This window comes from Neisseria sp. 27098_8_112 (genome assembly GCF_041433235.1).
In the GTDB taxonomy this organism is placed as follows: Bacteria; Pseudomonadota; Gammaproteobacteria; order Burkholderiales; family Neisseriaceae; genus Neisseria.
Genome location: NZ_JAPWBB010000014.1, coordinates 1 through 56,837, shown reverse-complemented (window position 1 = coordinate 56,837; position 56,837 = coordinate 1). Strand labels below are relative to the sequence as shown.

The window sequence follows — 56,837 nt, the reverse complement described above, 5'->3', positions numbered from 1 at the left end:
AACAAGTCGTTCAAGTTGGCAATCGAAACCACCGGCAGACCGTATTGTTTTTCGACTTCCTGCACCGCCGACAATTCGCCCGTGCCTTTTTCCATGCGGTCGAGCGCAATAGCCACTGCGGCAGGCGTTGCGCCTTCGGCCTCAATCAGTTTGACCGACTCGCGCACGGATGTACCGGCGGAAATCACATCATCGATAATCAGCACGCGGCCTTTCAAAGGCGCGCCCACCAACACGCCGCCCTCGCCGTGGTCTTTGGCTTCTTTGCGGTTGTAGGCAAACGGTACGTTTACGCCTTTTTCCGCCAACATCATCGCTGTTGCCGCCGCCAAAATAATGCCTTTATAGGCTGGGCCGAACAGCATATCGAACTTCACGCCGCTGGCAATAATGGCTTCGGCATAAAACTTCGCCAGTTGCAAAGTCGATGCGCCGTCATTGAACAAACCGGCATTGAAAAAATAAGGCGACTGACGGCCGGCCTTGGTCGTAAATTCGCCGAATTTCAACACGTTTTGTGCCAAAGCGAATTTGAGGAAGTCTTGACGGAAATCGGACATTTGGGTTCTCCCGAAAGATGTTGATTTATCAAAGAAACGATTATAAAGGATTCATGCGGAAAAATCAGGCCGTCTGAAAGCAGGTTCAGCCTCGCTTTAAACCGACTTGCCTTATTCCCTTTCAAACTGACAAGGCGGCATTGCCTTCTTATCCCTGCACTCAAAGCGGATTATTCCCGATGATACGGATGGTTGTGCAAAATCGAAACGGCGCGATAAAGCTGCTCGGTCAGCAAAACGCGCACCATGCCGTGCGGCAAAGTCAGGCTGGAAAGGCGCATCATCATGTTTGCCTGCTGTTTCAATCGGTCGGTCATGCCGTCTGCGCCGCCGATAATAAAGCAGACGTGTTCGCCGTTTTGCTGCCAGCTTTTCAAATGTTGCGCCAATTCGACCGAAGTCGGCGCTTTGCCGCGTTCGTCCAATACCACCAAAAATGCGCCCTGCGGTATGGCTTCCAACAGGCGTTTTTCTTCAGCCGCCATGCCCTGAGCCGCATTCACACCCGCGCCGCGTTTTTCGGGCTTGATTTCTTTCAACGCATAATTGACATCGCGCCCGAAGCGTTTGGCGTACTCGCCGACGGCTTCATCCACCCAACGCGGCATTTTCGTGCCGACAGCCAAGACGGTGATATTCATGGGGTATCCTTTTGTTATCGAATTGTCGGTTGGATATTATGGTCAATCAAGCCCTTAACCTTTTCAAACCATGAGCCAATGCCCACGCAACCGACTGAAAATAAAAGGCCGTCTGAAAGCCGAATATATCCCGTTCGGCTGTTTCAGACGGCCTTTCAATGATTAGCAGTGAACCAGTGTACCTTCGTTTTCGCCGGTTACTACGCGTTTGAGCGAGCCTTCTTTAGCGATACCGAATACTACGATATTGAGCTTGCGTTCGCGGCAGAGTGCGAAGGCGGTGGCATCCATCACTTTGAGGTTTTTCAACAAGGCTTCGTCAAAAGTAATGGTTTCATAGCGTGTTGCTGATGGGTCTTTTTTCGGGTCTGCGGTGTACACGCCGTCCACGTTGGTGGCTTTGAGCATCACGTCGCAGTTCATTTCCGCACCGCGCAATGCGGCGGCAGTGTCGGTCGTGAAGAACGGATTGCCGGTACCGGCGGCAAAAATCACGACTTTGCCTTCTTCCAAATATTGAATGGCTTTAGGACGGGCGTAAGTTTCAGCGATTTGCTGCATAGACAGTGCGGATTGTACGCGCGCTTTGATGCCCAAAGTTTCAAATGCGTCTTTGAGTGCCAACGCGTTCATGACGGTCGCCATCATACCCATGTAGTCGGCAGTGGCGCGGTCCATGCTGCCTGCTTGTGCAGATACGCCGCGGAAAATGTTACCGCCGCCGACAACGATACCGACTTGCACGCCCATTCTCACGATTTCGGCAATTTCGCCGACAGTTTGAACGATGGTATCGTGATTGATGCCGAATGGATCAGAGCCCATCAGGGATTCGCCGGAGAGTTTCAGTAATACACGTTTGTATTTGATTTGCTGTGTCATGGGATACCTTGCTTTCTTTAATGTCGTCGGTCGGAGTTTGGGCCGTCTGAATTTCAAACGGTCGGAATTACAATGATATGGTGTGTCGTTCTATTATTGTTTTGGTTTTCAGACGGCCTTTATATTCGGTCGTCTTAAAATAGGTACCGTAAACGGTTTTCTCAAAAAAAAGCACCCTGATTCGTTTGGAATCTAGGTGCTTTCTTTTTCATAAGTGCCTTACACTTTAGCAGCGGCAGCAACTTCGGCTGCGTAGTCAACAACGGCTTTCTCGATACCGTCGCCTACTTTGTAGCGTACGAAGCTGATCACTTCAGTGCCGTTTTCTTTAGCGAATTGGGCAACAGTTTGGTCAGGGTTCATCACGAATGCTTGGCCGTTCAGAGTGATTTCAGCCAAGAATTTGCGGATACGGCCTTCAACCATTTTAGCGGCGATGTCGGCAGGTTTGCCGGAAGCGATAGCTTGTTCGGTGTAGATGTGGCGTTCTTTTTCAACGGTTTCAGCATCTACTTCGGCTTCGCTTACGCATTGTGGTTTAGCGGCAACGATGTGCATACCGATTTTGCGTGCTACGTCTTCAGAGCCTTTATACTCAACCAATACGCCTTCGGTAGCCAAAGCACCGTGGATGTAGGCAACCAGTTGGTTGGCAGTGTCAATCACTTGGAAGCGGCGAACAGACATATTCTCGCCCAATTTAGCGATGATGTCTTTACGTTCTGCTTCAACCAGTTCGCTCAGTTCTTCAACAGAAGCCGGTTTTTTCTCGGCAGCAGTTTTAGCAACGAAGTTGGCAAATTCTACGAAGCCGGCGTCTTTAGCAACGAAGTCGGTTTCGCAGTTTACTTCAACCAATGCGCCGACATTGCCGTTGATCGCGTAAGCCAATACGCCTTCGGCAGCAGTACGGCCAGCCAGTTTACCGGCTTTCGCACCAGATTTAATACGCAGGATTTCTTCGGCTTTGTCGAAGTTGCCTTCAGCTTCAACCAAGGCTTTTTTGCATTCCATCATGCCCAGGCCGGTAGCGGCGCGCAGGTCGGCAACCATTTTTGCAGTAATTTCTGCCATTTTGAATCTCCTAGATTTTTGGGAACACGGCCATTGCCGTGTTTGGAAATAGTGGCCGTCTGAAACTGATTTCAGAACGGGATTTGAGAAAAGGGGCATAACGCCCCTCTTCTGTGTACCGAATTACTCGGCAGCAGCTTCTTGGGCAGCGGCTACAGTTTCTTGCAGCGCTTGGTTTTTGCCTTCCAAAACTGCGTCAGCGATGCCACGGCAGTACAGGCGGATAGCTTTAGCGGAGTCATCGTTACCAGGGATAACGTATTTCACGCCGTCAGGGCTGTTGTTGGTATCGACTACGGCGATAACAGGGATGCCCAATTTTTCAGCCTCAACCAGAGTACCTTTTTGGTAGCCGGTATCGATAACGAAAATCGCGTCAGGCAGGCCTTTCATGTTTTTGATACCGCCCAAAGAACGTTCCAGTTTTTCAACGTCGCGTTGCATTTCCAGAATTTCTTTTTTGTTGAAACCGCCTTCAGCAGCGTTTTCCAGAGCAGCAGTTTTTTCTTCCAGGCGTTTGATGGATTGCTTAACGGTTTTGTAGTTAGTCAGCATACCACCCAACCAGCGGTAATCAACGAAAGGCATACCGGCACGGGTAGCTTCTTCGCGGATGATGTCGCGGGCTTGGCGTTTGGTACCTACGAACAATACTGTACCTTTGTTGGCAACCAGACGACGTACGGCTTCTTGCGCCTCTTGGAACATCGGCAGGGTTTTTTCCAAGTTTACGATATGGATTTTGTTGCGCGCACCGAAAATGTATTGAGCCATTTTCGGGTTCCAGAAACGGGTTTGGTGACCGAAGTGAACACCGGCTTCAATCATCTGACGCATAGTAATTTGAGACATGTTATTTCCTTGAAAGGGTTAAAGAGCACACATTCAATCGCATAGAACTTGATAGGCGGCGCCTATTGTCAAGCACCCTTCGGCGAAAGTGGGCATAAGTTTTAAAAAATAAAAGAGTGTTTCCGAAATGGAAAACTGACGGATTATAGCGAATAAGAGGCCGTCTGAAAAGGGATTTTATACCTTTCCGTCCTGTTTTTCATCCGCCTGTGCCGCCTTTTGTCGAGCCGCTTCAAACTCCGCCTGCTCCTGCCGTTTCATCAGGCGGTTGCGGCGGCGGATGGTCACGACGAAGACCGTGAACACAGTGGGCAACACTGCCCAAAAAAACAAATAAATCAACGCGCGCGCAATACTCGGCTGCGCGGCGGAAAACATCACGGCAACAAAAAGATAGCCGATGGCGACAATATGCCACATCGTGTGCGTCCTGTTTGAATGTTAACAAAATCGTTATAATCGCAACATTCTACCGCAATCCCGAAAGGCCGTCTGAAAATGAGGAATCCCGAAAAATCGGCATTACGCAAACAGTTCCGCCGCGCACGCGCCCAAATGAGTGCAGACGAGCGAAACGCCGCCACCGAAACCATCAACCGCCTGCTCAAGCCCTACATCAAAAAAGGACGGAAAATCGGCGTGTATTGGCCGATGGGCAAGGAATTGCGATTGGACGGCTTTGTCCGTGCCGCACAAAAACGCGGCGCAAAACTCTACCTGCCCTATATCGAACCGAACACACGGCGGATGTGGTTCACCCCCTACCCTGCCGACGACACCAAACAAGAACGCAAACGCGGCCGCGCCAAATTGCATATCCCCCAATTCACCGGCAAGAAAATCCGCGTCCACCAACTCAGCCTATTGCTGGTCCCCATCGTCGGCATCGACAAACGCGGCTACCGCCTCGGACAGGCCGGCGGCTATTACGATGCCACCCTCTCCGCCACGAAATACCGCCTGCAAACCCAAACCCTGGGCGTAGGCTTCGGCTGCCAACTGACCGACACACTGCCGACCGAACCCCACGACATCCCCCTAAACGGCTTTGCCTCCGAGCTTGGCGTATTGAAATTCAGACGGCATCGATAGGAAAATTATCGGTTTATTGAAATGATTAAAGGCCGTCTGAAAACTTGTTTTTTGGTTTTCAGACGACCTTTTTTATTGGGGTGTTTGCTCAAGACTGAGGACTCGGAAAGTGTTTTTGAGAATAGAAAAAACACCTTCTTTGCTTTTAGGGTAAATTTCTGAACCTTCAAGAAAATTTACATTAACTTGATTCATCCAATTATGCCAGTTGGAAATTTCGTAAATTTTAAAATGTGAATCCTCTGTAGTGCTGTAGTCCATTAACATTACGGTAATTACATCTGTATTTGTAGCAAGACGACCAGGACTATTTTGCGGAATCTCACGCAAAGATTTAATATTGAATAATCGAGCAAAATCTTTGCTATCAGTACGATTTTTATTAATATCGTCCATTAAACTCGGATAGAAGCAGAAGATAAATACACCTGTAATGCGAAGCAAAAAATATTGCCAGATTGCATTATTCAGTCCACCACTTAAAGAATGGTATATCTCTAAAAATCGGACTAATCGTTCTGTTTCTCTAAGCGATAAACCGTTCCGTTCTATCATATCGCTGATGAAATTCAAGATTATCTGTTGTTCAGTTAAACCTTTTAGCTCATCAGCTATACGGCTGTTTTGTATCAATTGTTTAAAATATTCAATCGAGACCAAAGCTCGCTCCTCCTCAATCCGAGCCACAACCTTATCCGGCAAAGCGAAGCTATACTTCAAAAACTTATCCAAGTATTTTTGCGCATCCACTTCCGCACCATACCGATGATTAATCGCCGCACGCAGTTGTTTGGTATTCGTTACCAACACAACTTTAACGTTTTCGACATCAAAGACGTGTTTGATAACTTCCAACATATCAACCGCGTAGTCGGGACGACAACGGTCAAGTTCATCGATAAACAGGATAATCGGTTTGTCCGCTGCCAATTCTTTCAGGCAGGCTTTGAGCGTTTCCAGATTTTTTTCCGCTTCGATTTGCTCTTTCAACAAGGCTTCGACGGTTGCATCAATAGTGTGGCTGGCGATTGTGGCAGCGGCATCGGTTACGGTTTCGGCCAAACTGTCTGCTTCTTGGTCGTTATTCATTATCTGTTGAAGCTCTTCTGCCAAATCGTCTGTATTTTGCTTTAGAACATGACCAACCGCTGCCTTGGCAACGGTTTTCATCAAGAATCCTGCGGCTTTCGTGATTTTCCTAATGCGATCTTTATGTTCTTCAATAAGCTTTTCGTCAGAATCTTTGGGCGGTGTACAGGTTTTGATGATTTCGGCAAGCAATGCCAGCAGAGGCTCTCCGCTGTGGTCTGAACGGAAGGCGTCAATATAGACAGGCTGGTAATCGGGATGTTGCTGTTGCATGAGCCGAATCAGTTTTTGGCAAAATTCGGTTTTACCCGTTCCCCAGCCGCCGTCGATGACCATAGGGGAAAGGTCGATGGGCGAAGTAAGCAGCCTGATGATGTTTTCGGCTATCGGCTTACGCTTGAATTCGTCTTGTGTATCGAAAGTGGGTTTTTCTAAAGTTTGAGTTTCCATGCCATCCCTTTGTTTAATCATAAATTCAAATAAGAATACCCGTATCATCATTCCCGCGCAGGCTGGAATCCTGACTGCAATTATTCACCCGTAGGTCGGATACTTGTATCCGACACAGTCCAAGATGTCGGATACAAGAATCCGACCTACGACGCTGCGCGGGAATGACGGCAGGGGGTGCGTTCTATTTTAATCTACATAAATATGTGTCGGTATTAAAAAAGGTCGTCTGAAACCTAATGTTCGGTTTCAGACGACCTTTTCCTATCTGCGGGTAAGCCTACTTCGCCCCTTTAAATCCACGTTTCAAATGTACCATCAGCAACGCCACAGCCGCAGGCGTGACACCAGAAATACGGCTGGCTTGGCCGACGGTTTCAGGCTTGTGCTGATTCAGTTTTTGCTGTACTTCGGCGGACAAACCTTTAACTTTACTGTAATCGATATCCTCAGGCAGCTTTAAGGTTTCGATGTCACGGCGGCTGTCGATTTCTTCGTTTTGGCGGTCGATATAGCCTTGGTATTTGACTTGGATTTCGACTTGTTCGACCACGCTGTCGGCAAGTGCGGTTTCAGGTTGTGCGTCGGGCAGGGTCATCAGCGCGGCGTAGTCGAGGTTCGGACGGCGCAGGAGGTCGTGCAGGTTGGCTTCGCGGCTGAGTTTTTGGCCGAATACACGCAGCTGCTCTTCTTCGGCGAGTTTTTGCGGTGTGTACCACGTGGTTTTCAAACGTTGGATTTCGCGTTCGATGGCTTCGCGTTTTTCGTTGAACATGCGCCATTGTTCTTCACCCACCAAGCCGATTTTGTAGCCGTCTTCGGTCAGGCGCATGTCGGCGTTGTCTTCCCTGAGTTGCAGGCGGTATTCGGCGCGGCTGGTGAACATTCGGTAAGGCTCGTTCACGCCTTTGGTAATGAGGTCGTCCACCAATACGCCGAGATAGGCTTGTTCGCGGCGCAACAGGAGCGGATCTTGTTCACGGATGTATTGCACGGCGTTTGCACCTGCGAGCAGGCCTTGTGCGGCGGCTTCTTCGTAACCGGTCGTGCCGTTGATTTGTCCGGCAAAGAAGAGGCCTTGGATGGTTTTGGTTTCGAGGCTGGCTTTGAGGTTGCGCGGATCGAAGTAGTCGTATTCGATGGCGTAGCCGGGGCGCAGGATATGGGCGTTTTCGAGGCCTTTCATGCTGCGCACAAGGGCGATTTGGATGTCAAACGGCAGGCTGGTGGAGATACCGTTTGGATAGTATTCATGCGTGGTCAGACCTTCGGGTTCGAGGAAAATCTGGTGGCTGTCTTTGTCGGCGAAGCGGTTGATTTTGTCTTCGATAGACGGACAATAACGCGGGCCGACGCCTTCGATTTTGCCGGTAAACATCGGGCTGCGGTCGAAACCTGAGCGGATGATGTCGTGGGTTTGCGTGTTGGTATGCGTAATCCAGCAGGACACTTGGCGCGGGTGCATATCGGCGCTGCCGCGTACGGACATTACGGGAACGGGTGTGTCGCCGGGCTGTTCGGTCAGCTGAGAAAAATCAATCGTGCGTCCGTCAATACGCGGCGGCGTGCCAGTTTTCAGACGGCCTTGAGGCAGGTTCAATTCACGCAAACGGCCGCCCAAGGATTTTGCGGCTGGGTCGCCGGCGCGGCCGCCTTCGTAGTTTTCCAAACCGATGTGGATTTTGCCGGACAAAAACGTGCCGGCGGTCAACACGACGGCGCGTGCTTTAAACTCCACGCCCATCGCGGTAACCACGCCGCTGATGCGTTCGCCGTCGAGCGTGACGTCTTCGACGGCTTGTTGGAAAAGGTCGAGGTTTTCTTGGTTTTCCAACATTTCGCGGATGGCGGCTTTATATAGGATACGGTCGGCCTGCGCGCGCGTGGCTCGCACTGCCGCGCCTTTGCTGGCGTTCAAGCGGCGGAACTGGATACCGGATTTATCGGTGGCCAACGCCATTGCGCCGCCCAATGCGTCGAGTTCGCGTACGAGGTGGCCTTTGCCGATGCCGCCAATGGAGGGGTTGCACGACATTTGGCCGAGGGTTTCGATGTTGTGTGAGAGCAGCAGGGTTTGCGCACCCATGCGTGCGGCGGCAAGCGCGGCTTCGGTACCGGCATGGCCGCCACCGACGACAATCACGTCGTAGGTTTTGGGGTAAATCATGTAAGTCATGTTTATGTGTTCTGTAAAGGTTTCAGACGGCCTTTTGTTGATCAGGCCGTCTGAAAAGTGGAATCAAATCTTAAAAAACCAAGCTTAGAAGGTATAGCCTGTTTCCAATTCGTCATCGCCGACCAATTCGACCAGCAACGCATAGAGCGGAGCCAAATCGTTGTAACGGCGCGATACGCGGCGCAAGTAGTTCAAGAAGCGCGGGATTTCCGGGCGGTATTTGTCTTTGCCGTCGCGGTAGTACAGACGGGCAAAAATACCGGCCACTTTCAAATGGCGTTGTACGCCCATCCATTCAAACCAGCGGTAGAACTCGTCAAACTCGGCAGGTACAGGTAACTCAGCAGCGCGTGCTTTTTCCCAGTAACGGATGACCAAGTCCAATACAAATTCTTCTTCCCATTCGATAAACGCATCGCGCAACAACGACACCAAATCATAGGAAATCGGGCCATAAAGCGCGTCTTGGAAGTCCAACACACCCGGACGGCCTTTTGCCAGCATCAGATTGCGGACGATAAAGTCGCGGTGGACATACACTTTGGGCTGCGCCAACAGGGGCGGCAACAGCGTATCGACGGTTTGCTGCCACAACTGGCGTTGTTTGAAAGTCAGCTCGCGGCCCAATTCTTTGGCCACAAACCATTCGGGGAACAAGTTAATCTCGCGCAGCATGACTTCGCGGTCGTATTCCGGCAGTTTGCCGGGCTGGCTGGCTTTTTGCAGTTCGATCAGTTCGTCGATGGCTTCGAGCAGCAGGGCTTTGTGGGCGGTTTCGCTGTTTTCCTGATTCATGGCGGTCAGGAATGTGGTATTGCCCAAATCGTTCAACACCATAAAGCCCAATGCTTCATCCACATGAAGCACTTGCGGCACATTGACCATGTTAAACAGTTTTTGCACTTTCAAATAAGGTGCAACACTCATCTTCTCAGGAGGCGCGTCCATACAGATGACAGTCTGGCCGTCTGAAAACGTCGCACGGAAATAACGGCGGAAGTCGGCATCGGCTGCCGCAAAGCTCAATTCGAACGGCTGGTTCGGGTAAACAGATTCCAGCCAGTTTTGTAATTCGGTTTGTCGTTGCATAGCGGTATCGCAGAATTTCAGGTTACAATAACCGCTATTCTAACTGGCAAACCGATTTAAGGGGCGATTTTGGCTCGTTTATTTTCACTCAAACCCTTGGTACTCGCCTTAATTATAGGCTTTGGCGCAACAGCTGTGCGCGCGGAAGATGCTTCTGTTCCGCAGGCGGAAGACTATACCCCTGCCCACACTGCCGCATCCAAACCGGCACAAACCAGCCAAAGCGAAGCCGATCCGCTTTCCTTGGGCAGCACTTGCCTGTTTTGCGACCACGAAGATGCCAAGCCGGCCGAAACCGCCGAAATCAAACTCAGCGGCGAGCCTGCCCTGCCTGCCGATTACACCCGCGTAAACGCCGATAGAATAGAAGGTCAAACCCAAGTCGGCGTCCGTGCCGAAGGCGATGTCATTGTCGAGCGCAATGCCGATGTTCTCAATGCCGATTGGGCGCAATACGACCAAGCCACCGATACCGTTACCGCCGGCGACCGCTTTACCCTGTATCAAAACGGTTCGACCGTATCCGGCGATCAATTGGTTTACAACCTCAAAGACCAAACCGGTTCCGGCACCGCTGTGCGCCTCAATACCGAACAAGGCGGCCGCCGCCTTCAAAGTGTCAGCGAAAAAGCCGAACTCAAAGGCAAAGGCCTCTACAAACTCATCAATACCAAATTCAACACCTGTTCGCCCGGCGATGCCAGCTGGTATATCCAAGCCCAAAGCATTGAGGCCGATGAGTCGACAGGTATCGGCGTAGCCAAACACGCTTCGCTGGTATTCGGCGGCGTACCCGTCCTCTACACACCTTGGGCAGACTTCCCCATCAACGGCAACCGCAAAAGCGGCCTGCTCGTTCCGACCATTGCTACCGGTTCAGACGGCCTTGAGCTGAGCCTGCCCTACTACTTCAACCTTGCGCCGAATTTGGATGCCACCATCCGCCCGGGCATCATCAGCAAACGCGGCGTGCAACTGGGCGGCCAAGTCCGTTATCTGCAATCGAATTACAGCGGCGAAGTCGATGGCGACTGGATGCCCAACGACCAAAAAAGCGTCCACAACAACCGCTACCAGTTCAAATGGAAACACCAGCAGCAGCTGAACAGCAAAATCAGCGGCGGCATCAACTACAACCAAGTTTCCGACGACGATTACTACCGCGACTTCTACGGCCGCGAAGACATCGCGCGCAACGTCAACCTCGACCGTCAGGCATGGCTCAATTACAGCGACAAATTGTTGGGCGGCAGCTTCGACGGCTCGTTGCGCGTACAAAAATATCAAACGCTTGCCAACCAAGACGGTTATAAAGACGAGCCTTATGCCATCATGCCCCGTCTGACCGGCCGTTGGCAAAGCCATCTCGGCAAGGCTCAACTCAACGTGTTCGGCCAATTCACCCGTTTTGACCACGATACCAAGCAAGACGGCAGCCGCGTGGTGCTCTACCCTAGCGTTAAATGGGACTTCCACAACCAATGGGGCTACATCCGGCCTAAAGTCGGTGTACACGCCACTTATTACAGCCTCAACAGCTTCAACGGCCAAAGCAGCCGCAATGTCAGCCGCGTCCTGCCAATCATCAACGTCGACAGCGGCCTGACCTTCGAGCGCAGGGCCCGGCTCTTCGGCGGAGAATACCTGCAAACGCTTGAGCCGCGCCTGTTTTACAACTACATTCCGACCAAGTCCCAAAACGACCTGCCCAATTTCGACAGCTCTGAAAATAGCTTTACCTATTCGCAGCTGTTCCGCGAAAACCTGTATTCGGGCAACGACCGCATCAATTCGGCCAACAGCCTGACGCTGGCCACACAAAGCCGTATCCTCAACCCCAACACCGGTGCGGAACTCTTCCGTGCAGGTATCGGCCAGAAGTTTTATTTCAAAAAAGACAACGTCCTGCCTGACGGCAACGTCAGCAATTATCCGCGCAGCCAATCTGACTGGGTAGCCTTTGCACACGGCAGCATTACCCCGAGCATCCGCATCGACTTGGACATCCACTACAACCAAAACCAAAGCCGTGCCGAAAGCTACGCCGCAGGGATTGCCTACAACCCCGAACCCGGCAAAGTCTTAAGCGCGCGCTACAAATACGGACGCAACGAGCGCATCTATCTGCAAGCCAACGGCGACTATTTCTACGACAAACTCAGCCAAGTCGACCTTGTCGCCCAATGGCCGTTGAGCAAAAACCTGTACGCCGTCGCCCGTTACAACTACGAAATAGAAGCCAAAAAACCGCTGGAAATGCTCATCGGTGCAGAATACAAAAGCAACTGCGGCTGCTGGAGCGCGAGCTTGGTCGGCCAACGCTATGTTACCGGCGAAAACAGCCACAAAAACGCCGTATTCTTCAACCTCCAACTCAAAGACTTGAGCAATATCGGCAACAACCCATTCGAAAAACTCCGCTTAGCCATTCCCGGTTACAGCAAAACCAACGAGGTAGTCAAACAATGAACTTCAAACCCCTGATTCTCGTCGCCGCACTCACTCTCGCAGTAGGCGCACACGCCGCCCCTAAAGCCAAAGCAGGCAAAGCGCGCGCAGCCAAAGCCCCTGCCGTCAGCGCCACCACCATGCCTGCCGTACAAAGCGGCGTACATCTTTCAGACGGCATTGCCGCAGTTGTCGACAACGAAGTCATTACCCACCGCCAAGTAGAACAAGCCGTGGCGCAGGCACGTCAAACCATGCCGAAAGGCACACAAATGGACGCCAACGAGCTGCGCCAACAGGTTTTGGCACAAATGATCAACCAATCCCTGATCCTCCAAGCCGGCAAACGCCGCAACATCCAAGCGACCGATAGCGAAATCGAAGCCGTCATCGCGCACAACCCCAACATCAAAAATCCGTCTGCCGCCGTCCGTCAAGACATCGCCGACAGCATTATTGTTGAAAAAGTGCGCCAACAAGCCATCATGCAAAACAGCCGCGTGAGCGACTCCGAAGTGGCACGCTACATCGAGCAGGCCAAACAACAAGGCATCACCCTGCCCGAAGCCGACCCTGTGCGCCAATATCATGCCCAACACATCCTCATTAAAGCCGACAACGACAATGCCGCCGTCGGCGCAGAAAGCACCATCCGCAAAATCTACTCACAAGCCCGCAGCGGCGCAGATTTCGGCGGTTTGGCACGCCAATACTCGCAAGACAGCAGCGCCGGCAACGGCGGCGATTTGGGCTGGTTTGCCGACGGCATGATGGTTGCCCCGTTTGAAGAAGCCGTCCACAAACTCAAACCCGGCCAAATCAGCACCCCTGTCCGCACCCAATTCGGCTGGCACATCATCAAGCTGAACGACGTCCGCGAAGCAGGTACGCCTGAAGAGCGCCAACAAAACGCCGTCCGCCAATACCTGTCCCAACAAAAAGCGCAACAGGCGACCACCAACCTCCTGCGCGAACTGCACAGCAGCTCCTACGTTGACGTACGCTAATCGCGCGTATTGTTAAAAAGGCAGAAATCCGTACAATAAGGCCGTCTGAAAACCATTGTTCAGACGGCCTTTTCCCTTAAGCAACCATTGATTAAAGCACCCCATCATGCCCATCCGCCCCAACTGGCAAGCCGCCACCCTGCTGCAAGCCGAAGAAACCGCCCTTACTTCCGCCCACACCGGCCGCACCTACCGCATTCAAGCCGCGGCACTCGGCGAGCGTCCGATAGGCGGCTATCCCGTGCTGTATATTCTTGACGGTGATGCCTTTTTCCCCGCCATCCTCAATATGGCGCAATCCCTGCTCATCAACCCCATCACCAAAAGCCATGCCGCCTGTCTGATTGTCGGCATCGGCTACACCGGCGGCACCATCCGCGACTTAAGCCAACGCGCCCTCGACTACACGCCGCCGTTGCCCGACAACGCGCCCGAATCCGAACGCAAACAATACGGCCAAGCCGACCGCTTCAGCCGCTTTATAGATGACGAACTCTCCGCCCTGCTCAACAGCAAATACCGCATCGATACCCAAAACCAAGCCGTCTTTGGCCATTCGTTCGGCGCCTTGTACGGCCTCTATTCCCTGTTCATCCGTCCCGAACGCTTCCGCCATTATTTGCTGGTTTCGCCGTCTATCTGGTGGCAAGAGCGCCGCGTACTCGATTGGCTGCCCGACGCTTTGCCGCAAGGAATCGGCATCCGCCTTGGCGCAGGCGAACATGAAGGCAGAAACAACCGTCCCGACCAAACCAGCCGCGGCATGGTCGCACAAGCCAAAATCCTTGCCGGCACTTTGCACCACCTCGGCGCAGATGTCCGCTTCACCCTCTACCCCAACGCCAATCACGGCAACGCCCCGTTTTACTCCCTGACCGACTGCATCGAATATTTGCGCAGCGCATGGCAGCGTTGAAGCAGGTTTGCCAAACATCGCGGCCGTCTGAAACGCAAACTTAGAAGCGTATTGAACCTATTGGATCAATCTAAAATCCAATTATAAAAAGGCCGAGACCTTTGCAAAGGTCTCGGGGCATGAAAAAGGGAGAGGCTACCTGAAAAATAGATTTTCAGGTAGCCTCAAACCGGTTTGGCATGCATCCGAAACGGAAAATTTGAGCGGTTACATACCTTGGGTTGGTGGCAGTGTTATTTCAACTTGGCTGCCAATTCGTCGAATTTTTGTTTGATGTCGGCCTTGAAGGCTTCCACTTTCTCTTTGCGTTCGGCTTTGCGCTGTTTTTTCCAAGCTTCGTGTGCCTGACGTGCCACTTCTTCCTGCGCTTCTATTGCTGCCAATACGTCCTGTTGGGCAACGGCTGCATCTTGCCGGAGAATAACGGTTTTGAAACGGTGGAAGAAAGCATCCAATACAGCCTCGTCGGATTCTTGCGCCAAAATAATGATTGCAGTACTGCCGTTATCCAGTTTTTTGGCTGTATTTTCCAGCAACGCCCCCTCTCCCAATGTTTGGGCAGTGCCTACATCACTGCCGATGAGTGCGCCAGTAGCTCCACCCAACAGAACACCGATAGGACCGCCGAGGATGCCGACCAGCGAACCAATGAGGCCGCCCGTCCATGTGCCTTCGACCGTATTGGCGGTAAAGTCGGTGCTTTCTGCTGGGATAATCAGACCATTTTCCTTTTTAACCAAAACGGCTTGTGCCACCAAAGCATCTGTTATCTGCGAGTAAGCTTTCAATTCAGAAAAGGCTTGATAAGCTTCGCTGGAGATGTCGAATAAGGCAACGATGATGTTTTGTTTCATAAGTCCACTCCCGTAGATTGAAAGATTTAAGAACATACTAGTTGTATGCAGTGTCATTGTAAATTACAAGGGGGGGGGGGGAGCAATGCGGCAAACAGAACTTTACCTATATAAAGCCTGTAGAACCGGCAAACGGATAACGAACAATACCCAGCCTTACCTGTAGGAAATCGTCGCGTTGTTTACACCACAGGTTGAGAGAAATAAGCCTACAAGACCTCAAGCGTCGTCTGAAATCCGTTTCCACTCCAACGCTAAATCGTACAAGGTTTTTTTGCTTTCGCCGGTAATCTTGGCGGCAAGCTCGGCTGCTTGTTTGGTCGGCAACTCGGCCGCAAGGATTTTTATGGTATTTTGCGCCGCCTCGGGCAAATCGCTGTGTTTCTCTTTCACGGCAGGGTGCAACACCAGCACCATCTCGCCACGCGTTTGGTTACTGTCGTTTTTGAGGGCGGCTTGGATTTCGGCAACCGTGCCGCTGAGGAAGGTTTCAAACGTTTTGGTGATTTCGCGCGCCAATGTCAAACGGCGTTCGGGGAACTGCGCGGCCATATCTGCAAGGCTTGCTTCGATACGGTGCGGCGTTTCAAACATCACAATCGGAAAATCGGCTTCCGCCCATTTGGCCAGCAGCTTTTGGCGTTCGCCGGCCTTAGGCGGCAAGAAACCGTTGAAGTAAAAATCGGATTCCGTCACACCGGCCACGCTCAATGCCCCCATGACCGCGCTTGCGCCGACCACAGGCACCACTTTAAATCCGGCTTCGCGCACGCGGGCGGCAAGTTTCGCACCGGGATCGCAAACCGCAGGCGTACCCGCATCCGAAACTTGGGCGACGCTCAGGCCGTCTGAAAGATGGGCGATGATTTTATCGGCCATTTGTTGCTCGTTGTGTTCGCGAACGCTCACGAGTTTGCTCTGAATACCGTACGCACTCAAAAGCTGGGCGGTAACACGGGTGTCCTCGGCGCAGATAATGTCGGCCTTTTGCAGCACGGCCAGCGCGCGCAGCGTTATGTCGGCTAAATTGCCGATGGGTGTGGCGACAACGTATAATGTCTGTTTTTCGATGCTGTCGACGGCTTTTTGCAGGTGTTTTGTGTACATAGATTCAAGGCCGTCTGAAACGGCGTCTCTTTAAAAACAATGATTATATAACGGGTAAACTTTTCATGCGCTTAAACCACAAACAGGGGGCGGCGGCCGAAGATGCGGCACTGGCGTTCCTACAGGCCAAAGGCTGCTCGCTGCTGGCACGGAACTGGCATTGCGCCTACGGCGAAATCGATTTAATCGTCAAAAACGGCGGTACGATTGTGTTTGTTGAAGTAAAATACCGCAAAAACCGAGGTTTCGGTGGTGCCGCATACAGCATCTCGCCATCCAAATTATTGAAATTGCAACGAAGTGTAGAGTATTATCTGCAAAAGCACGGGTTAAACCATGCGCCCTGCCGCCTGGACGCGGTACTGATCGAGGGCGACGGCCCGCCCGAATGGATTCAAAATATTACAGGTTAACCTCATGACAACATTACAAGAACGCGTTTCCGCACATTTTGCCGAGAGCATCCGCGCCAAGCAGGAAGCTGAAAAAGTACTGATCGAGCCGACCGCACAGGCCGCCGAGCTGATGCTGCAATGCCTGATGAACGACGGCAAAATCCTGGCCTGCGGCAACGGCGGTTCGGCTGCCGACGCGCAACACTTCGCCGCCGAAATGACCGGCCGTTTTGAAAAAGAGCGCATGGAATTGGCCGCTGTCGCGCTAACGACGGACACTTCCGCCCTGACCGCCATCGGCAACGACTACGGTTTCGACCACGTATTCAGCAAACAAGTGCGCGCGCTCGGACGTGCCGGCGACGTATTGGTCGGCATCTCCACCTCCGGCAATTCCACCAACGTCATCGAAGCCATCAAAGCGGCACACGAACGCGATATGCACGTCATCGCCATGACCGGACGCGACGGCGGCAAAATCGCCGCCATGCTCAAAGATACCGACGTTTTGCTCAACGTCCCTTATCCGCGCACTGCCCGCGTTCAGGAAAACCATATCCTGCTGATACACGCCATGTGCGACTGTATCGACTCCGCCCTGCTTGAAGGCATGTAACCCTTTCTTTTCAGACGGCCCATCCCTTAAAGGCCGTCTGAACGCCCAACCGTCCATACCCAAGGAAAAGGATATGAAGAATATCAAACGCTACGCCCTCCCCGTTCTGACAGCGACCCTCTTGAGCCTGAGTCTGAGCGGCTGCGTCGGCGCACTGATCGGCGGTGCTGCCGTCGGCACCAAATCCGCTGTCGACCGCCGCACCACAGGTGCGCAAACCGACGACAACGTTATGGCCCTGCGCGTCGAAACCACCGCACGCTCCTACCTGCGCCAAAACAACCAAGTCGAAGGCTACAAACCCAAACTGAACGTTGTCGGTTACAACCGCCACCTGCTCCTGCTCGGCCAAGTGGCCACCGAAGGCGAAAAACAATTTGTTGAACGAATTGCCCGTTCCGAACAAGCCGCAGAAGGCGTGTACAACTACATCACCGTTGCCTCACAAGCGCGTTCGTTCGGTGATGTGACCAACGATACTTGGGGTACATCCAAAGTCCGCGCCACCCTGTTGGGCCTTAGCCCGGCCACCCAAGCACGCGTCAAAATCGTGACTTACGGCAACGTGACCTATGTGATGGGCATTCTCACGCCTGACGAACAAGCCCGCGTGACCCAAAAAGTCAGCACGACCGTCGGCGTACAAAAAGTCGTGACCCTCTATCAAAACTACGTTGCCAACTGATTCACAGGCAACCTGGGGCCGTCTGAACATTCAGACGGCCATTCCTCCAACAATTACCTGCCACATCATGTCCAAGAATAATAAAACCCCTTTCCAACTTAAGCCCAAACACTTAATCCGCGCTTTATTCCTTGTCAGCTTTATCGCCGTCGCAGCCCTTGTTGCCGGCGTATTCAGCACCCTAAACTCCGGTAAAACCGACGTACCCGAAAAAAGCCCTGCCGAACAAACCGACACACGCATTGAAGTTTGGCGCCCCAACGGCGCAGTCGAACCTGAAACCGTTCAGCCTGCCAAAGACGGCGACGTAAAAACCGCCTCCGGCAATCCTGTCGTCCCACAAAACGAGAAAGGCGAAAAAGCGGAAGAAGGTGTAAAAACCGACCGCCCCACTACACACCGCAGCAAACGCACAGAAAACAAACGCGCTGAAGCCGACAAATCAGAAAACACACAATCCGACAACAGCAGTTCTGCCGCTCCAAACAAACCGAAAGCAGACAGCCAGCTGGTAGCAAACAAAGCCGCAGACAGCAAACCGGAAAAAGCCAAAGCCCCCGAGTCCAAACCGACTCCGAAAGCTGGGCCTGAGGCCAAACCACAAACCAAACTGCGCAACAAAGACAATCTCGACAACCTGTTTTAAACAGACGGCACACCCGTCCCGTTCAGACGGCCTCCATGCCGTCTGAAACAAGAAGGAAACCTCATGGACAAAGTCATCATCAAAACCCCCGAAGAAATCGAAAAAATGCGCGAACTCGGCCGCTTGGTCGCCGAAGCCCTCGATTACATCGGCCAATTCGTCAAACCCGGCGTAACCACCAACGAAATCGACAAACTCGTTTACGACTACCACGTCAACGTTCAAGGCGGTTATCCGGCCCCCCTCAACTACGGCAACCCGCCCTACCCGAAATCCTGCTGCACCTCCGTCAACCACGTCATCTGCCACGGCATTCCCGATGACAAGCCGCTGAAAGAAGGCGACATCGTCAACATCGACCTGACCATTAAAAAAGACGGCTTCCACGGCGACTCCAGCCGTATGTTTACCGTCGGCAAAGTCTCCCCGATTGCCCAACGCCTGATCGACGTGACCCACGCCTCCATGATGGCGGGTATCGAAGCGGTCAAACCCGGCGCCACCCTCGGCGATGTCGGCTATGCCTGCCAACAGGTTGCCGAAAATGCCGGCTACTCCGTAGTACAGGAATTCTGCGGACACGGCATCGGCCGCGGTTTCCACGAAGCACCGCAAGTGGTCCACTACGGCCGCAAAGGTCAGGGCCTCGTCCTCAAACCGGGCATGATTTTCACCATCGAGCCGATGATCAACCAAGGCAAACGCCATCTGCGCATCCTGAACGACGGTTGGACAGTGGTCACCAAAGACCGCTCCCTCTCCGCACAATGGGAACACGAAGTTTTGGTTACCGAAACCGGCTACGAAATCCTCACCATCAGCCCTGCCAGCGGTAAGCCTTAACCTTGAAAAACTCTTCAGGCCGTCTGAAAACATAGATTCAGACGGCCTGAAATTTATTCGCATTCTCAACCTAGAAAACCGAATAAAACTCGAAATTAAGTTTTTACCCAAATTGAATTGTTTAATTATGTAAAAATTTGCTTACGCCATATTTAAGATAAACGCATAATTTGATGATTTATATAATGAAAATTTACCGAAATAATGAATTAAGAAATATTTACACAAATTATGGCAAACAGCGGAAAACTTCTTTCGAATATACTGTCTAATTATCTAGATCAGTCATTTGCAATACGCCCACATATCACCCCAAAAGCCTACAGGAAAGGGATGCCGGCATTCTTGCAGACCCATTTTTATGCCTAGAGGCATGCAACAAATACCACAATAAGGAAGATTCATGAAATCGTTCGAAAAAATTGAAAATATCCGCGATATCCGTAAAAAACTCGGCCTGAACCAAATGGACTTCTGGAGCCGCATTGGTGTGACTCAATCCGGTGGTTCCCGTTACGAATCCGGCCGCAATATGCCTAAACCTGTACGCGAATTGCTGCGTTTGGTACACATCGAGCGCGTAGATTTGGCTAAAGTAAACCGTGACGACTTGGCCGTTGCGTCCTTGCTGAAAAACCGCGACCCTGAGTTGTACGCTTCTCTGAAAAAAGAAGCCAAAGCCGACAACAAAGGCAAATAATCAAGCCATTCAAAAGGCCGTCTGAAATTCGTTTTCAGACGGCCTTTTTACTTTCTACACACTAAGGGCATGTCGCATACATGCCCTTTTTCATTTACGGCTGATACTGTTTGAAATAGTCCAACACCGTTTGCGGCAGCCATTGCAGATTCAGACGGCCTTGATCGCGGCTGACGAAGCCGACATGCCCGCCGTATGCCGGTTGCAGCAGCGTAACGGCCGAGGACACGTCCCGCCCGGTCGGCAGGGCTTCCAGCGGCAGGAAAGGGTCGTTGACGGCATTGAGCAGCAGCAACGGCGTATCCACGCCTTTCAGGAACGGTTTGCAGGAATTGCGGCGATAGTAATCGTGGCGGTCGGCAAAACCGTGTAGCGGCGCGGTAAAGCGGTCGTCAAAATCGCCAAGCGTTTTGCAGTTTTGCTGGCTTAAGGCCGTCTGAAACCGGGGAATCGCTCGGGCTTTCGGCAACAGCGAGTTTAAAAAATAGCGCGTGTAAATCAGTCGCGTCATGCCCTGATCAAAACGCGTACCGGCCGCCACGGCATCAACCGGTGCGGAAACGACGGCAGAAGCGCGCGGAACGGCATTGCTGCCCTGCTCGCCCAAATATTTGGCCAGGGCATTACCCCCCAAAGAAACGCCGACAGCGTAGATGGTTGAATAGCGTCGGGCCAGCGTGTTGAGCATAAAGGCGATTTCGGGCGTATCGCCGAGGTGGTAGAACACGGGCGCGGTATTTTCTATACCGCCGCAACTGCGGAAATGGGCAACCACGCCGTTCCAACCGCGCTGCTGCACGGCTTTCATCAGCTCGACTGCGTAATGACTCTCGCTGCTGCCTTCCAGTCCGTGGAACAAAACCACCAACGGCGCATCAGGGTCGGCGCTGTCGACAAAATCGTAGGCAACTTGGGTTTTGCCGGTACTGTCGGGCAGAAGCTCGCGGCGGTAGTCGGGCGCCTTGCCTTGCAGCAGCTTGGCAAACAGGGTGTCGGCATGGCCGTTTCTGAGCCAATAAGGCGTGTTGGGTGAACGTGTATTCATGATTTATTTCTTCTATTTTTCAGACGGCCTGAAGATGAGCATATACACCAGCAAGGCAGTCAGCGTGCCGTTTGTCCAGCCTGCCCAAACATCGGTGGGATAATGCACGCCCAAATAAATGCGTGAAAACCCGGTCAACAGGGCAAAGGAAATACCGCCTACCCACGCAGCACGGCGGTAGCGCGTGCGGCGGCAAAGCAATATCAGCATGACGGCAATGGCGGCGGAAAACGTACTGTGGCCGCTGGGAAAGGAAAAATTGCTCTCCTCAATCAGGCGCGGCCAAAGCAGCGGGCGTTCGCGGGCAAACCATACCTTCACAATCAGCATGTTCAAAGTCGGCACCAATGCCGCCAACACGCAAAACAGTGCTTCGCGCTTCTTATCGGCAAAATACAGGGCGGCGGCGACTGCGCCGATCAGCGGCACGGCAATCGCGGTTTTGCCCAGATAGTGCAACACGGTGGCAATCGGGTCAAACCATGTTCCCGCGTGGGCATGGACGGCGTACATCAGCGGCGGTTCAAAAGCGAAGCCGCCATATTGCGCCAGCCAAATACCGATGATGAGGGTTGGCGGCAAAAACAGCAAAGAGGCAAAAGTCAGTGCGCGTCTGGATTGTGCTGGGGATAAGTGCATTATTCCACCGTTTCTTTCAAAGTTGCGCCAATCGCCTGCAAACCCTGCAACGCATCTTCCCACGCCGCATCCAGCAAGCGGCAGGCCTCGCCTTCCGCTTTGATGCCGAACTCGATATGCGGCGGAGTATAACGGCCGTCTGAATCGGTACGGCCCACGGTGGGCAGGCTGTACGAACGGATACCGGCGTAGGTACGCTCAAGATGTTCCATAATCGGCGTAATGCGCGACTCGGGTTGGTCGAACACATACACGCTGCGGCTGCCGCGTTCGGTTTGGTTAAAGCGGTCGGCGTAATAAGTTTCCAATACCCATTCCGCCATCGGGTGCGCCATCACAGGGAAACCGGGAAAGAAATAATGTTCGCGGATGGAAAATCCAGCGATGTTGTTAAACGGATTGGGCACCAATTCCGCGCCTTCGGGAAAATCCGCCATCTTCAGGCGTTGGGCGTGTTCCGGCGAATCAAGTGGCTCGCCGCGTTTCTGGGTCACGCCTTCGATAAATTTAGCAGCCTCAGGATGGCGGACGACAGGCAAATCCAAAGCAGCCGCTGCGGCTTGGCGCGTATGGTCGTCAGGCGTAGAACCGATACCGCCGGTCACGAAAGTCGGCAGGCCGTCTGAAAAACTGCGGCGCAGCTGTTTGACCAGCAAATCGGGTTCGTCAGGCAGGTATTGCACCTGATTGAGCTTCAGCCCGTGCGATTCCAATAAAGATTTAAAAAAGGCGAAATGCTTGTCTTGACGGCTGCCATGCAGGATTTCGTCGCCGATGATGATGAGGTTAAAAGCGTTCATGATGAGGTTTCTTTAATACGGCCCTCCGAACATTCAGACGGCCTAATTGCTGACAATGTATTCCATTTATAAGATAATGGTTTCAACTTTTCAAGTCTGGAGGAATCCCAATGAGCCAAAACCATACCATTTTACAAAATCTCCCCATCGGTCAAAAAGTCGGCATCGCCTTCTCCGGCGGTCTCGATACCTCTGCCGCGCTGTTGTGGATGAAACTCAAAGGCGCACTGCCTTATGCCTACACCGCCAACCTCGGCCAACCTGACGAAGACGATTACAACGCCATTCCTAAAAAAGCGATGGAATACGGCGCAGAAAATGCCCGCCTGATCGACTGCCGCGCGCAGTTGGCACACGAAGGCATCGCCGCCATCCAATGCGGCGCGTTCCACGTTTCCACCGGCGGCATCGCCTACTTCAACACCACGCCTTTGGGCCGCGCTGTGACCGGCACCATGCTCGTTTCCGCCATGAAAGAAGACGATGTTAACATCTGGGGCGACGGCAGCACCTACAAAGGCAACGACATCGAGCGTTTCTACCGCTACGGCCTCTTGACCAATCCCGCGCTGAAAATCTACAAACCTTGGCTCGACCAACAATTTATCGACGAACTCGGCGGCCGTCACGAAATGAGCGAATTTCTGATTGCCAACGGCTTCAACTACAAAATGTCGGTGGAGAAAGCCTATTCCACCGATTCCAATATGCTCGGCGCGACGCATGAAGCCAAAGATTTGGAATTCCTCAACAGCGGCATCAAAATCGTTAAGCCCATCATGGGCGTTGCCTTCTGGGATGAAAACGTCGAAGTCAAACCCGAAGAAGTCAGCGTGCGCTTTGAAGAAGGCGTACCGGTTGCATTGAACGGCAAAGAATACGCCGACCCCGTCGAACTCTTCCTCGAAGCCAACCGCATCGGCGGCCGCCACGGCTTGGGCATGAGCGACCAAATCGAAAACCGCATCATCGAAGCCAAATCACGCGGCATCTACGAAGCCCCGGGCATGGCATTGTTCCACATCGCCTACGAACGTTTGGTTACCGGCATCCACAACGAAGACACCATCGAACAATACCGCATCAACGGCCTGCGCCTCGGCCGTTTGCTCTACCAAGGCCGCTGGTTCGACAGCCAAGCCCTCATGTTGCGCGAAACCGCACAACGCTGGGTCGCCAAAGCCATTACCGGCGAAGTCACCCTCGAGCTGCGCCGCGGCAACGACTACTCGATTCTGAACACCGAATCGCCCAACCTGACCTACCAACCGGAACGTCTAAGCATGGAAAAAGTCGAAGACGCAGCGTTCACACCGCTCGACCGCATCGGCCAACTGACCATGCGCAACCTCGACATCACCGACACCCGCGCCAAACTGGGTATTTACTCGCAAAGCGGTTTGTTGGCATTGGGCGAAGGCTCTGTATTACCGCAGTTGAATAATAAGGAGTAGAATGAGGGGGCTTTAAAGCCCCCTTATTTTTAAAGGAATAAAATGAAAGAATATAAAGCCATCATTTATCAAGAGAACCTGCTTTCCAGTTTGGTTTTCGGCAGCGCCAAAATCAATCCAGTCAAATTCAGCGATTTCCTCAACAGCCACGCTTCGCAAGGCTGGAAGGTCGTTACCATGGAAAAAGACCAACGCCGCATGCTGCTGTTTTTCGTGCGTGAAGCCTACGTCGTCATTTTGGAAAAAGAACGTGTTTAAACTCGGCGTCTATGCCTGTCTCGGATTGTTCGTCAGCTGGGTGTTGCTCTTGATTTTGCAACTTTGGTTTTCCTTCGTCGATGCTGATTTGTTTCTCAAAATCACCCTGACCATGGCTGGTCTTTTCATTATTATTCTGGCCAGTTTGCTGGTCATCAGCCAGTATTTTTCCGAAAAGAAAATGAAGGACGACGGATTTATCAACTGATACTACTTCAGGAAGCGCCATGTATGCTTTATCCGAAACCTTGACGCAACATCCTTGTTTAATAGACGAGGCCGTCTGAAATGTAAGTTTCAGACGGCCTTATTACCCTTCCCAAATTTATCAAATACCATGAAATTCTTTTCTCACTTTTATCTTGAAAATCATATGTATTTCCACGACTACTTGAAATATATCCTGATTTTCGCCGCCCTCGTCATCCTCCTGCTCGCCGTATCGCAATACCTGCGCCACCGCATGGACACCAAATACCGCGACCTGAGCATTATTGCGCTGTTGTTGCTCATCCTCATCTGCGGCACGCAATATCTTTCATACAGCGAGCGTCAAAACTTTGCCGCCGATACTTCGCGCATGGTGGGTTTTCTCAATGCCTTGATTGAAAACCAAAAAGTTGAAAAACAAGACATCATCGTCAACAGCACGCGCCTGTTCAACGGCATGATTATCGGCATCAAAAACCAATACTACGAAGTCCATTTCAATCAAGACTTCTCCGCCTACACGCTGACGCCCATCAATTTGGTCAACAACAATATCGAACTCATCGATAAAGAATAACAGGATACACACACATGGAAGCATACTCCCTGCTCGCCCTCAAACTACTGATGGGTATTTTAGGTTTGATTTTGCAAATCAACCTCTTAGGTAAAGGCAACCTCGCGCCGACCTCCGCCATGGACCAAGTGCAAAACTATGTACTCGGCGGCATCATCGGTGGCGTGATTTACAGCGACAGCGTCGGCCTGTTGCAATTTTTCCTCGTGCTGATTTTGTGGACGCTGTTGGTCTTGAGCCTGAAATTCATCAAAAACCACAACCGCTGGGTCAAATCCGTAATTGACGGCAAATCCGTCTGGGTTATCGTCAACGGCAAAATCCAAACCGATGAATGTATGAAAAACGGCATCAGCGCACACGACCTCATGTTCAAACTCCGCGCCGCCGGCATCTACGAAATCTCTGCCGTCAAACGTGCCGTGATGGAACAAAACGGCCAGCTCGCCGTCATTAAGTACAGCGACGAAAGCCTGCGCTATCCGCTGATTACAGACGGCCAAGTCGACCCCGACATCCTCGAAATCATTAAGCGTGATGAAGAATGGCTGCAACAGGAACTCGACCGCCTCCACCTTGAAGCCTCGCAAGTCTATATCGGCGAATACATAGACGGAAAATTGGTGGCACACCGTTATCCTTCTTGATTTGAAAATAGCAGGCCGTCTGAAACCTTGATTTCAGACGGCCTTTTTGTATCCGGTTCAAACACTGATTTTTTAATCGCGATATTCAAACGTTGTGCCCAAAAATTGAGCCAGCGCAGAGATGTGGGAATGTCGGGGATCTTTGACGGCGGTCAGCAACAGGATATTGCCGTGTTGCCGCTCCAAATCCAGCAGCCGCTTGATGGCGGCCTGCTCGGCATCGCCTTGCAGCTCTTCATGATAACGGCTGACAAAACTGTCAAAATTATCAGCCGGATTTTCGTGATACCAGCGGCGCAGGTTTGCACTGGGCGTAATGTCTTTCAGCCAGAGCGCCGTAGCGAAAACTTCTTTATGGACACCGCGCGGATAGAGGCGGTCGATAAAGACGGCGGTTTGTTTAGAATCGGGTTGATAGGCGTAAATGCGCTGTACGGTAAACATTTTTTCTCGTCTCCAATGGATTCAGGCCGTCTGAAAATTCAGACGGCCTGATGTTTTTTAGGGTTTAAAACAGTTTTTTGACTTCGGCTTCGATGTCGTCGGCACGCATAAAGGTTTCGCCGATCAGGAAAGTATGCACGCCGCGGCCGCGCATGAAATCGACGTCTTCTTTGTTGCGGATGCCGCTTTCGGTTACAACGGTTTTGCCGCTCAACTCAGGCAAGAGGTCGAGGGTTTGTTGCAGGGTCACTTCAAACGTACGCAGGTTGCGGTTGTTGACACCCCACAGCGGCGTGGTCATGTTGCGGCATTTTTCCAGCTCGGACGCATCGTGTAATTCCAACAATACAGTCATGCCCAATTCGTGGGCGACGGCTTCAAAACGCTCAAGCTGCTCGGCTTCCAATGCGGCGGCAATCAGAAGAACCGCATCCGCACCCCACGCGCGCGCCTGATAGATTTGGTATTCGTCGATGATGAAATCTTTACGCAAGACCGGCAGCGCCACAGCCGCACGCGCCTGTTTCAAATACTCGGGCGAGCCTTGGAAATAAGGTTCGTCCGTCAACACGGACAAACAGGCCGCGCCGGCTTTTTCATAGGCAACGGCAATTTCGGCAGGATGAAAATCAGGACGGATCAGGCCTTTGCTCGGGCTGGCTTTTTTGACTTCGGCAATAATGGCAGGCAAATTCTGCGCGTGTTTTTCACGGATCGAGCCGATAAAGCTGCGAACCGGCGCAGCAGCCTGCGCTTGGGCCTTGATGTCTTCCAAGGAAACGGCGGCTTTTTGGGCGGCCACTTCTTCTGCTTTGGTGGCAAGGATTTTGTTGAGAATATCGGTCATGGCGTTTTTCTATTGGGGCTGATTTTCGGGTTTGAGTCGTGCAACATGCTGCTGCAGATTAGATTTCAGACGGCCTGAATGCCGCTATTTTAATGGTTTGAAAAAAGGCGGGCAAGAATGCCCGCCTTTGTGTCTGCTTCAATTTAGTGATGAATGCCCAAAACGGACGCGTTGTGGCTGATGATTTCGTCCGCCAAAGACGGATTGTCGTTCAGCTTGATACCGTAGCCGGGCACCAATTCTTTCAGACGGCCTGACCATGATTCAGCATGATCTGGGAAGCATTGGTTGATCAGCTTAATCATCAAAGGCACGGCGGTTGATGCACCTGGGGACGCGCCCAACAATGCGGCCAGCGAGCCGTCGGCATGGGCGACGATTTCGGTACCGAATTGGAGTACGCCACCTTTTTTCGGGTCTTTTTTGATGATTTGCACACGCTGACCGGCGGTAATTAGTTCCCAATCGTCAGGATTGGCTTCCGGATAATACTCTAAGAGCGAAGTGAAGCGTTCTTCTTTGGTTTTACGCAATTCGCCCAAGAGGTATTTGGTCAGCGGCATATTAGCCCAACCGGCGCGGAGCATGGGGTAGAGGTTGTCCATGTGGATGGACATCGGCAAATCCATGAGCGAGCCTTGTTTGAGGAAGTTGGGGCGGAAGCCTGCATACGGGCCGAACATCAAATGGCGTTGGCCGTCCACGTTGCGGGTATCCAAATGCGGAACGGACATAGGGGGCGCGCCGACGGAGGCTTGGCCGTACACTTTGGCGTTGTGTTGCGCGGCCGTTTCGGGATTGCTGTTGCGGAAGAAGAGGCCGGAAACCGGAAAGCCGCCGTAGCCTTTGCCTTCTGGAATACCGGATTTTTGCAGCAGGGTCAGTGCGCCGCCGCCTGCACCGAGGAAGACGAAACGGGTGCGGAGTGTCAACGGGTCGTCATCGTCTTTGGTGCTGCTGGTTTTCAGCACCCATGCGCCGTCCGATTCGCGGTTGAGGTCGTCGACATGGCGGTTAAATTTGATTTTTACGCCTTTGTCGCTCAAGTATTTGACCATCTGGCGGGTCAGGCTGCCGAAATCGACGTCTGTGCCTTCGGCGGAGTAGTTGGCGGCGATGGATTGGTTTTCATCACGGCCGTTGACAACCAGCGGCGCCCATTCGGCAATTTTGGCGCGGTCGGTAGAAAACTCCATTTTTTCAAAGAGTTTTTGGTTTTTGAACACGTCGAAACGTTTTTGCAGATAACTGCAATGGTCGGCGTTCATCACCAGCGACATATGGGGAACGGAATTGATGAAAGTGCGGTCGGTCAGTTTGCCTTCTTCGACCAAAGTCGCCCAAAATTGGCGGCTGATATGGAATTGTTCGGCAATATTGAGGGCGCGGGTCGGATCGATCGTGCCGTCGGCAGTCAGGGGCGCATAGTTCAATTCACACAGCGCAGAGTGTCCCGTACCGGCGTTGTTCCATGCATTTGATGATTCCAACGCTACATCTTCCAAGCGTTCGATCAGGGTGATTTCCCAAGATGGTTCGAGTTCTTTGAGCAATACGCCCAAAGTGGCGCTCATAATGCCGCCGCCTACTAATACGACATCGGTTGCTTCAGCCATGGTTTTACTCCTACTAAAGTCAGGCATGGTTTGCCTTGTGGTTATCTATCATTATAAACAACTGATTTCAGAGGAATTGCTTTGTTTTTGTAGTGTGTGAAACTTTTGTTGCCTGCTGAGTTTCCGAGCGTAAATAGCGGGAGGCAGTTTCGGTTTGGGTTCCAGATTTCAGGTCTTTATAATATGTTATTGAGAATTTAGTAGATTTTACGGAGAAATGCAAAGATTTTCTGTTCGGTTCATATAAAAATAAGAGATTAGGCCGTCTGAAAACGTTTTCTTAACCTTTATCTGCCAACGTTTGCCAAGAAAAAAGAATTTTTCATTTCTTTTTTAATTGACCGTTTTTGTCAGCAATTTCAGCGCTAACAAACGTGAATCAACCGCCAATCTGCTATCATTTCGACTTATCCCACAACAAGGCAAACCGCCATGTATCTGACACAAGAAAAGCCCTACCGCCCCCTATTGGTCACACTGATGTTCCTCACCCTGCCGCTGGCAATGATATTGCACAATATCGTGCAAATCGCCTTTTCAGACGGCCAAGGGCTGTTGGTCACGGTCAAAGACGGCGCATGGGCATGGCAAAGCGGTTGGCAGGATTCCGTCGCATGGTTTGTCTGCGGCATGTTTGCCTTCCTCAACCTGCCGATTGCCGGCGGACTGACTAAGCTGGCGTATAAAAAAATGATGCGCCGGCATTCGCGTTACGCCATCTTCCTTGCCGGGGTCGCAGCGTGTGCCTCGGCGGCGGCAGGCTTGATTTTTGAAGCCATCTTAGGTAATGCCGCATTAGCCGGTATGCGCGGACAAGGCGTGTTCTACTACACCCTCTCCGTATGGATCATCGCCATGCTGACCCTGCCCAAACAGCTCACGCGCGCGCCGGAACAGCCCATCGTCTTTCACAAGATGAAACGTTGATTCAACAGGTACAAACATTTTCAGACGGCATGCTTTCCGTTACCATTACATCCAACGCGTTTTAACCAATAAGGAATAACAAATGAATCAGGCGCAACAGCTCCGCGACGGCATACAGGCACTGGGTTTGGACATCGACGAAGCCAAACAGGCCAAACTCCTAGACTATGCCGCCCTGCTGCAAAAGTGGAACAAAACCTACAACCTGACCGCCCTGCGCGATCCCGCCCAAACCGTCAGCCATCACCTGCTCGACAGCCTGACCCTCCTGCCCTATATCGAACACGCGCAAACCATGCTCGACGTCGGCTCTGGCGGCGGACAGCCCGGCATACCCACCGCTATCTGCTGCCCCGACCTCGACATCACCCTACTCGATGCCAACACCAAAAAAACCGCCTTTCTGCAACAAGCCGTCATCGAACTCGGCCTAAAAAACGTCCGCGTCATCAGCGGCCGCGTAGAAGCCGCCGCCAACTGCCGCGCCGACGTCATCACTAGCCGCGCCTTTGCCGAACTCGCCGACTTCGTCAACTGGACCGAGCACCTCCTCAAAGACGGCGGCTACTGGGCGGCCATGAAAGGCATATACCCGCAAGAAGAAATCGACAAACTGCCCGAAAGCGTCGCCGTCGAAAAAGTCGAAGCATTGCACGTCCCCCAACTCAATGCCGAACGCCATATCGTCATCATCCGCAAAAAGGCCGTCTGAAAACAACCCAAGCATACCGAATAACGGTACAATCCAGCCATCCACACTTAACACGACAGCAAAGCACATGAGCGCACAAATCCTCGCCGTCGCCAACCAAAAAGGCGGAGTCGGCAAAACCACCACCACCGTCAACTTAGCCGCCTCCCTGGCCTCCAAAGGCCGCCGCGTCCTCGTCGTCGACCTCGACCCCCAAGGCAACGCCACCACAGGCAGCGGCATCAACAAAGCCACCATCGAAAACGGCGTTTACCAAGTCGTCCTCGGCGAAACCGACATCCCCAACGCCGTCGTCCGCAGCAAAGAAGGCGGCTACGACGTATTAGGCGCCAACCGCACACTGGCCGGCGCAGAAGTCGAACTCGTCCAAGAAATCGCACGTGAAATCCGCCTCAAAAACGCCCTGCAGCTCGTTGCCGACGACTACGACTACGTCCTCATCGACTGCCCCCCATCCCTGACCCTGCTCACCCTCAACGGCCTAGTCGCCGCCAACGGCGTCATCGTCCCCATGCTTTGCGAATACTACGCCCTCGAAGGCATTTCCGACTTAGTGGCCACCGTCCGAAAAATCCGCCAAGCCATCAACCCCGACCTCGACGTAACCGGCATCGTCCGCACCATGTACGACAGCCGCAGCCGCCTCGTCGTCGAAGTCAGCGAACAGCTCAAACAACACTTCGGCAACCTGCTCTTCAATACCGTCATCCCCCGCAATATCCGCCTCGCCGAAGCCCCCAGCCACGGCCTCCCCGCCCTCGCCTACGACGCCCACGCCAAAGGCACCCAAGCTTATCTGGACTTGGCCGATGAACTGATTGCACGGTTGGAAAAATAAACAGAAATATGAATATAAAAGGCCGTCTGAAAGTTGGGAAATACTTTCAGACGGCCTTTGGTTTGATTGGAAAGAATATTTTTTCAAAAGACCGCGTGCGTACCGCACACACCCTACGCATAAATTTCAAACTCTTTATGATTCATAGGTAGGGTGTGTGCCTGAAGGCACGCACGCGGTTTGATGTAGGCTACAGCTTGCTGCTGGTAGTTTGTTTATAAGAAAATAGTATTTTAGGTATGATTTTTAATAGTTCATTAACTACATTATCAAGTTTTGAATTGTTTGACTCATGGTGCAAGCGAAAATTATGAAATAAAGTATTTCTTATTTTATATATATAATTATGGAACATACCTATATTTTCATCGCAAGATGATATTAAACCAATTGCATGCAAATAGTTCTTGCAAGCATTTTGTAAGTCTTCAATATTTTCATTTTTAAATGTCCCATTTTTTACTGCATATGTATCAACTAATTTTCCTAGTCTATTTTCTTCTGAGGTATAATTCCTTAGTATCTCTTTAATTTTATCAACGTCTGTTTGATTTTCTAATGATTCTAATAATTCATTTTTTGTATTTTGAAATATTTCTTGTATCAATATTTCAATTATTTGATAAAGTAAAAAGAATTTAAAGGCACTATTGGATTGTAAGTGATAAATTTTTAATATATTAAAAATTTGATTTTTTACACTTTCCAGATCAGGAGATATATTTAATAGATTTAACTTTTTGGGAAGATTATCGTTTTCTTCGTTTTCTTCGTTTTCTTCGTTTTCTTCGTTTTCTTCCCTCAGGAGAAATCCGTATCTAATTATTGATGAAAAAATCTCTGAAATATCAAAGTCTTTTTTTTCTATGACCAAAAATGCTATGTTTCCTCCTAATAAGTCGCTTAAGTATATTTTTTCTTGACTTATATCTATAGTATTGGGAAAAATAAAATTATTGTTTGTGTTGAATAAAATTTGTAGAGCAGCATTAGAAAACTTCCAAAAATAAGTATTTTCAGCAAAATCATGTTCTTGTGACTCTATTGCCATTGTTGGAATAATAAAGCCAATTCTCTTTTCTTTTTCTTCTGGAGTCTTTTTTAAATAAATATTAGTAATTTGGTTTTCTTTCAAATTATCTCTTTTTAAAACAAATAGAGTATATTTATTATGAAAATCATTACAATAGTGATCAAAAAAGATTTCCGGTATATCTTGTAATAATATTTCCTTATTTTCATAATTATGTACATCAAGCTTAATATAGGCTTTCTTGTCTTCCTGATGTAATTTTAGAGAAACTGGTATCTCTATGTCGTTAGTTTGTATCTTCATGACGTACCTTAGAAATTCTCTTGTTCATATTTTTTATATGCTGCATCACAAGTATCAGTCAAATTGAGATAGGAATCTGTTCCCTTATTAAATAATATTCTAAAATAAATCATGAAAAATTCACGCTGAGATGTGCCAATTTTTTTACTCTTCTTCTTTATTTCAGCTAAATATTTGTTTATTTTTTCAAGGAATTCATTAGCATCAGTTATCACTAAGTTATCAATTAAACTAACACTAGCGTCAATATTTTCAATTACCTCAAAGTCAATTAGTTTTCCTAATGCAGCCCCAAATCCAGACATCACCTGAGGTTTTCTGAAAATTCTAGATGCTGTTTTATCAAAGACATCATTTTTCTCAATATATTCATCCGGTAACGTAACATCATCAGGGCTAAGGTTCAATATTTTCTCTAACAGCTTATGATAAGCTTGTATGTATGACTCGAATAAGTCAATATTCTGATTTTCCTTAGATAGTTTCTCTAAGCTTTTGATATTGTCAAGGATATCGGATCTCACCATTGGTGAAGGTTCTCTATCTAAGTAAGCATTAAACCCGTCAATAATTTCATGAAAATTATACTCTCCAAACTTTCTGGCAGTTTTACTGTCTGTTTCTCTAATTAAAGATACATGTGGAATTTTTTGTTGCTCCAAATAATCCATATAAAGCATTTCGATTTGCTGACGTAACGTCATGGGTGTTTGCCCAGTATTTAATGTCAACATTCTATACAAAATACTTAATCGATTAATGCCTACGTATAGTTCTAATCTAATTTTGTGATTTTTGACTTTGTCTAATGCTATTGAATCCTCAGATAATTCATTTAATAGATCTTTAATTGTTAGCGTTCTTTGTAGTCCATCTAATATTAATAAGTCTTTTTTATTTTCACGAACATAAGAGGAGATATTTTCCATATTTAAATCAGTCTTGGCAGTATTAGATAATGCAATAACTAAAGGAGGAATAATGCAGCCAAGCTTTAAATCTTCCTTCAATAAAGCATATACCGTTTTAGATGAACGAACCCGCTTACGTTGAAAATCATTTTTATCAATTACATCGTTAACAAGATTTAGGTATTCACCTATTGATATTTCAAGTAAGAAATTCCAAGCATCAATACGGCCATCTTTAATTTGAGAGATTGCTTTCATATTTAATCCATTCCTTTATATAATTTAATAATTAAATTTTTATAAAAAATTATAGATTATTAATTTAAATTTAAAATAATACTAATACTAACCTGCTATATGGGTAATAAAATTCATCTCGCTGAATACCAACATTTATATCCTCTCCCACTCCTTCATCAACCTCTTCACCGACACCGGATACGGCGTCTTCAACTCCTGCGCGAACAGTGACACTCTTAATTCTTCAATCATCCATTTAAATGCGGCAAGGTCGTCTGAAACAGGTTGGTTTTGTTTCAAAAATGATTGTACCTTATCCTGCCACATTTGTTCCAATTCCTGTATGTCAGCTTCGCGGGCAGCATCTCGTGATGGGTTGCTGCTGTATTTTTCGAGGCGCAGGGCCATGGCTTTGAGGTAGATGGGGAGGCGCGGCCATTGTGCCCACGGGGTGTGGGTGGCAAAGCCGGCGGCGAGCAGGGTTTGCAGGCGTTGTCGCAGGAGGTGGGTGAGCGGGTGTTTGCCGAGTTTGCTGTTGAGTTCGGCGTAGGCGGCTGCAGTTTCCTGCAGGTAGCGGCTGAGGGCTTCTTTGACGGCGGGCAGGCGGCTGCGGGCGCGTTTGATTTGCTCTTTGAAGGCTTTTTCGCTGCGCGGCAGCTCGTCTTCGCCGATAAAGGCGCGGTCGCAGACGGCTTGGGTGAGGTCGTCGCGCAAGGTGTCGGCGTTGATGTGTTTGAGCAGCATGGCGGCTTGGGTAAAGCCTTGAATGCCTTTGTTCAAATCTTTTACCTGCTCTTTTAATTGCAGCTTCATCAATTCGATCACGCCTTGACGGTGTGCCTGTTCGGCGGCTTCTGTGGTGTCAAACAGGCGCAGGGCGATGCGGCCGTCTTTTTCTTTTTGCAGGCCGAGATAGCCGGTGAGCTGTTGCTTGCCGCGTGCGAATTTGATGGATTCGGGCAGGGTGCCGATGTCCCATGCGGTAACGTTGTCGCGCTCAAATTCTTGGGTGTTGTCGCGGAAGGTAACGGCGGCGGCTTGGCCGAGTTGTTGTTGCAATTCGTGCAGTTTGCGGCCGCCGGCAAGCTCTTGTCCGCCGTCGTCGATAATGCGCAGATTCAGATAGCAGTGTTCGGGCAATTCTTGCGCCGCCCATGCGTCTTGGTCGATTTGCTCGAGAATCCGCATATCGCCGGCGCTTTTGGCGATAAAGTGTGCCAACTGGGGAATGATGGCGGCTTGGCGGTCGGGATTGCTTTCGAGGAATTTGGTGATGAAATCGGGTACGGGCACGCAAATGCGGCGGATTTGCTTCGGCAGTGCTTTAATCAGCAACTGGATTTTTTCGCGCAACATCCCGGGCACCAGCCATTCGAGCGACGGCGCGTGCAGGCGGTTTAGGATGGTCAGCGGCACGGTCATGGTCACGCCGTCGAGCGGATGGTGCGGCTCGAAGCGGTAGCTGAGTTTGAATTTGCCGTCTGCGGTTTGCCAGAATTTGGGGAACTGCTCTTCGGTAATGTGCGCGGCGGCGTGTTGCATCAAATCGTCGCGGCTGAGGAACAGCAGGCGCGGATTGTCGCGCTCGGCGGTTTTGAGCCAGGCTTCAAAGGTGCGGATATCGGCAAGGGGCAATGGTTTCAGACGGCCTTTTTGAGATGCAGGCTGCTTTTTAGGTTTGGGGTCGTCTGAAACATTTTGTCGGGTATGTGAACTCGGTTCACGCTCGCGGTTGTCCGCATCTTTGGAATCCGCGTGCGCGGCTTGCGCCACACGCCCTGCATTGCGCTGGTTTGCTTGTCCGTTTTGTCCGGCTGTCTTGTCCGACTGGGTTTGTCCGCCCTCTTCGCTTCCCCAAACGCCGCCTTTCGCGTCTTTCCACACCAGCTCGGGCAGCCGTTCGTTATAAAACGCAAACAGGGCTTCGTCGTCGACCAATACGTCTTGCTTACGCGATTTGTGTTCGAGTTCGGTAATTTCTTTAATCAGCTTTTTATTGTGGGCAAAAAAGGCCATCTGAAGATTGCTTTCCTGCGCCACCAATGCGCCGCGGATAAAGATTTCGCGCGCTTCTTCGGGCGCAACTTTGCCGTAAGACACGGGGCGGCGCGGCAATACGGTCAGGCCGTAAAGCGTAACACGTTCGCTGGCGACGACTTCGCCGCGTTTTTGCTCCCAATGCGGCTCGAAATAATGATAGCGGACGAGGTGCGGCGCTTCCTGCTCGATCCATTCGGGCTGGATAACGGCGACGTCGCGCGCGTAAAGGCGCGTGGTTTCAACCAATTCTGCCGCCATCACCCATTTAGGTTTGGCTTTGAACAGGGCTGAGGCGGGGAAAAGGTGGAAGCGGCTGCCGCGCGCGCCGGTGTAGTCGTTGCCGTCGGGCGATTTCATGCCGACGTTGGCGATGAGGCCGGTGAGCAGGGCGCGGTGGATTTGTTCGTAGCCGGCTTCTTTGGCGGCGCGGATTTGGGCGCGGTGTTGTTTCTTGTCCAGTTGTTTTTGTTTGAGTTTGGCCGCCAAATCTTGGTCGCCTTGGCTTTCAGACGGCCTTAATTGCTCTTGGGAAGGAGGTTGTCGAAACGCGGCTTCTTTGGTGGTCAAACCCATTTCAATCGCGGTTTGGGCAAGCTGGTGGTGTAGCTCGCGCCACTCGCGCATACGCAGGTGCGACAGGAAATATTGACGACACCATTGCACCAGCTGCTTGTTGGATAAACCTTTGTCACGCTCACGCTGGAAGCTGTCCCAAATATTCAGATAGGCAAGAAAGTCGGATTGCTTGTCGGTAAAACGCTCGTGCGCCTTGGCGGCAGCATCGCGCGCTTCCAACGGCCGTTCGCGCGGGTCTTGGATCGACAGCGCGGACGCAATCACCAATATTTCCGCCATGCAGTCGTGTTTCTTCGCCGCCAGCAAAATGCGCGCAATTTTCGGGTCGATAGGCAGGCGCGCCATTTGTTCGCCGAGTTTGGTCAGGCGGTAGCGGGGTTTGGGGCTGCCTGAAAGGTTTTCAGACGGCGTGTTGGGGGGGGGGGTGTTTTGCATGGTGTAGGGAAATTAAATAGTTCAGTATGCACAAGGATAGAATCTGTTCATACGCTAATTATTTTGGAAAATGTTTATTATCTGTTTTGCACAAATCTCTTAGTACATTAAATTTGAAAAAATCAAATATTGACCAAGTGAAAATTACCATCTTGTCATCTTTTTGTACGGATTTTTCATAAATTGCAAAGAATTTTTGCAAACATTTTTTCTGTTGCTCATTAAAATTCTGATAATTTGTTTCAATATCGCAATAATCAATACTTGATACATAATTAAGCAAGCATCTCAAAAAGCCAACTACAATATCTGCCAATTGAATCAGTTTGTTATTATCAGATTTAACAAATTCATAGTTTAAATATTTGTTTGGATATTCTTTCAACCGCTCCATGACCTGTTTTTCTTCATCAAAATAATGATATGACTTTGGTAGTTGTTCAATAGGAAATAGATAAAAATGGTCAAATTTATCAATTAGTTCATGATATAATTCACCATCTAAAAAACAAAATGCATCGTTCTTTACATCGACTTTCTCAAACTCATTAAATATATCCCAAGTAATCTTTAATAATAAGGGGTTTATGGGGCTATTTTGATATTTTTCACTTTTAGCAAATTTACATAAATATCTTTTTAGTAAGTATATAAAATCATCTTTATTATTGATTACATCAGGGTAACCAATTTTAAATAATTCCTGAAAAAATTCTGATTTATAAGTACGAGCAATTTCTGTTAATAATGCTTTAACTTCATCAAAAATATGGACGTCCAACCAAAAATACTTTTCACAAACTCTAGCCGCCGTTATACTTTCTATAATATCTATTAAAGACCAGTGAACAACATCTATTACTTGGAAATGAATAAAAATATCATCTATACTTAATAAATCAAGTAGATTGTTCAATTTTTTAGATGTAAGCATAGCAGGAAAATCTCCTGTTGCTATATGTCTAAATTTTACTTCTTTCTGTGTATTCTGTATGCCCCAGTTTTTATATAAATTATTTACAGAATTATTAAAATCTTTGTTGTTGGATAATAATTTTTGAGTAGCAATTCCACCCAAAATAAATGGTGTTGCTTCACTGTTTATGTAATTTGGTTTATTACTAGTTAAATAAAATTTCCTGATATTATTGGTTTCATCATAATAAAAATCTAATTCTAAATTTGATGGTTTGTTAGATAGCATAATTATTCCTTTTATGTACTTATACAATTTGCTCTTTATATAGTTATATCCTAGATAATGCAAAATATTTCATTTGGATAAATCCGCTTATTTTTCATGCGTTATTGACATCAGGGTTTTCAGGCTACCTGAAAAGTTTTGACCCCATCTCCTCCACCGCCCCCAATTCCAACAACACCTGAAATCCATCATTGATATACCGCGAATCGGGCATTTCTAAAAACGGGAATGCCGCCACGTCGCCAAGTTTCAACGCTGCCATGCGCAGAATGACGGCGGCGAGGTTGCTGCGGACGATTTCCGGGTCGGTGAATTCGGGGCGGCTGTTGAAATCTTCTTCTGAAAACAGTCGGATACATACGCCTGCGGAGACGCGGCCGCAGCGGCCGGAGCGTTGGCGGGCGGCGGCTTGGGAGATTTTCTCTACATGAAGCTGTTCCACTTTTGCCCGTGCGGAATAGCGTTTGACGCGCGCGAGGCCGGTGTCGATGACGTATTTGATGCCCGGTACGGTGAGTGAAGTTTCGGCAACGTTGGTTGCCAGCACGATGCGGCGTTTTGCGCCTGAAAGGTGGAAGATTTTGTGCTGTTCGGCGTGCGACAGGCGTGCGAACAGGGGCAGGATTTCGTCGTTGCGGCGCAGCGTGGATTTGCGCAGGGCTTCTGCCGCTTCGCGGATTTCGCGCTCGCCCGGCAGGAATACCAAAATATCGCCTTCGCCATATCGCGCCAATTCGTCCGCTGCATCGACAATCGCATCGGTCAGCTCGACTTCTGCGTCGTCTTCGTCTTTGCTGGTCAGCGGTCGGTAGAGGATTTCGACGGGATAGGTACGCCCGCTTACTTCTAAAACGGGGGCGCCATTGAAGTGTTGGGAGAAGCGTTCTGCGTCTATCGTTGCCGAGGTGATGATGACTTTCAAATCGGGGCGGCGCGGCAGGAGCTGTTTCAAATAGCCCAAGAGGAAGTCGATGTTCAGGCTGCGTTCGTGCGCTTCGTCGATGATAATCGTATCGTAGGTGGCGAGATAACGGTCGGTCTGGGTTTCCGCCAGCAGGATGCCGTCGGTCATCAGCTTGACGCAGGCATCGCGCGAAGTATGGTCGGTAAAGCGCACTTTATAGCCGACCGCGCTGCCGATTTCGGATTTCAGCTCTTCGGCAATCCGCTCCGCCACGGAGCGCGCGGCCAAACGGCGTGGCTGGGTATGCCCGATCAATCCTGCCGCCCCGCGCCCGAGTTCCAAACAAATCTTGGGCAGCTGCGTGGTTTTGCCCGAACCGGTTTCGCCGCAAATAATCGTTACCTGATTCTCGGCAATGGCTTTTTTGATTTCGTCGAGTTTTTCGTGAACGGGCAGGGTGTTGTCGAATTCGGGCCTGGGCAGTTTGGACAGGCGTTGCAGATAGAGATCGTACGATTTTTTGTATTTTTCCTCAACCTTGGCCAAGCCGCCGTATTTTTTGGGGTTTTTAAAGGCAGATCGCAGAAAATGGCGGTCTTTGGAGAGGGTTTGGGCGAAATCGGGATGCGGCATGATGGTGCAATGAATTAAATAATGTGAAAAGAATGGAATTATAGCAAAAGGCCGTCTGAAACTTGCTTGCTTTCAAGTTTCAGACGGCCTTTGTATGGATAAACCGTTTTAGTCGGCGGCGTGCCAAGGTTTTTGCATACCGGCGTGGAAACTCGGTTTTTCTCCGCCCCACAAGGTGTCGATGTCGTAGAAGTCGCGCACGGCAGGGAGCATGACGTGGACAACGAGGTCGCCTGCGTCGACGAGCGTCCATTCGCCGCTGTCGCCTTCGGTGCTGAGGATTTCAAAACCGGCTTCTTTCAAATCGACGGCAACGTTGTTCGCCAGTGCTTTGACTTGGCGTGTGCTGTCGCCGCTGGCAATAATCATGCGGGCGAACAGGGAGGTTTTGTCTTGGGTTTCCAAAACAGAGATGTCTTTGGCTTTAATGTCTTCGAGGGCGTTTACGGCCACTTCGACCATTTTTTGCAGGTCTTGCAATTCTTGTTCGTTCATTATTTTCCTAGTTGAAATGTTTTCAGACGGCATTATAGCTTATCTGCCTGAATAAACGCTATTTTTCATAGAGTTTGTGTTGACGGATGTATTGGGCGACCGGTTGCGGCAGGCCGTCTGAATGGTGCGTTTTGGCGAGATCGGCACGGATTTGGGTGGAGCTGGTGTTGTGCAGCGGCGCGTTGAGGATGCGGACGCTGCCGTTTTGCAGGGCTTCGCCGAGCCATGCGTGCAATTCGCGCGGGGTTTTGTTGAGGTTGTCGCCCTGTCGCATGGCGATGGCGATATGGGTCTGGCGCACGAGGGTTTGCCATTTTTTCCATGTGTGCAACTGCATCAGGCTGTCGCTGCCCATCAGCCACCACAGTTGCGCGCGGGGAAACTGCTGGCGGAAGATTTGGACGGTGTCAAACGTATAAGTCGCGCCGTCGCGAACGATGTCACAGTCGCTGGCGGCGAATTTCGGCTCGTCGGCGATGGCGAGTTCGACCATATTGAGGCGCTCTTGTGCCGGCGTGCGCGTACTGTCTTTGTGGTACGGGTCGCCTGCAGGCAAGAAGACGACGAGATCCAAACCAATTTCGTCGGCGAAAGCGCGGGCGATGTGGAGGTGGCCGTTGTGGATGGGGTCAAACGTGCCGCCGAATAATCCGATGTTTTTCATTTCGTGGTGGTGTCTGCGTTAGATGTTTTGGCCGTCTGAAGCAGGCAGGCTGCCGTCAACAATCAGGTTGAGCTTGCCTGTGGTCGGGTGGATGACCAGGCCGTGGATGGCGATGTTGTCGGGCATCAGCGGATGTTTGCGAATCAGTTCGACGGTATGGCGCACGCTGTCTTCGACGTTGTCAAAACCGGTCAGCCAGCCGTCCAAATCAATACCGGCATTGCGCAGGGTTTCGATGCGGTCGTCGGGGATATTGCTGTCGTGTACGCGTTGGAGGAACTCTTCGGCGTGTAGTCCGCGCATACCGCAGTCATGGTGGGCAATGACCATGATTTCTTTGACTTTGAGTTCAAATACGGCCACCAACAAACTGCGCATCACCGAACCCCAAGGGTGGGTCACCAGCGCGCCGGCGTTTTTGATGAGCTTGGCATCGCCGTTTTTCAAGCCCAAGGCATTGGGCAGCAGCTCGATAATGCGTGCGTCCATGCAGGAAAGGATGGCCAGCTCGCGGCCGGGGTATTTGTTGGTGAAATATTTTTCGTATTCGCCCGTTTCGACGAAATGTTGGTTATAGGCGAGGATTTCGCTCAATTCGCTCATGATGTGCTCGTTTCGGATGGTTTACTCTATTATAGCGGTTTTCGGGTAGTGCGGTTGTTTTGCAAATTCGCCGTAAACGGCTAAAATCGACGTATCTTTAGTTCTTTTGGAGGATGCGCCATGTCTCAGTCTTTCCGTTTTGAACAGGTATTCACACCCGATGTCCACGACGAATTGTGGGATTGGGCGCAAACAAGCTATGGCGCATCCGACGATTGGTGTATTCTGTATCTCAACGGTCTGCCTTTAGGCCGTCTGAACCCGTTATGGCGCGAACGCCTCGGGCAAGATTGGACAGGCAGGCAGTCGACCCTTTCAGACGGCCTGAACTTGAAAACCGACAGCTGGGCAGAAATGGGCGACAGTTTGCAAACACTGGCGCGACAATGGCGCGAGTGCGGTTGGCTCAAGGGTTGGCGCGGTGAAAAGTTCGACATTTGCGACCAGTCGGGCCGGCCTTTATGCGCACTCGAACGCGCCGCCTTCCGTCCGTTCGGCCTGATGAGTCAGGCAGTGCATTTGAACGGATTGGTCGAAACAGAAGACGGTTTGCGCTTTTGGATAGGCCGCCGCAGTCCGCACAAAGCCGTCGATCCGAACAAACTCGACAATCTGACCGGAGGCGGTATCAGCAGCGGCGAGAGGCCGTCTGAAGCCGTCTGCCGCGAGGGCGAAGAAGAAGCTGGTATTCCCGCTTCTCTGACACCCCATATCCGACCGACTGCCCAAATATATAGTTTGCGCCCCGTTAATCGCGGTGTCCACAACGAAATCCTGTATATCTTCGACATCGTACTGCCCGAAGGCTTCCAACCCACCAACCAAGACGGCGAAGTCGCCGGTTTTGAACTGATGGACATCCCCACCCTGCTCGATGCCATGTTGGGCAGACACATGATGGACGATGCCCAGCTGGTCACGATCGAAGCCTGCCGGCGATACGGCCTGATCGACCCCAAACATCCGCTGTCCGCATGGCTCGACAGCATCCGTTGCCGACCCCATTTTTAAAGGCCGTCTGAAACCATGTTGCAACTCAAAAACATCAACAAACGCTTCGGCAGCAAAACCGTTGCCCAAGACATCAACCTAAACGTCGAAGCAGGCGAAATCCTCGCCGTACTCGGCCGCTCCGGCTGCGGCAAATCCACCCTGCTCAAAACCATCGTCGGCCTGGTGCGTCCCGACAGCGGCGAAGTCTGGCTCAACGGCGACAACATCACTGACATGCCGTCTGAAAAGCGCAATATCTCGCTGATGTTTCAAGACTACGCCCTTTTGCCGCATTTAACCGCCCTCGACAACGTCGGCTTCGGCCTCAAAATGCGCCGCCTGCCCAAAGCCGAAATCGAAGAACAATCCATGCAAGCCTTGCGCGACATCGGTTTGGAACACGAAGCGCAACGCAAACCCGAAAGCCTCTCCGGCGGCGAACAGCAACGCCTCGCCCTCGCACGCGCCCTCATCACGCGCCCGTCACTGTTGCTCTTGGACGAAGCCTTCTCCAGCCTCGACACCCACCTGCGCCACCACCTGCGCACCCTGACCGCCGAACGCATCCGCAGTCAAAACATCCCCGCCATCCTCGTGACCCACTCCGCCGAGGAAGCCTGCACCATGGCCGACACCATCGCCATCATGCACGAAGGCCGCATCCTCCAACACGGCACGCCGGAAACCCTTATCCGCCGCCCCTTCAACGCCCAAGCCGCCCTGCTGCTCGGTTTGGCCAACACCGACGACACACGCTACATCCCCCAACACGCCATCCGATTCAACCCGAACGGCACAGCCGTCCGCATCAGCGAAGCCGTCCCCCTCGCCGAAGGCACACGCCTCACCCTCGCCCATCCGCAATACGGCGATTTGATTTGGTATCCCCACGCCGACCACGATACGGACAAACCGCAAACCGGACAGGAAATCCGCATCAGCGTGGATGAAAGTCAGATCGTTTGGTTTGATTGAATTTGATGGATTGAGAAAAAGAAAAAGGCCGTCTGAAATTTAAGTTTCAGACGGCCTTTGTTATTATCAAGAACAATTAAGAGACCTCGTGTATAGTCACACAAGGGATGCCTGCAAATTCAGCAATTTTCTTGCACAAGCTGCTAGATGACACTTTGCAAACATCCGGGAAAACAACAGCAAAATCGGAATAAGCCATATCGGCATCAGTGGTATTCGACGGTAAAAAGCAATAATACAAATCTTCAGTTCCACAAACAGAACAAGTGAGATGGCCACCTTCGTCATCAAAATCAAACGAAGGCAATAGCTCTTCTATATTCATCTCTTCACCTCGAGCATAATGTTGACTGCAATGCGGACAAACAAGCTCGCCTTCTCCAAAGTTTTCCAAAGCAGTGAACAGCGTCGGTTCATCTTCAATCTGGAAGTAGACACCATGGGAATATTGGGCATTTTTTTCACCTAAAAATTCAATAATTCCTTTATTGGTAAACGTATAACCTAGTTCTCCATAATAAAAAACTTCTTGCAACTCAGGATAAATCCAACCTTGCTCCAGCATATAATTTCGGATCTGTTCTGCAAGCTTCTTTTTTTTCTCCCCTACGGGAGATACAGGAACTATATAGTAGCGATGTTCAGACATTTTTTTCCTTTCTTACAAAGAGGCCGTCTGAAAAGTTGCAACGACATTGAAGCTGCATTTTCAGACGGCCTTTGCGAGTATTTCACTGCAGGCGGATGTTCAAGAAATATAAATCACGAGACCGGCAATCAGCACCAGCTGGACACCCAGCTTCATCAGTGCAGTACGACTGACAAAATAGATAAACCAAGTGCCAGTCAGAATCAATAGTAGAATAATCAGCCATGACCGCCATTTGTTGAGGTGGACGGCTTCGGTAAAGCAGGTATAAATATGAAGTACGACGATGGCGACGATGAACAATATAGGTACGATGAAGTCCATTATTTGATTTCCTTTTGATGAAGCCGTCTGAAATTTAAGTTTCAGACGGCCTTGTCTATTCAATCAAAATCAGTCTTTCAACTTCGCCAACTGAGTTTGCACTTTCGCCATTTTGTCTTCCAATTCCGCCAAATCGGCTTTGTCTTTTTCCACCAAATGCGCCGGGGCTTTTTCGGTGTAGCCGGGTTTGGAGAGTTTGGCATTGAGTTTGTCCAAGACTTTTTGCAGTTTCTCGGCTTCTTTGCTCAAACGGGCGGTTTCGGCGGCTTTGTCGATTTCGACTTTCAACATCAGGCGCGCGCCGTTGCAGACGGCGACAGGTGCGTCTTCCGCTTCAGGCAGGCTGTCCACCAGCTTGGCTTCGGTCAGTCGGGTCAGCGACGGCAGGTATTTGAGCAGGCCTTCGAGTTCTGCGCTGCCTTCGACGAAGAGCGGTGCTTTGACGTTTGGCGCGATACCCATTTCGCCGCGCAGTTTGCGCACTTCTTCCACTAAGTCTTTCAATGCGGCCATTTTGTCGAAGGCCGTCTGAACGATTTGTTCTTTATCGACTTGCGGATAGGCGGCCAACATGATGCTGTCGGCGGTTTTGGCATTCGCCAGAGGCGCAACAACCTGCCACAGCTCTTCGGTAATGAACGGCATGATTGGGTGCAGCAGGCGCAGGATGGTTTCGAGTACGCGCACGAGAGTGCGACGTGTGGTGCGCTGGGTTGTCGGGCAGCCGGTTTGGATTTGCACTTTTGCCAGCTCGATGTACCAGTCGCAATATTCGTTCCATACAAATTCGTACAGCGTTTGCGCGGCAAGGTCGAAGCGGTAGGTTTCAAAGGCTTCGGCAACGGCGGCTTCGGCCTGTTGCAGTTTGCCGATAATCCATTGGTCGGCGAAGGTAAACGCCAACGGCTGCATTTCGTCTTGACCGCAGTCTTTGTCTTCGGTGTTCATCAACACGAAGTTGGTTGCGTTCCACAATTTATTACAGAAGTTGCGGTAGCCTTCGGCGCGTTTGAAGTCGAAGTTGACGCTGCGGCCGAGGCTGGCGTAGCTCGCCATGGTGAAGCGCAATGCGTCCGCGCCCATGCTCGGAATGCCTTCGGGGAAGAGTTTTTTGGTTGCTTCTTCCACTTTCGGCGCGGTTTCAGGTTTGCGCAGGCCGGTCGTGCGTTTTACCAGCAGTTTTTCCAAGTCGATACCGTCGATCAAATCCACAGGGTCGATGACGTTGCCTTCGGATTTGGACATTTTTTTGCCTTCGTGGTCGCGCACGATGCCGTGGATGTACACGTCTTTAAACGGTACTTTGCCGGTGAAGTGGGTGGTCATCATAATCATGCGCGCCACCCAGAAGAAGATGATTTCGTAGCCGGTGACCAAGACATTAGACGGCAGGAAGGCTTTGAGTTCGTCGGTTTCAGACGGCCAGCCGAGTGTGGAGAACGGCACGAGCGCGGAGGAGAACCATGTGTCCAATACGTCTTCTTCGCGGGTCAAACCGGTTTTGCCGGCTTGTTTTTCGGCTTCTTCCTGATTGCGGGCGACATACACATTGCCTTCGTTGTCGTACCACGCAGGGATTTGATGCCCCCACCACAGTTGGCGCGAGATACACCAGTCTTGGATGTTGTTCATCCATTGGTTGTAGGTGTTGACCCAGTTTTCAGGGATAAAGCGTACTGCGCCGCTGTCGACAGCTTTTTTGGCTTTGTCGGCGAGGCTCAAGCCTTTGAACTCGCTGTCAGGCTCGCCGCCGTTTGGCGTGGCGGACATGGCGACAAACCATTGGCTGGTCAGCATCGGTTCAATCACTGAGCCGGTGCGGTCGCCTTTCGGCGTCATCAGCGTGTGCGGTTTGATTTCGACCAAGAAACCTTGTTCCTGCAAATCGGCAACCATTTGTTTGCGCGCGGCAAAGCGGTCTAAACCTGCGTATTTTTCAGGCAGGGCAAAGCCTTGTTGCGCTTCGCCTTTGAAGTTGAACACTTCGGCGTTTGCCAGCACTTTGGCTTCCAAGTCGAACACATTAATCAGGCGCGTGTCGTGGCGTTTGCCGACTTCGTAGTCGTTGAAGTCGTGCGCAGGCGTGATTTTCACGCAGCCGGTACCGAAGTCTTTTTCAACGTATTCGTCGGCAATCACGGGGATAGTGCGGCCGGTCAGCGGCAGGATTAATTCTTTGCCGATTAAGTGGGTGTACCGTTCGTCTTCGGGATTGACGGCAACGGCCACGTCGCCCAGCAGCGTTTCGGGGCGGGTGGTCGCCACGATAACGGCTTCGGCAGGATTGTCCGCCAGCGGATAGCGGATGTGCCACATAGAGCCTTGTTCTTCCACGCTTTCCACTTCCAAATCAGATACTGCCGTACCCAATACCGGATCCCAGTTTACCAAGCGTTTGCCGCGGTAAATCAAGCCTTGCTCAAACAGGCGCACAAACACTTCGGTCACGGTTTCGGCACGCACGTCGTCCATCGTGAAATACTCGCGCGTCCAGTCGGCAGAGCAGCCCACGCGGCGCATTTGTTGGGTAATCGTACCGCCGGAAACTTCTTTCCATTCCCACACTTTTTCCAAGAATTTTTCGCGGCCCAAGTCATGACGGGACACGTTTTGTGCGGCAAGCTGACGCTCGACCACGATTTGCGTGGCGATACCCGCGTGGTCGGTGCCGGGAATCCAGGCGGTATTGCAGCCTTTCATGCGGTAGTAGCGGGTCAGGCCGTCCATGATGGTTTGGTTGAAGGCATGGCCCATGTGCAGCGTGCCGGTTACATTGGGCGGCGGCAGTTGGATGGAGAAAGACGGTTTCGTCAAATCCATATCAGGTTGGAAATAGCCCTGCTCTTCCCAGTTTTGATAATGTTTGGATTCGATTTCGGCTGGATTGTATTTGTCTAACATGATGGAACTTTGTGAAATTAAGGTTATTTTTGATGTGCGGATTATAACGCAAAAAGGCCGTCTGAATCATTTCAGACGGCCTTTGGCATACGGGTTTTAAAAACGGAACAATACCAGGCTGACGGCAATTACCGCCATTCCTGTTGTCAGGCCGTAAACGGTTTCATGGCCGTCTGAATAGCGCTTGGCGGCCGGCAGTAGCTCGTCCAATGCCAAAAACACCATCACGCCGGCTATCACGCCGAATACCGAACCAAACACGGCAGGCGACAAAAACGGCTGCAAAATCAAATAGCCCAAAGCCGCCCCCAAAGGCTCGGCCAAGCCGGATAGCAGGCACGCCCATACCGTTTTCTTACGGCTTCGAGTGGCAAAATAAACCGGCGCGGCAATGGAAATGCCCTCCGGAATATTATGGATGGCAATCGCCAAGGCCCAAGGCATCCCGACCGCCGGATTTTCCAAGGTGGCAAAAAACGTCGCCAAGCCTTCGGGGAAATTGTGCGCCGTAATCGCAAACGCCGCCATCATGCCGACTCGCGCAATATGGCGGCGTTTGCTTTCTTGAAACGACGGGTCTTGAGCGTCTAAAGTTTCATGCGGGTTCGGCACCAGGCGGTCAATCAGCGCAATGCCGCCCATACCGGCCAAAAATGCCATGGTCGCCGCCGCAAACGCGTGGTCTTTATCATAAATTTCAGTGAACGCCTCGCTGGACTTACTGAAAATCTCCGTCAGGGAAACATACACCATCGCACCGCCGGCAAATGCCAAACCAAACGACAACACACGCGGATTGGGCGTTTTGGAAAACATCACCAAGCCGCTGCCTAATACGGTAAACAAACCGGCAGCCAACGTGATGGAAAAGGCAACGGCCAAATTGGACATCGAAAAATCGGGCATAAGAAGACCTGCGCTAAAAGCTGGGACAGGTTCAGACTAACACTTTTTAATGCATATGATAATAGTTATTATTTATTTTATTGATTAGGTACACGGATTTTGAAACAAAAGGCCGTCTGAAAAATAATTTTCAGACGGCCCTTAAGTTTGAAATATCGCTAAACCTTATCGCTTTCCAGCTTAAGCCTGATAGCGCGACAGGCTCAAGTCGTCGCTGCGGATTTCGGTGTCTTTGCCGCTCACGATATCGGCGGTCAATTTTGCCGAGCCCAGCGACATGGTCCAGCCCAAAGTGCCGTGGCCGGTATTCAGGAATAAGTTTTCAAAGCGGGTGCGGCCGATTAACGGCGTGCTGTCGGGCGTTATCGGTCTGAGGCCGCTCCAGAACAATGCCTGGCTCAAATCGCCGCCTTCTGGGAACAAATCGTTGACGACCAAAGCCAAGGTTTCGCGGCGTTTTTCGGGCAGTTTGATTTCGTAGCCCGACAATTCCGCCATGCCGCCGACGCGGATTCTGTTGTCAAAGCGCGTGATGGCAACTTTGTAACTTTCATCTAAAACGGTGGAAACCGGCGCGCCGTCTGAATTTGTGACCGGCAGGGTCAAGGAATAGCCTTTGACGGGATAAATGGGCAGGTTGAGATCCAACTGCGCCAAAACCGTCCTGCTGAAGCAGCCGAGCGCGCAGACAACGGCATCTGCTTCAAACCGCCCTGTTTCGGTTTCAATGGCTTTGATGCGCAAACCATTGTGGTCGATGCGGCTGATAGTTTGGTTGAAATGGAACTGTATGCCCTTTTCCTGACACAATTTGTATAGGTTTTCAGTGAAGAGGTGGCAGTCGCCGGTCGCGTCTGCAGGCAGGTGCAGGCCGCCGGCAATTTTGGTGGTAACGCGTGCCAGCGCAGGCTCAAATTCTGCGCATTCTTCGGGCTTCAGACGGCGGTACGGTACGCCGTAGCGTTCCAAAACGGCAATGTCTTGTTCTGCCGCTTCGACTTCTTTAGCCTGACGGAAAATCTGCAACGTCCCTTTTTTGCGCCCTTCAAAATTCATGCCGGTTTGCGCTTCAAAACGGCAGAACATTTCACGGCTGTATTCGGAAATCCTGACCATGCGCTCTTTATTGATTTGATAGCGCGCTGCCGTGCAGTTTTGCAGCATCTGCCACAGCCATTCGATTTGATACAGGCTGCCGTCAGGACGAAACAGTAAAGGCGGATGGCTTTTAAACAGCCATTTAAGTGCTTTGGTCGGGATACCGGGTGCAGCCCATGGCGTGGTATAGCCGTAGGAAAGCTGGCCCGCGTTGGCAAAACTGGTTTCCATTGCCACGCCCTCGGCGCGGTCGATGACCGTTACTTCATGTCCTGCTTCTGCCAGATACCACGCGGAAGATACGCCGGCAACACCAGCACCTAAAACAAGCACTTTCATTTTTCTCCTCCTCTGACTTTTTTCAAAACAAACTGATATCCATCGGGCCGTCTGAATGTTCAGGTTCAGACGGCCTTGGATATTAATGCGGCAATTCGCCGTTTTTGATTTTTTGTTTGAAGTCGCGCGTTTCATTGACGATGACTTTCGCCATCAACAAAAGCGCAATCAGGTTGGGCAATGCCATCAAGCCGTTGAATGTGTCCGAAGCCAGCCACACCAAATCAAGGCTCAACACGGTACCCAGCATGACGGAAGAGACGTAACCCACGCGGTACAAACCGGCAAACTTCTCACCGAAGACATAAACCGCGCATTTCTCGCCGTAATAACACCAGCCAAGAATGGTTGAGTAGGCAAAGAAAATCAGGCCGATGGTGACAATCCAGCCGCCGATACCGGGCAGCATTTTTTGGAAAGTGACGGTTGTCAGCGCCGCGCCGCTCAATTCAGGTTTCACAAACTCGCCACCTGCGCCGAGCAAACCCATGACCAACACGATACCGGTAATCGAGCAGACAACAATGGTGTCCAAAAAAGTACCGGTCATGGAAACCAAAGCCTGACGGACGGGGTGGTCGGTTTTCGCGGCGGCGGCGGCAATCGGCGCAGAACCCATACCCGCCTCGTTGGAGAACACGCCGCGCGCCACACCGTAGCGGATGACTGTACCGATGGCACCGCCGGCCACAGCTTGCGCGCTAAACGCATCGGAGAAAATCAGTTTGACGGCGGGCATCAATACATCGGAATTAATCACGATAATGGCAATACCGCCCACTACATAAAACACTGCCATGGCAGGCACGATAAAGGACGCGGCTTTGGCAATGCCCTTAATGCCGCCCAAAAGCACGATGGCCGTTAATACGGTCAATATCACGCCGGTGTAGGCAGGTTCGATGCCGAAGCTGGTTTGTACTGCCTGCGCAACCGAGTTGGACTGTACCGAGCTGCCGATACCGAAGGAAGCGAATGTGCCGAACAGGGCAAATGCGACGGCCATCCATTTCCAGTTTTTGCCCAAGCCTTTTTCGATGTAATACATCGGGCCGCCGGACATTTCGCCTTTGGAATTGGTGACGCGGTATTTCACCGCCAACACGCCCTCGCCGTATTTGGTGGCCATACCGAAAATGGCGGTCATCCACATCCAAAATACCGCGCCCGGGCCGCCGGTTACCACCGCAGTCGCCACACCGGCGATGTTACCCGTGCCGATGGTGGCGGACAGCGCAGTCATCAACGCCGCGAAATGGGAAATATCGCCTTCGTGATCTTCGCCGTTTTCATGCTTCTTTGACGGCACAAACGCCTGTTTCAGCGCATAACCCAACATGGTGAACTGCAAGCCTTTCAGCAAAACGGTCAGCAAAATGCCCGTACCGACCAGCAGCATCAACATAATAGGTCCCCAGACCCAGCCGCTGATGGTTTCGAAAAAGGCTTTGAGATTGTCTAAAAACAATTGCATGGCTTTCTCCTTTGTCTGTTTTATTTTTTATGCACTACTTTTTGTAGTGTCATGTAATTTCAGCACAGAATATTCAATAAGACAATATCTTTCTTTTTAAAAAGATTTTTGAGGTTTTACCCTAAAAAGATATCTATTTAGACCGGTCAGATTGTTTACAATCCGCTAAAAATAAAGGCTGCGGCCGAGATAAAATGCCAAATGAAAGTTAATCAACCATCAATTAAGACTGCAACAATTAAAATGACACAATCGACAAATGGCACATTATTGAAAAATACAAACACGCAAATCTTGTTTTAAAAAAGCTTCAGGCCGTCTGAAGGATGGTTTTCAGACGGCCTGAAGCTTTTTAATTATATTAATTCAGGTTGATGAATGTTGCCCAAGCAACTGCGCCAACACTCGGGCAAAGCGTTCCGTCGCGCCTTCGCTGGTGTGCAAATACAGGGCGGGCTCGATGAGTTCCAACTCATTGAGCAGGAATGTGTCGCCGACCAATGTACCATCCACTCGGGCGTAAACCGGCATTTGCGGCAAAGCGGCCAGTACATCTTGCGCGGCACTGATGGCAAACTCGGGCGGCTCAATACCGAATACCGACACGCCATAGGCCGAGTTGGCGCGCCATTCGCCTTGCTGCGGCTGACGGCGCACGGCATGGCTGAATGCGCCGTTGAAAAACACCAACGAGGTTTCGCCTGCCGTTTCGATTTCGCGGATATAAGGTTGAACAATCATGCCTTGCGAATAATCCGCCATATCCACGTCCAATGCATCCACACAAACTTTGACCACGCCTTTGCCGCTCTGCCCGAATGCCGGTTTAATGACCGCTTCCGTCCAACCTTGTTGGTTCAGGATGTCCGCCAATTCGGTTTTTTGCGGCGGTACGAACACGCTGGGAATCACTTGCGTGCCGCGCGCCGCCAAATCGCACAAATAAGTCTTTTCCATATTCCAAGCCATCAGCTCGGGCGGATTGATAAAACGCTGCCCCATCTGCCCGGCTTGCTCCAACCATTGGCGGAAGGCTTCGGGTTCGGCGGCATAATCCCATGCGCACAAAGGCAGTAAAAACGGCGCGGACGGATGGTTTTGCCACGCATCAAATACGGTTTTCACGCCCATGCTTTCCAAGCATGCCGCCAATGTTTTCAAGTTGTCCGATGGTTCGGGATAAGTTTGGCAGGTAATGAGTGCCAAAACGGTTTGCTCGGTCATGGTTGCATCTCGTTGCTAAAACCAAAATTATATAGCGAAATCAAACAAAAAGATTTTTCAGACGGCCTGATACATGAGGCTGATTCTGATAAAATGGTTTTCTCCTTTTCCGTCGGAACATGCTCATGAAATCTGCCTACGTCCTTGTCTGGTTCCGCCGCAACCTCCGCCTGCACGACAATGCTGCGCTTAATGCCGCCGTTGCAAGCGGTTTGCCCATCGCCTGCGTCTGGGTCAGCCAAAGGCCGTCTGAAAACCACAATCCGCGTCAAAGCCTGTTCCATTATCAAGCCGCGCAAGAGCTGCATACCCGTCTGGCGGCGCACCATATTCCTTTATATGTTGTCGCCTCCGATGAAGACCTCCTCCCCTTGGCTGCTGCGCTCAATGCCTATACCGTCATCACAGACGAAGCCTACACCGAAGCCGAAATCCGCCAAGACAATCACCTCTGGCATAATTTTGACCATGCAGGCATTGCCCTGCAACATGCCAACGACCGCGGCATTTTGGCCAAATCCCCCCTCATGGATGCCAACGGCCTGCCCTACACCGATTTTGCCGCCTATAAACAAGCATGGTTGCAGGCTTATTCAGGACAAAGGCCGTCTGAAACCGAATTGCCTGTTCAAACCGGACAAAACATTCCACTGTTTCCAGCCTATACCGGCACGGTATTGCCTGCCTATCAGCAGGGCGGCGAAACCGCAGCCTTAACGCAATGGCACGCGTTCAAACAGAATTTGGTTCACTACCCGATTACCAAAAATTTTCCGGCACGAAAAAACACCAGCCTCCTCAATGCCTACCTGTCCGCAGGCTGCATTTCACCGCGACTGCTGTCCACCGAAGGCTTGGCAAACCGACATTTCGAGTGGCTGGACAAACTCATTTTCCGCGACTACTGCTACCAGCTCGCCTACCACCGCCGCCTGCCCGAAACAACCGATGCCGCTCCGGTACGCGAATACTGGCAACTCGGCCAAACCGGCGTGCCCATCATCGACGCCTCCATCCGCGGCCTCAAAGCCACCGGCCACTTACACCCCGTTCTCCAGCAGCTGTGCGCCCACTATTTCTGCCATGCGCTCAACTTCGACCCCAACCAAGGCATCGCATGGACAGCTTCCGTCCAAACCGGCACCGACCCCGCGCTCAACCAAGCCAACTGGCACCTCACCGCACAAGACACGGCCACCGTCCGCTATGCCCATCGTTCACATCAAATCGATCCCGACGGCAGCTACATCCGCAGTTACCTCCCCGAATTGGCGCACCTGCCGTCCACCCTTATCCATACGCCGTGGGCCGCCGCCGATGACATCGACACACACGGCTACCCCTTTCCCAAGGCCGTCTGAAACCTGCGTTCACACCAAAAAACCACACTAGATACAGCTGAAAAACGTTCAAACAAAATATTTTGGTTTCAGACGGCCAAACAGATTGAATAGCCAAGATTTACACGGTAAACTTACGTCATTAAAAAATTTTATTATTTCATTACAATGAAACCCGCATTCGACATAAAAACGTCACGTTTGGACGTCTTATCCATCCATCTGCACACCGCAGATTTAACTGAATTGGAAGAATTCCTACGCCAACTGGCAGGCCAATCCCAAGACGAATTCGTTCCCTTCATTTTAGACGTACAAGATTTCGACCATCCCGAATCCATCGATTTGGGTGGCATGATTTCCCTGTTTGCCCGTTACGGCATGCAAATTTTAGGGCTGCACCACACCAGCGATACCTGGGCGGCAGCGGCAGCGCGTTATCACTTGGTCTTCAAACAAGGTAACTCCACCCAGGCAGCCAACACCCAGGCAGCACCTGCTCCGCGCCAAACACCGCAGCCGCAAGACGTACAAGCCACCGTTATCAACAATCCGACCGTATTGGTCAGCACGCCCGTGCGTACCGGCCAGCAGGTTTACGCTGAAAACGGCGACCTCATCGTTACCGGCATCGTCAGCCAAGGTGCGGAACTTATCGCTGACGGCAACATCCATATTTACGCCCCCATGCGCGGCAGAGCGTTAGCCGGCGCAAAAGGCAATACCAACGCGCGCATCTTTATTCATTCCATGCAGGCCGAATTAGTCTCTGTTGCCGGTATCTACCGTAACTTCGAGCAAGACCTGCCCGAGCATCTGCACAAAAAACCCGTACAAGTATCATTGCAAGACAACCGACTGGTTATCAGCGCAATCGACGCCGAATAAACATCAGTACTTAAAAAGGAAATATCGTGTCCAAAATTATCGTAGTAACTTCAGGTAAAGGCGGCGTAGGCAAGACCACTACCAGCGCCAGCATCGCAACCGGCCTGGCCCTGCGCGGCCACAAAACCGCCGTGATCGACTTCGACGTCGGTTTGCGCAACCTCGACCTGATTATGGGTTGCGAACGCCGCGTCGTGTATGACCTCATCAACGTCATCCAAGGCGAAGCCACACTCAACCAAGCCCTGATTAAAGACAAAAACTGCGAAAACCTCTACATCCTGCCCGCCTCACAAACCCGCGACAAAGACGCGTTGACCCGCGAAGGTGTGGACAACGTGATGAAAGAGCTGTCCAGCGAAAAAATGGGCTTCGAATTCATTATCTGCGATTCCCCTGCCGGCATCGAACAAGGTGCACTGATGGCACTCTACTTTGCCGACGAAGCCATCATTACCACCAATCCGGAAGTATCCAGCGTCCGCGACTCTGACCGCATCTTGGGCATTTTGCAAAGCAAATCTCGCAAAGCCGAACAAGGCGGCACTGTTAAAGAGCACCTGCTGATTACCCGCTACTCCCCTGAGCGCGTGGCTAAAGGCGAAATGCTGTCTGTACAAGACATCTGCGACATCTTGCGTATTCCGTTGATCGGTGTGATTCCTGAATCACAAAACGTTCTGCAAGCTTCCAACGCCGGCGAACCTGTCATTCACCAAGACAATGCTGCAGCAGCAGAAGCCTATAAAGACGTTATCGCCCGCCTCTTGGGTGAAAACCGCGAAATGCGTTTCCTCGAAGCTGAGAAGAAAAGCTTCTTAAAACGACTGTTCGGAGGTTAATACATGTCACTGCTCGATATGCTGTTCGGCAGAAAGCCGAAAACCGCCACCGTCGCGCGCGACCGCCTGCAAATCATCATCGCGCAAGAACGCGCACAAGAAGGCCAAGCTCCGGACTATCTGCCGACCCTGCGTAAAGAGTTGTTGGAAGTCCTGTCCAAATACGTCAACGTATCATTGGACGACATCCGCATCTCCCAAGAGAAACAAGACGGCTTGGACGTTCTTGAGCTGAACATCACCCTGCCGGAACAAAAAAAGGCTTAACACATGACCTTGACCGAATTGCGTTACATCGTAGCCGTCGCACAAGAACGTCACTTCGGACGTGCCGCACGACGCTGCTTTGTCAGCCAGCCCACCCTCTCCATCGCCATCAAAAAGCTGGAGGAAGAGCTGTCGGTATCCCTGTTCGACCGTAGCAGCAACGACATCATCACGACCGAAGCGGGCGAGCGCATTGTCGCCCAAGCCCGCCGGGTTCTGGAAGAAGCAGAACTCATCAAACACCTTGCCAATGAAGAGCAAAACGAATTGGAAGGCGCATTCAAACTCGGCCTGATTTTCACCGTTGCCCCCTACCTTCTGCCCAAGCTCATTACCGCGCTGCGTGAAACCGCACCGAAAATGCCGCTGATGCTGGAAGAGAACTATACCCACATCCTGACCGAGTCGCTCAAACGTGGCGATGTCGATGCAATCGTCGTTGCCGAACCATTCCAAGAGCCGGGTATCGTGACCGAGCCTCTGTATGACGAACCTTTCTTCGTCATTGTTCCCAAAGGCCATCACTTTGAAGAACTTGATGCCGTTACACCTCAGCTTTTGAGCGAAGAACAAGTGTTGCTGCTGTCCGAAGGCAACTGTATGCGCGACCAAGTGTTGGCAAGCTGTTCCGAATTGGCTTCCAAGCAAAAAATCCAGGGCTTGACCAATACCCTGCAAGGCAGCTCCATCAACACCATCCGCCACATGGTTGCCAGCGGTTTGGCCATCAGCGTCATGCCGGCTACAGCCTTGACCGAAAACGACCACATGCTTTTCAGCATTATCCCTTTTGAAGGCAATGCGCCGCAGCGCCGTGTCGTTTTGGCCTATCGCCGCAACTTTGTCCGCCCAAAAGCACTGACTGCTTTGCGTACTGCTATTTTGCAATCGCAACTGACCGGTGTAACGTTCGTCAACGAATAAACCGCAAAACAAAAGGCCGTCTGAATGTTCAGACGGCCTGAGATCTTTGCAAAAAAGCCTTTCCTTCCAATAGCCGAAATCCAAACACAGGTTTACGGCTGTTTTTATTTCAAATATCCACTGATTCTACCCAAATACCCCCTTAATCCTCTCCGGATACCCCATAATCAGGTATCCGGCCGCCTTTTAGGCAGCAATAGGCGCACTTAGCCTGTTGGCGGCTTTCAAAAGGTTCAAACACATCGCCTTCAGATGGCTTTGTACACTCACTTTGCTCAGTCCGAAGTAGGCTGCCCGGGCGTAGCGGAATTTACGGTGCAACGTACCAAAGCTCTGTTCGACCACATAACGGGTCTTTGACAAATATCGGTTGCGTTTGGTTTGCGCTTCCGACAGCGGATGTTTGCGGTGAGCTTTGCGCATAATGCTGTCCTGCCGCCGACGCTCTTCCAGATGTTGCCGGTTTTCCTCACTGTCATAGCCTTTGTCGGCATAAACGGTCGTACCTTTGGGCAA

The 56,837-nt window shown here is 51.1% G+C and carries 58 protein-coding genes (1 of these 58 running past the window's edge); 25 read left to right on the top strand and 33 right to left on the bottom strand.

Annotated features, from left to right (window positions below; translation table 11 throughout):
• From pyrE to O3682_RS09485, 6 genes are all read right to left on the bottom strand, one after another.
• A protein-coding gene (gene pyrE / locus O3682_RS09510; protein ID WP_003682682.1) for an orotate phosphoribosyltransferase crosses the window boundary here: on the bottom strand, window positions 1-560 show its 5' portion. The gene continues 82 nt to the left of window position 1, outside the view; 560 of the gene's 642 nt are visible here — the first part of the coding sequence; it begins with the start codon at window positions 558-560; the stop codon falls past the left edge of the window.
• A 170-nt stretch (window positions 561-730) separates the two neighbouring features.
• The gene (gene rlmH, locus O3682_RS09505) at window positions 731-1,201 is read right to left on the bottom strand and encodes a 23S rRNA (pseudouridine(1915)-N(3))-methyltransferase RlmH (RefSeq protein ID WP_036493712.1); all 471 of its coding nucleotides are present in this window, start codon (window positions 1,199-1,201) and stop codon (window positions 731-733) included.
• 162 nt (window positions 1,202-1,363) lie between these two features.
• Entirely contained in the window at window positions 1,364-2,083 is a 720-nt protein-coding gene (pyrH, locus tag O3682_RS09500) for a UMP kinase (RefSeq protein WP_003708812.1), read from the bottom strand.
• Between the two features lie 219 nt (window positions 2,084-2,302).
• Window positions 2,303-3,157 (bottom strand): translation elongation factor Ts, encoded by an 855-nt coding sequence (gene tsf / locus O3682_RS09495; protein WP_371509800.1) that lies wholly within the window; start codon window positions 3,155-3,157, stop codon window positions 2,303-2,305.
• 123 nt (window positions 3,158-3,280) lie between these two features.
• A complete protein-coding gene (gene rpsB / locus O3682_RS09490) occupies window positions 3,281-4,009 on the bottom strand; it encodes a 30S ribosomal protein S2 (protein WP_002230071.1) in 729 nt (242 codons plus the stop codon).
• A 177-nt stretch (window positions 4,010-4,186) separates the two neighbouring features.
• The gene (locus tag O3682_RS09485) at window positions 4,187-4,429 is read right to left on the bottom strand and encodes a hypothetical protein (protein ID WP_371509799.1); all 243 of its coding nucleotides are present in this window, start codon (window positions 4,427-4,429) and stop codon (window positions 4,187-4,189) included.
• Window positions 4,430-4,507: 78 nt separating this feature from the next.
• Here O3682_RS09485 and O3682_RS09480 point away from each other — a divergent pair, with 78 nt between their 5' ends.
• A complete protein-coding gene (locus O3682_RS09480) occupies window positions 4,508-5,101 on the top strand; it encodes a 5-formyltetrahydrofolate cyclo-ligase (protein ID WP_371509798.1) in 594 nt (197 codons plus the stop codon).
• A gap of 72 nt (window positions 5,102-5,173) precedes the next feature.
• On the opposite strand, the gene O3682_RS09475 is transcribed toward O3682_RS09480, so the two are convergent.
• From O3682_RS09475 to amgK, 3 genes are all read right to left on the bottom strand, one after another.
• Window positions 5,174-6,640 (bottom strand): KAP family P-loop NTPase fold protein, encoded by a 1,467-nt coding sequence (locus tag O3682_RS09475; RefSeq protein WP_371509797.1) that lies wholly within the window; start codon window positions 6,638-6,640, stop codon window positions 5,174-5,176.
• Window positions 6,641-6,920: 280 nt separating this feature from the next.
• Window positions 6,921-8,816: a tRNA uridine-5-carboxymethylaminomethyl(34) synthesis enzyme MnmG gene (gene mnmG, locus O3682_RS09470; RefSeq protein WP_371509796.1), complete on the bottom strand. Its 1,896-nt coding sequence runs from the start codon at window positions 8,814-8,816 to the stop codon at window positions 6,921-6,923.
• Window positions 8,817-8,900: 84 nt separating this feature from the next.
• Entirely contained in the window at window positions 8,901-9,905 is a 1,005-nt protein-coding gene (gene amgK / locus O3682_RS09465; protein WP_003749406.1) for an N-acetylmuramate/N-acetylglucosamine kinase AmgK, read from the bottom strand.
• A gap of 69 nt (window positions 9,906-9,974) precedes the next feature.
• On the opposite strand from amgK, the gene lptD reads away from it, so the two are divergent.
• From lptD to O3682_RS09450, 3 genes are all read left to right on the top strand, one after another.
• Window positions 9,975-12,374 carry an LPS-assembly protein LptD gene (lptD, locus tag O3682_RS09460; RefSeq protein ID WP_371509794.1) on the top strand — a complete coding sequence of 800 codons (2,400 nt, stop codon included), beginning with the start codon at window positions 9,975-9,977 and terminating at the stop codon, window positions 12,372-12,374.
• Window positions 12,371-13,360 (top strand): peptidylprolyl isomerase, encoded by a 990-nt coding sequence (locus tag O3682_RS09455; protein WP_293195694.1) that lies wholly within the window; start codon window positions 12,371-12,373, stop codon window positions 13,358-13,360. Before lptD ends, O3682_RS09455 begins: the two co-directional genes overlap by 4 nt.
• Before the next feature lie 106 nt (window positions 13,361-13,466).
• Window positions 13,467-14,276, top strand: coding sequence for an alpha/beta hydrolase (locus O3682_RS09450; protein WP_308882247.1), 810 nt, complete (start codon window positions 13,467-13,469; stop codon window positions 14,274-14,276).
• A 233-nt stretch (window positions 14,277-14,509) separates the two neighbouring features.
• Here the strand turns inward: O3682_RS09450 and O3682_RS09445 are convergent, their stop codons facing one another.
• A complete protein-coding gene (locus O3682_RS09445; protein WP_070814123.1) occupies window positions 14,510-15,130 on the bottom strand; it encodes a DUF1269 domain-containing protein in 621 nt (206 codons plus the stop codon).
• 219 nt (window positions 15,131-15,349) lie between these two features.
• Window positions 15,350-16,237 carry a 16S rRNA (cytidine(1402)-2'-O)-methyltransferase gene (gene rsmI / locus O3682_RS09440; RefSeq protein WP_308882225.1) on the bottom strand — a complete coding sequence of 296 codons (888 nt, stop codon included), beginning with the start codon at window positions 16,235-16,237 and terminating at the stop codon, window positions 15,350-15,352.
• A gap of 65 nt (window positions 16,238-16,302) precedes the next feature.
• Here rsmI and O3682_RS09435 point away from each other — a divergent pair, with 65 nt between their 5' ends.
• The 6 genes from O3682_RS09435 to O3682_RS09410 all read left to right on the top strand — a co-directional run bounded on the left by O3682_RS09435 (window position 16,303) and on the right by O3682_RS09410 (window position 20,122).
• Entirely contained in the window at window positions 16,303-16,650 is a 348-nt protein-coding gene (locus O3682_RS09435) for a YraN family protein (protein ID WP_049359336.1), read from the top strand.
• Between the two features lie 4 nt (window positions 16,651-16,654).
• A complete protein-coding gene (locus tag O3682_RS09430; RefSeq protein ID WP_371509791.1) occupies window positions 16,655-17,248 on the top strand; it encodes a phosphoheptose isomerase in 594 nt (197 codons plus the stop codon).
• Window positions 17,249-17,321: 73 nt separating this feature from the next.
• Window positions 17,322-17,933: a BON domain-containing protein gene (locus O3682_RS09425; protein ID WP_371509789.1), complete on the top strand. Its 612-nt coding sequence runs from the start codon at window positions 17,322-17,324 to the stop codon at window positions 17,931-17,933.
• A 67-nt stretch (window positions 17,934-18,000) separates the two neighbouring features.
• Window positions 18,001-18,579, top strand: a complete 579-nt coding sequence (locus O3682_RS09420) for a hypothetical protein (RefSeq protein ID WP_371509787.1) — start codon at window positions 18,001-18,003, stop codon at window positions 18,577-18,579.
• Between the two features lie 42 nt (window positions 18,580-18,621).
• Window positions 18,622-19,422 (top strand): type I methionyl aminopeptidase, encoded by an 801-nt coding sequence (map, locus tag O3682_RS09415; RefSeq protein ID WP_432761030.1) that lies wholly within the window; start codon window positions 18,622-18,624, stop codon window positions 19,420-19,422.
• Between the two features lie 403 nt (window positions 19,423-19,825).
• Entirely contained in the window at window positions 19,826-20,122 is a 297-nt protein-coding gene (locus O3682_RS09410; protein ID WP_003680641.1) for a helix-turn-helix domain-containing protein, read from the top strand.
• A gap of 94 nt (window positions 20,123-20,216) precedes the next feature.
• Here the strand turns inward: O3682_RS09410 and O3682_RS09405 are convergent, their stop codons facing one another.
• The 3 genes from O3682_RS09405 to O3682_RS09395 are packed head-to-tail and all read right to left on the bottom strand — an operon-like array spanning window position 20,217 to window position 22,606.
• A complete protein-coding gene (locus O3682_RS09405; RefSeq protein WP_371509785.1) occupies window positions 20,217-21,167 on the bottom strand; it encodes a YheT family hydrolase in 951 nt (316 codons plus the stop codon).
• Window positions 21,168-21,179: 12 nt separating this feature from the next.
• Complete coding sequence (locus O3682_RS09400; RefSeq protein ID WP_371509783.1) at window positions 21,180-21,806, bottom strand: phosphatase PAP2 family protein; 627 nt, start codon at window positions 21,804-21,806, stop codon at window positions 21,180-21,182.
• A complete protein-coding gene (locus O3682_RS09395) occupies window positions 21,806-22,606 on the bottom strand; it encodes a competence/damage-inducible protein A (RefSeq protein WP_070590443.1) in 801 nt (266 codons plus the stop codon). The genes O3682_RS09400 and O3682_RS09395 overlap by 1 nt, the downstream gene beginning before the upstream one ends.
• A 110-nt stretch (window positions 22,607-22,716) precedes the next feature.
• On the opposite strand from O3682_RS09395, the gene argG reads away from it, so the two are divergent.
• From argG to O3682_RS09370, 5 genes are all read left to right on the top strand, one after another.
• A complete protein-coding gene (gene argG / locus O3682_RS09390; protein WP_049322465.1) occupies window positions 22,717-24,060 on the top strand; it encodes an argininosuccinate synthase in 1,344 nt (447 codons plus the stop codon).
• 42 nt (window positions 24,061-24,102) lie between these two features.
• The gene (locus O3682_RS09385) at window positions 24,103-24,318 is read left to right on the top strand and encodes a DUF4177 domain-containing protein (protein WP_314594433.1); all 216 of its coding nucleotides are present in this window, start codon (window positions 24,103-24,105) and stop codon (window positions 24,316-24,318) included.
• Complete coding sequence (locus tag O3682_RS09380; RefSeq protein WP_049330864.1) at window positions 24,311-24,526, top strand: hypothetical protein; 216 nt, start codon at window positions 24,311-24,313, stop codon at window positions 24,524-24,526. The genes O3682_RS09385 and O3682_RS09380 overlap by 8 nt, the downstream gene beginning before the upstream one ends.
• A gap of 129 nt (window positions 24,527-24,655) precedes the next feature.
• A complete protein-coding gene (locus O3682_RS09375) occupies window positions 24,656-25,105 on the top strand; it encodes a DUF3290 domain-containing protein (protein ID WP_049336847.1) in 450 nt (149 codons plus the stop codon).
• Window positions 25,106-25,119: 14 nt separating this feature from the next.
• The gene (locus O3682_RS09370; RefSeq protein WP_371509780.1) at window positions 25,120-25,752 is read left to right on the top strand and encodes a DUF421 domain-containing protein; all 633 of its coding nucleotides are present in this window, start codon (window positions 25,120-25,122) and stop codon (window positions 25,750-25,752) included.
• A gap of 72 nt (window positions 25,753-25,824) precedes the next feature.
• Here the strand turns inward: O3682_RS09370 and O3682_RS09365 are convergent, their stop codons facing one another.
• The 3 genes from O3682_RS09365 to O3682_RS09355 all read right to left on the bottom strand — a co-directional run bounded on the left by O3682_RS09365 (window position 25,825) and on the right by O3682_RS09355 (window position 28,659).
• Entirely contained in the window at window positions 25,825-26,196 is a 372-nt protein-coding gene (locus O3682_RS09365) for a DUF488 domain-containing protein (protein ID WP_371509778.1), read from the bottom strand.
• Between the two features lie 64 nt (window positions 26,197-26,260).
• The gene (gene trpC / locus O3682_RS09360) at window positions 26,261-27,043 is read right to left on the bottom strand and encodes an indole-3-glycerol phosphate synthase TrpC (protein ID WP_371509776.1); all 783 of its coding nucleotides are present in this window, start codon (window positions 27,041-27,043) and stop codon (window positions 26,261-26,263) included.
• A gap of 143 nt (window positions 27,044-27,186) precedes the next feature.
• Window positions 27,187-28,659: a malate:quinone oxidoreductase gene (locus O3682_RS09355; protein WP_049329291.1), complete on the bottom strand. Its 1,473-nt coding sequence runs from the start codon at window positions 28,657-28,659 to the stop codon at window positions 27,187-27,189.
• 432 nt (window positions 28,660-29,091) lie between these two features.
• Between O3682_RS09355 and O3682_RS09350 the strand changes: the two genes are divergently transcribed.
• From O3682_RS09350 to O3682_RS09340, 3 genes are all read left to right on the top strand, one after another.
• On the top strand, window positions 29,092-29,586 hold the full coding sequence (locus O3682_RS09350) for a hypothetical protein (protein WP_371489918.1): 495 nt from the start codon (window positions 29,092-29,094) through the stop codon (window positions 29,584-29,586).
• Between the two features lie 82 nt (window positions 29,587-29,668).
• The gene (rsmG, locus tag O3682_RS09345) at window positions 29,669-30,298 is read left to right on the top strand and encodes a 16S rRNA (guanine(527)-N(7))-methyltransferase RsmG (protein WP_371509774.1); all 630 of its coding nucleotides are present in this window, start codon (window positions 29,669-29,671) and stop codon (window positions 30,296-30,298) included.
• Window positions 30,299-30,365: 67 nt separating this feature from the next.
• Window positions 30,366-31,136 (top strand): ParA family protein, encoded by a 771-nt coding sequence (locus O3682_RS09340; RefSeq protein WP_371509772.1) that lies wholly within the window; start codon window positions 30,366-30,368, stop codon window positions 31,134-31,136.
• Window positions 31,137-31,326: 190 nt separating this feature from the next.
• Here O3682_RS09340 and O3682_RS09335 read toward each other — a convergent pair whose 3' ends face one another.
• The 8 genes from O3682_RS09335 to O3682_RS09300 form a co-directional block, all read right to left on the bottom strand.
• Window positions 31,327-32,472, bottom strand: coding sequence for a hypothetical protein (locus O3682_RS09335; protein ID WP_371509771.1), 1,146 nt, complete (start codon window positions 32,470-32,472; stop codon window positions 31,327-31,329).
• A gap of 8 nt (window positions 32,473-32,480) precedes the next feature.
• Window positions 32,481-33,641: a GmrSD restriction endonuclease domain-containing protein gene (locus O3682_RS09330; RefSeq protein ID WP_371509769.1), complete on the bottom strand. Its 1,161-nt coding sequence runs from the start codon at window positions 33,639-33,641 to the stop codon at window positions 32,481-32,483.
• A 135-nt stretch (window positions 33,642-33,776) separates the two neighbouring features.
• The gene (locus O3682_RS09325) at window positions 33,777-36,674 is read right to left on the bottom strand and encodes a DUF3418 domain-containing protein (RefSeq protein WP_371509768.1); all 2,898 of its coding nucleotides are present in this window, start codon (window positions 36,672-36,674) and stop codon (window positions 33,777-33,779) included.
• A 58-nt stretch (window positions 36,675-36,732) separates the two neighbouring features.
• Complete coding sequence (locus tag O3682_RS09320; protein WP_371509766.1) at window positions 36,733-37,878, bottom strand: DUF3800 domain-containing protein; 1,146 nt, start codon at window positions 37,876-37,878, stop codon at window positions 36,733-36,735.
• A 124-nt stretch (window positions 37,879-38,002) separates the two neighbouring features.
• Window positions 38,003-39,415, bottom strand: a complete 1,413-nt coding sequence (gene hrpA / locus O3682_RS09315) for an ATP-dependent RNA helicase HrpA (protein WP_371509764.1) — start codon at window positions 39,413-39,415, stop codon at window positions 38,003-38,005.
• A 108-nt stretch (window positions 39,416-39,523) separates the two neighbouring features.
• A complete protein-coding gene (gene rsfS, locus O3682_RS09310; RefSeq protein ID WP_002246503.1) occupies window positions 39,524-39,910 on the bottom strand; it encodes a ribosome silencing factor in 387 nt (128 codons plus the stop codon).
• A 58-nt stretch (window positions 39,911-39,968) separates the two neighbouring features.
• Window positions 39,969-40,574: a nicotinate-nucleotide adenylyltransferase gene (nadD, locus tag O3682_RS09305; protein WP_293195451.1), complete on the bottom strand. Its 606-nt coding sequence runs from the start codon at window positions 40,572-40,574 to the stop codon at window positions 39,969-39,971.
• Between the two features lie 18 nt (window positions 40,575-40,592).
• Window positions 40,593-41,177 carry a beta-class carbonic anhydrase gene (locus O3682_RS09300; protein ID WP_049322449.1) on the bottom strand — a complete coding sequence of 195 codons (585 nt, stop codon included), beginning with the start codon at window positions 41,175-41,177 and terminating at the stop codon, window positions 40,593-40,595.
• Window positions 41,178-41,297: 120 nt separating this feature from the next.
• Here O3682_RS09300 and O3682_RS09295 point away from each other — a divergent pair, with 120 nt between their 5' ends.
• Both O3682_RS09295 and O3682_RS09290 read left to right on the top strand, forming a co-directional pair.
• Window positions 41,298-42,188, top strand: coding sequence for an NUDIX hydrolase (locus tag O3682_RS09295; RefSeq protein WP_371509761.1), 891 nt, complete (start codon window positions 41,298-41,300; stop codon window positions 42,186-42,188).
• 15 nt (window positions 42,189-42,203) lie between these two features.
• Window positions 42,204-43,145 (top strand): ABC transporter ATP-binding protein, encoded by a 942-nt coding sequence (locus O3682_RS09290; RefSeq protein WP_371509760.1) that lies wholly within the window; start codon window positions 42,204-42,206, stop codon window positions 43,143-43,145.
• A 76-nt stretch (window positions 43,146-43,221) separates the two neighbouring features.
• Here O3682_RS09290 and O3682_RS09285 read toward each other — a convergent pair whose 3' ends face one another.
• From O3682_RS09285 to O3682_RS09255, 7 genes are all read right to left on the bottom strand, one after another.
• On the bottom strand, window positions 43,222-43,794 hold the full coding sequence (locus O3682_RS09285) for a hypothetical protein (protein ID WP_371509759.1): 573 nt from the start codon (window positions 43,792-43,794) through the stop codon (window positions 43,222-43,224).
• Window positions 43,795-43,893: 99 nt separating this feature from the next.
• Complete coding sequence (locus O3682_RS09280; RefSeq protein WP_371509812.1) at window positions 43,894-44,121, bottom strand: enterochelin ABC transporter; 228 nt, start codon at window positions 44,119-44,121, stop codon at window positions 43,894-43,896.
• 66 nt (window positions 44,122-44,187) lie between these two features.
• Window positions 44,188-47,019: a valine--tRNA ligase gene (locus O3682_RS09275; RefSeq protein ID WP_371509758.1), complete on the bottom strand. Its 2,832-nt coding sequence runs from the start codon at window positions 47,017-47,019 to the stop codon at window positions 44,188-44,190.
• 96 nt (window positions 47,020-47,115) lie between these two features.
• Window positions 47,116-47,925, bottom strand: coding sequence for a zinc transporter ZupT (gene zupT / locus O3682_RS09270; protein WP_371509757.1), 810 nt, complete (start codon window positions 47,923-47,925; stop codon window positions 47,116-47,118).
• 180 nt (window positions 47,926-48,105) lie between these two features.
• Complete coding sequence (locus O3682_RS09265; protein WP_371509755.1) at window positions 48,106-49,497, bottom strand: D-amino acid dehydrogenase; 1,392 nt, start codon at window positions 49,495-49,497, stop codon at window positions 48,106-48,108.
• Window positions 49,445-50,836, bottom strand: coding sequence for an alanine/glycine:cation symporter family protein (locus O3682_RS09260; RefSeq protein WP_371509753.1), 1,392 nt, complete (start codon window positions 50,834-50,836; stop codon window positions 49,445-49,447). The genes O3682_RS09265 and O3682_RS09260 overlap by 53 nt, the downstream gene beginning before the upstream one ends.
• 366 nt (window positions 50,837-51,202) lie before the next feature.
• Entirely contained in the window at window positions 51,203-52,060 is an 858-nt protein-coding gene (locus O3682_RS09255) for an ATP-grasp domain-containing protein (protein WP_371509752.1), read from the bottom strand.
• A 125-nt stretch (window positions 52,061-52,185) separates the two neighbouring features.
• Here O3682_RS09255 and O3682_RS09250 point away from each other — a divergent pair, with 125 nt between their 5' ends.
• The 5 genes from O3682_RS09250 (at window position 52,186) to O3682_RS09230 (ending at window position 56,321) form a co-directional block, all read left to right on the top strand.
• A complete protein-coding gene (locus tag O3682_RS09250) occupies window positions 52,186-53,421 on the top strand; it encodes an FAD-binding domain-containing protein (RefSeq protein ID WP_371509751.1) in 1,236 nt (411 codons plus the stop codon).
• A 147-nt stretch (window positions 53,422-53,568) separates the two neighbouring features.
• Complete coding sequence (gene minC / locus O3682_RS09245) at window positions 53,569-54,288, top strand: septum site-determining protein MinC (RefSeq protein ID WP_371509750.1); 720 nt, start codon at window positions 53,569-53,571, stop codon at window positions 54,286-54,288.
• 26 nt (window positions 54,289-54,314) lie between these two features.
• On the top strand, window positions 54,315-55,130 hold the full coding sequence (gene minD / locus O3682_RS09240) for a septum site-determining protein MinD (protein ID WP_371509748.1): 816 nt from the start codon (window positions 54,315-54,317) through the stop codon (window positions 55,128-55,130).
• A 3-nt stretch (window positions 55,131-55,133) separates the two neighbouring features.
• The gene (gene minE, locus O3682_RS09235; protein ID WP_003680625.1) at window positions 55,134-55,397 is read left to right on the top strand and encodes a cell division topological specificity factor MinE; all 264 of its coding nucleotides are present in this window, start codon (window positions 55,134-55,136) and stop codon (window positions 55,395-55,397) included.
• A gap of 3 nt (window positions 55,398-55,400) precedes the next feature.
• On the top strand, window positions 55,401-56,321 hold the full coding sequence (locus O3682_RS09230) for a hydrogen peroxide-inducible genes activator (RefSeq protein WP_063076225.1): 921 nt from the start codon (window positions 55,401-55,403) through the stop codon (window positions 56,319-56,321).
• Window positions 56,322-56,507: 186 nt separating this feature from the next.
• On the opposite strand, the gene O3682_RS09225 is transcribed toward O3682_RS09230, so the two are convergent.
• The coding region (locus tag O3682_RS09225; RefSeq protein ID WP_371509746.1) for a transposase at window positions 56,508-56,837 on the bottom strand (330 nt) is incomplete at its 5' end.

Excerpts from the sequence above, each read along its gene's own strand:
- mnmG (WP_371509796.1), bottom strand. The coding sequence starts at position 8,816 with ATGACTTACATGATTTACCCCAAAACCTACGACGTGATTGTCGTCGGT.
- O3682_RS09425 (WP_371509789.1), top strand. The coding sequence starts at position 17,322 with ATGAAGAATATCAAACGCTACGCCCTCCCCGTTCTGACAGCGACCCTC.
- O3682_RS09450 (WP_308882247.1), top strand. The coding sequence starts at position 13,467 with ATGCCCATCCGCCCCAACTGGCAAGCCGCCACCCTGCTGCAAGCCGAA.
- O3682_RS09295 (WP_371509761.1), top strand. The coding sequence starts at position 41,298 with ATGTCTCAGTCTTTCCGTTTTGAACAGGTATTCACACCCGATGTCCAC.
- pyrH (WP_003708812.1), bottom strand. The coding sequence starts at position 2,083 with ATGACACAGCAAATCAAATACAAACGTGTATTACTGAAACTCTCCGGC.
- O3682_RS09325 (WP_371509768.1), bottom strand. The coding sequence starts at position 36,674 with ATGCAAAACACCCCCCCCCCCAACACGCCGTCTGAAAACCTTTCAGGC.
- O3682_RS09350 (WP_371489918.1), top strand. The coding sequence starts at position 29,092 with ATGTATCTGACACAAGAAAAGCCCTACCGCCCCCTATTGGTCACACTG.
- O3682_RS09330 (WP_371509769.1), bottom strand. The coding sequence starts at position 33,641 with ATGAAAGCAATCTCTCAAATTAAAGATGGCCGTATTGATGCTTGGAAT.
- O3682_RS09285 (WP_371509759.1), bottom strand. The coding sequence starts at position 43,794 with ATGTCTGAACATCGCTACTATATAGTTCCTGTATCTCCCGTAGGGGAG.
- O3682_RS09430 (WP_371509791.1), top strand. The coding sequence starts at position 16,655 with ATGACAACATTACAAGAACGCGTTTCCGCACATTTTGCCGAGAGCATC.
- O3682_RS09375 (WP_049336847.1), top strand. The coding sequence starts at position 24,656 with ATGAAATTCTTTTCTCACTTTTATCTTGAAAATCATATGTATTTCCAC.
- O3682_RS09230 (WP_063076225.1), top strand. The coding sequence starts at position 55,401 with ATGACCTTGACCGAATTGCGTTACATCGTAGCCGTCGCACAAGAACGT.
- O3682_RS09365 (WP_371509778.1), bottom strand. The coding sequence starts at position 26,196 with ATGTTTACCGTACAGCGCATTTACGCCTATCAACCCGATTCTAAACAA.
- O3682_RS09255 (WP_371509752.1), bottom strand. The coding sequence starts at position 52,060 with ATGACCGAGCAAACCGTTTTGGCACTCATTACCTGCCAAACTTATCCC.
- O3682_RS09455 (WP_293195694.1), top strand. The coding sequence starts at position 12,371 with ATGAACTTCAAACCCCTGATTCTCGTCGCCGCACTCACTCTCGCAGTA.
- rsmG (WP_371509774.1), top strand. The coding sequence starts at position 29,669 with ATGAATCAGGCGCAACAGCTCCGCGACGGCATACAGGCACTGGGTTTG.
- nadD (WP_293195451.1), bottom strand. The coding sequence starts at position 40,574 with ATGAAAAACATCGGATTATTCGGCGGCACGTTTGACCCCATCCACAAC.
- O3682_RS09410 (WP_003680641.1), top strand. The coding sequence starts at position 19,826 with ATGAAATCGTTCGAAAAAATTGAAAATATCCGCGATATCCGTAAAAAA.
- rsfS (WP_002246503.1), bottom strand. The coding sequence starts at position 39,910 with ATGAACGAACAAGAATTGCAAGACCTGCAAAAAATGGTCGAAGTGGCC.
- O3682_RS09420 (WP_371509787.1), top strand. The coding sequence starts at position 18,001 with ATGTCCAAGAATAATAAAACCCCTTTCCAACTTAAGCCCAAACACTTA.
- O3682_RS09475 (WP_371509797.1), bottom strand. The coding sequence starts at position 6,640 with ATGGAAACTCAAACTTTAGAAAAACCCACTTTCGATACACAAGACGAA.
- amgK (WP_003749406.1), bottom strand. The coding sequence starts at position 9,905 with ATGCAACGACAAACCGAATTACAAAACTGGCTGGAATCTGTTTACCCG.
- tsf (WP_371509800.1), bottom strand. The coding sequence starts at position 3,157 with ATGGCAGAAATTACTGCAAAAATGGTTGCCGACCTGCGCGCCGCTACC.
- argG (WP_049322465.1), top strand. The coding sequence starts at position 22,717 with ATGAGCCAAAACCATACCATTTTACAAAATCTCCCCATCGGTCAAAAA.
- minE (WP_003680625.1), top strand. The coding sequence starts at position 55,134 with ATGTCACTGCTCGATATGCTGTTCGGCAGAAAGCCGAAAACCGCCACC.
- O3682_RS09335 (WP_371509771.1), bottom strand. The coding sequence starts at position 32,472 with ATGAAGATACAAACTAACGACATAGAGATACCAGTTTCTCTAAAATTA.
- rpsB (WP_002230071.1), bottom strand. The coding sequence starts at position 4,009 with ATGTCTCAAATTACTATGCGTCAGATGATTGAAGCCGGTGTTCACTTC.
- O3682_RS09300 (WP_049322449.1), bottom strand. The coding sequence starts at position 41,177 with ATGAGCGAATTGAGCGAAATCCTCGCCTATAACCAACATTTCGTCGAA.
- O3682_RS09260 (WP_371509753.1), bottom strand. The coding sequence starts at position 50,836 with ATGCAATTGTTTTTAGACAATCTCAAAGCCTTTTTCGAAACCATCAGC.
- zupT (WP_371509757.1), bottom strand. The coding sequence starts at position 47,925 with ATGCCCGATTTTTCGATGTCCAATTTGGCCGTTGCCTTTTCCATCACG.
- O3682_RS09485 (WP_371509799.1), bottom strand. The coding sequence starts at position 4,429 with ATGTGGCATATTGTCGCCATCGGCTATCTTTTTGTTGCCGTGATGTTT.
- O3682_RS09400 (WP_371509783.1), bottom strand. The coding sequence starts at position 21,806 with ATGCACTTATCCCCAGCACAATCCAGACGCGCACTGACTTTTGCCTCT.
- O3682_RS09395 (WP_070590443.1), bottom strand. The coding sequence starts at position 22,606 with ATGAACGCTTTTAACCTCATCATCATCGGCGACGAAATCCTGCATGGC.
- O3682_RS09340 (WP_371509772.1), top strand. The coding sequence starts at position 30,366 with ATGAGCGCACAAATCCTCGCCGTCGCCAACCAAAAAGGCGGAGTCGGC.
- minC (WP_371509750.1), top strand. The coding sequence starts at position 53,569 with ATGAAACCCGCATTCGACATAAAAACGTCACGTTTGGACGTCTTATCC.
- O3682_RS09480 (WP_371509798.1), top strand. The coding sequence starts at position 4,508 with ATGAGGAATCCCGAAAAATCGGCATTACGCAAACAGTTCCGCCGCGCA.
- O3682_RS09355 (WP_049329291.1), bottom strand. The coding sequence starts at position 28,659 with ATGGCTGAAGCAACCGATGTCGTATTAGTAGGCGGCGGCATTATGAGC.
- O3682_RS09435 (WP_049359336.1), top strand. The coding sequence starts at position 16,303 with ATGCGCTTAAACCACAAACAGGGGGCGGCGGCCGAAGATGCGGCACTG.
- hrpA (WP_371509764.1), bottom strand. The coding sequence starts at position 39,415 with ATGCCGCATCCCGATTTCGCCCAAACCCTCTCCAAAGACCGCCATTTT.
- O3682_RS09445 (WP_070814123.1), bottom strand. The coding sequence starts at position 15,130 with ATGAAACAAAACATCATCGTTGCCTTATTCGACATCTCCAGCGAAGCT.
- O3682_RS09290 (WP_371509760.1), top strand. The coding sequence starts at position 42,204 with ATGTTGCAACTCAAAAACATCAACAAACGCTTCGGCAGCAAAACCGTT.
- O3682_RS09275 (WP_371509758.1), bottom strand. The coding sequence starts at position 47,019 with ATGTTAGACAAATACAATCCAGCCGAAATCGAATCCAAACATTATCAA.
- O3682_RS09320 (WP_371509766.1), bottom strand. The coding sequence starts at position 37,878 with ATGCTATCTAACAAACCATCAAATTTAGAATTAGATTTTTATTATGAT.
- O3682_RS09265 (WP_371509755.1), bottom strand. The coding sequence starts at position 49,497 with ATGAAACGCGCGACTTCAAACAAAAAATCAAAAACGGCGAATTGCCGC.
- O3682_RS09370 (WP_371509780.1), top strand. The coding sequence starts at position 25,120 with ATGGAAGCATACTCCCTGCTCGCCCTCAAACTACTGATGGGTATTTTA.
- trpC (WP_371509776.1), bottom strand. The coding sequence starts at position 27,043 with ATGACCGATATTCTCAACAAAATCCTTGCCACCAAAGCAGAAGAAGTG.
- O3682_RS09385 (WP_314594433.1), top strand. The coding sequence starts at position 24,103 with ATGAAAGAATATAAAGCCATCATTTATCAAGAGAACCTGCTTTCCAGT.
- O3682_RS09405 (WP_371509785.1), bottom strand. The coding sequence starts at position 21,167 with ATGAATACACGTTCACCCAACACGCCTTATTGGCTCAGAAACGGCCAT.
- rlmH (WP_036493712.1), bottom strand. The coding sequence starts at position 1,201 with ATGAATATCACCGTCTTGGCTGTCGGCACGAAAATGCCGCGTTGGGTG.
- O3682_RS09250 (WP_371509751.1), top strand. The coding sequence starts at position 52,186 with ATGAAATCTGCCTACGTCCTTGTCTGGTTCCGCCGCAACCTCCGCCTG.
- rsmI (WP_308882225.1), bottom strand. The coding sequence starts at position 16,237 with ATGTACACAAAACACCTGCAAAAAGCCGTCGACAGCATCGAAAAACAG.